Source organism: Aeromonas caviae, assembly GCF_000819785.1.
In the GTDB taxonomy this organism is placed as follows: Bacteria; Pseudomonadota; Gammaproteobacteria; order Enterobacterales; family Aeromonadaceae; genus Aeromonas; species Aeromonas caviae.
Map to the genome: position 1 here is coordinate 1 of NZ_CDBK01000005.1, position 42,009 is coordinate 42,009.

Sequence of the window (42,009 nt, forward strand, 5' to 3'; positions counted from 1 at the left end):
TGAATACCATCTCCATACACGCAGATCAGCAAAGATCAGGCCGTACAACATGTGGCCAAGGTGGCAAATGAAACATCTGTCACAACCAAATCCTCCGCCATCAAAGGAGAGGAGATGTTGACCACCGTCGTCTCCACTTCGGACAATATTGTCAGGCAGATGGAACATGCCAGCACCTTGATGAGCAAGCTCCACGCTCAATCCCAGAATATCACCGCCATCGTATCCACCATCAGCAGCATTGCAGACCAGACCAACCTGCTCGCGCTCAATGCCGCCATCGAAGCGGCGAGAGCCGGCGAACAAGGCAGAGGCTTTGCCGTCGTGGCCGATGAAGTTCGTCAACTGGCGGCAAGAACCTCCCTATCGACCAACGAAATAGCCAATGTCGTCAGCCAGAATCAGCAGCTCACCAGGCAGGTCAGCGAGCAGATCCAGTCCGCGGCAGACGGTGCCATCCACGGGCAAAAGCAGATCGATGACGTTGCAAAAGTGATGGAGGAGATAAGACACGGAGCAGAAGAGGTGTCGACCATCATCTCGGAACTCTAGATAAATCAGGGAAGCACTCAGGAGCCTGCCATCGAGCAGGCTCTTTGATGTTCACACCAGGGGTCGCAGCTTGGCACGTGCAGATTCAAGAGATGAACCGGCTCTTCAGGTCGCTGCCATTCTGGCAGTCAATTGACTAGAAACAAAAAGGCCACTATTGCTAGTGGCCTTAGTAACTCTTTGATTTTAATGGTGCCCGAGGCCGGAATCGAACCGGCACGACGCGAACGTCGAGGGATTTTAAATCAAAGAGATTCGTTTGCATCTTATTGCATGAAATAGCAAGCAGATGGAGCGAGTAACACCGCAAGTTCGCAACAAATCGCACCCCGTCATAGAACATCGCATACCGCTTATCACAGAATTCGCAAAGATACGCCGCCGTGTTGGTCTTGCCCCCGATCTGATAATCTCTGAGCCTTCGCATTTGCAATCGTTTCAGTCGGAGTCCCCCATGGCAGCCTATTCCCCTCCCTTCACCCTGACCCACGCCATGTTGAGCAGGGTGGCGGAGATCGCAGAATTGGTGGGGCAATGGCGCTCGACGCAGAGCTCGCAAGTGCCCATGCTGCGCCGGGAAAACCGGATCCGCACCATCCAGGCATCCCTGGCTATCGAGCACAACACCCTGAGCCTGGATCAAGTCACGGCAGTGATCGACGGCAAACCTGTACTGGGATTACCCCGTGAGATCCAAGAGGTGCGCAATGCCTTTGCCGCTTATGAAACAATGTCGGCTTGGGCCCCTACCTCTTCTGCAGATTTGCTCAGGGCCCATGGACGTTTGATGCACGGGTTATGCGATGACGCAGGGCAATGGCGTAGCAGTGGCGTCGGCATCTATCGAGGTGAGCAATTAGTGCATATGGCTCCCCCCGCGACTCAGGTTCCGCGTCTGATGGAACAACTGATGCAATGGTTGGCAGAAACAGAGGCCCATCCCTTGATCGCCTCTTGTGCCTTGCACTACGAGTTGGAGTTTATCCACCCCTTTTCCGATGGAAATGGCCGTATGGGACGCTTGTGGCAAACGGTGATCTTGAGCCGTTGGCAACCAGTGATGGCCTTCCTGCCGGTGGAAGCGATCATCAAAGAGCGCCAAGAGCACTACTACCACCAATTAAGTCAGGCCGACAGGCTGAGTGACTGCACCGATTTTATTCTGTTTCTGCTAGAGGCGCTGCGAGATGCGTTGGCAGAAGCGATTACCGCACAGCCGACATCTCAGCCCACCCCGCCAGAAAAAGTGAGGGTAGAAACGCCGGTAGAAATGAAGGTAGAAATGCGGGCAAAAACACCGGATGCAGTGTTGGCGCTCTTAGCGAGCGAGCCTGCCCTGACCCTGACACAAGTAGCCGAGCGGATAGGCAGATCGACCAGCACGGTGGAGCGAGCAGCTGCCGCATTGGTTAAAGCGGGGCGATTGCGCTTTGTTGGTCCGCGCAAGGGGGGGCATTGGGAAGTGTTGTCATAGGACGGCCACCGAGTGTGTTACTACCGCCGCCCAGCTTCCGGGTCGCATCAGTAAACATACAACCAGCCAAGTAAACCCAATCGCAACGAACCCCATTTGCGCACAAAGGGGGCGCAGTAACTCTCTGTTTTATCTCACTAACACCACAAGGTGTAAGATCTCCATTGGGGATAATCAGATACTGTGATACTTGCCCCACATCCCAATGGATAGACTCCTATAGGTCAGCTAACCTGACCTCACCACATCCCCAAAAGACGCATGAAATGGAATTCTCGTCGCTCGCGGTATCTGTTCTGGCAACTACTGGCTTGTTCTTGGGCCCAATATTCTTATCTGTCGGGATCATCTTGTTAATAAGAAAAAGGCTTCGCTCACATAGGGTCAGCCCGTTGACCGCCGACCTGCTCAGGCCCGCCGGTCACACCCTGCAACAGCAAATCCAGGACCTGCAGATAGACCTCTTTTCCCAAATGCTATTCACGCCATTGACCATGATGATGATCGGGTTCTACCTCTTGTTACAGAGCTACATCGATAAGAGGGCTATGAGCACGACTGTGATGCTGATTTCCGGGATCGTGATGCTGGGTATCTTTATCTATGGCACAACCAAAACTTACAAAATGGCCAACAAGGTTCAACACCTCAAGCTGGGTTACTCCTGTGAACTGGCAGTGGGTCAGGAGCTGGACCAAATCGTTAGGCCCCAACAGCACCCCTATAGGGTTTACCACGATATCCCGTTTGATGGATTCAACATCGACCATTTGATCATCTGCCCTAACGGGGTCTTTGTCATCGAGACTAAGGGTCGCTCCAAACCCATCAACAATGGAGAAAAACAGTTCAAGGTTCGGGTCGAAAATGATGCGCTTCACTTCCCAAACCATGTTGAAAAAGCGCCGCTCGAACAGGTCCGCCGTAACGTCACCACTGTGCGTAACTGGCTCAACAGTGCAACTGGGACCGAAGTCCCGGTAGGTGGCGTTCTGGTTCTACCTGGCTGGTTTGTGGATTTACGCCAGAAGATCACCTTCCCCTACATCGTCAGTGCCGCTGCACTCCCCAAGCAACTCCCCCAATTTAGGGCTGGCTCACTTGAACTGGCCCAGATCCAGGCCATCGCGCACCAGGTAGAGCAAAAAGTACGGGACGTTGCCAAGGCTGGCTAAGAGATCTTCATTGCCAACTGATATTCCATCAGTCAGCAAGTCTATCCCGCCATCCTTGAATGCCCCTCAGTTTGAGGCTCTTGGGGTATAGAGGAATACAGGGGGATTCGCAGCGATGAAATTGAAGTCACCCATTGCAGGCAAAAAGCCAGCGGCGCTATTGTACTAATTCTTTTTTGCACAAGGAGTGTGCTCGATGTCTATCTCGCCCATGGATCTCGCAACTTATTACGGTGTCGATGACATTCCTGCTGCCCTATCGATAGGCGATAACCTCCATAGTTTGCTCGTAGCCATATTCAGGAATGAGCCTCTGACTTCGCCCCGCTACGACATTCTAGCCAGCTACGATCTCAACGCCTTGAGGGGTTTTATCAACGGCGATATGACTCTCCCTGAGTTCAGACGCCAATCTGCGGTAGAACAAGAGCTGCGCCGTTCTAAATCTCTTTACTATAAGGGCCGAAAGATTGTGCATCGCTACCAACCTTCAATCACGAAGCCCTTGGCTGCTCAGCAAGACGACAAACCTAATATAGAGAAGACTAGTCAAAATCCCACTTGGGATTACCTGCAGAAATTCCGGATCAAAAATGGTCTGGCCGATGGCCAGAATTCTGTGTCCCTCCCCCCGCATGAACTGGCCAAACAATTCTGGGTGGATGATATCACCAGTGCGATCACGGGCGGTGCCAGGTTGCACAGCCTCCTTGTCGCTGCCGGACAAGGCGCGACGATATCAGCAGCAAACAGACAATTTCTCTTGAACAGGGGGTTGAATGCCTTGCTGCGCTTCTTGACCGGTGAGCTATCCCAAGAGCAGTTCGACAAAAACGGGAAAGCGGAACAGGAGCAACGAAACGAGCTTGCACAACAGAAACAACGCGAGATCGCCGTTCAGAAGGCTGTAGATGAAGAACGTTATAAAGCCGAGCAGAAAGCCCGAAGTGTGCGACTTGAGGCTGAGCGGATTCAGCGTGAGAGTGACCCCAAGTACATCGCACGGATGAAGAACCAAGCACTCAGGGAGAAGTATGGTGTAACTGGATATGTCGAATCACATCACCTCAAACAGCTCATGGCAATCCTTCTCAAGCTGGATGCAGGTACACGGCTACTGGAGACTGAAACCATCTGGCTCAAGAGCAATGGCCGTGAGTTCGAGACAAAAGAGATTCTGCATACCTACAACCGACTCGAAGCGGATCACTGGCTAGCGGAGTACCGCAACAGCAAGAACCCATGGAGTGCAGTCAATGCCAGCGGACACTTGCGTAAATGCGCAGCATCGAATGAGGCGATTGCGCTGCTGAGTGCCATCCCAGCCAAGAGGCAGGGTCAGCCAAAGCTGAAATCCGCCATTCTCACCACGCATGGTGGTGCGATGCGTGACCGTGGCGAACATACTGCAGCATTGAACATGGGCGCTGAAGCTCACCGCCTTCAACCCAACAACTTTCGCCCCTGCACACTACTTGGTGCAGTCTGTATCGAGCTTGGCAACATTAGTGAGGGACATGAGTGGTATTGCAAGGCGGAAGCCAGAGGCGCTGGCCGTGACAGCATTATGTCGGATGTCAGGTCGCTTCTTACCCGGATGACAGCCGATAAGCGTGAAGCAGTTATCGCAGAGCTGTTGCGCATTCATCCCGAACAGTATCGATGGCTAACTAAGTGGCGTCAGGCCAAGGCGTAACTGACATTATTGCTAGCAAACCGAGAGTGAATCGCAACCCGTTACAGCTGGGAAGTGTCTACATCACTGGTGGCGATTCACCCCACATCAACCAACTCTCTACATGAGGAGTCACCATGCCACATAAAACCCCGCTGCTCTCTGCTTTGACCTGTGCCGTCAGTCTCATTGCCTCACCCGCCATTGCCGCAAATACGGGCTTTAAAACCCTGACTGTCGGCCTACCCATCACCACGCTCCAAGCGGTCAACGATGGTCTGATACGCTACGACTGGCGCAGTGACATTGATGAAGAATTTCGCGGCAAACCCAAGGCAGGCGAGGGATTCTTAGGACGACCAACTACGGGTGAGTATTACTATGCAGTCTACCAACATAAAGTGTTCTCCTTCGGCGGTACCCAGGCATCGTACCAAGACGACTCCGTTGCTTCTGTCAGACAGGCTAAGGCAGACTTTGAGGAATTAGTCAGTCAGGCGACCAATACCTTGAAAGTCAAGCCAGTGATCATCCGCACAGTGAAGGATAAATCGGTACCGTTTTTTGAATGTGTAACCGACAGCATGTGTGGTAATTACAGCGCAACCTACACCATTGGTGCCAACGAGGTCTCGATCAAATTGATGCAAGACCGTGATGCAGAGAACGGTGGCCGCCAGCTCAACGCGGGAATGCGCGAGATCCTTAAGTAAAATGCTGCTTCTGAATCGCCCCGGCTTCGCTAGACACTTTTGAGCCGTTCGGAATATTGCTTCTCACACTCTTCTGGCGGATCCACACCAACACAATGATGGGATACCGCCAGCAGAAGCCGAAAAGCGGCTTAACTATGTGTCCGGATTTAGTTGACCACTACAAAATGACTTTGAAAGTTATCATTGCGATACCTAGGCTGCATTTCGTTTTCGTTGAGATTCATTGCTTAACGCCGCCTGTAATTGTTTCTGAAGCGCGGCCACGTTGACCTGAACCTCTCGCATTGTGCGCTTTGGCTCGGCGCAATGATACAGACATAACAGCGCCAGGGAGCCAACCAGGGGGATAATCACATAACAATGCTGGAGCAGAACGGCGTTAACCGGGTAGACGAACTCCTGTAACCGGATGATGAACTCCAACCCCAGCGAAAATGCTCTGCCGCTATTGAGGGTAGTTGCCGCGGAGAAGGTCTGATATGCCTTGGCTTCGACCAGGGGATTAGCTGCATAATACAGAGCCGACACCCCCGTTGAGACCAGGGCTATAGCTGCGGTCATGGCTTTCAAGGTGCGAGCCTTGCTCTGCTCATCGAGCAAACTGCGGAAGATCAAGGTGGTGAGCTTCATCATGTGGCCAAACCCCCCGAGCAGCGACAACAGCAGGGCCAGCGGAACAACTACCAGGGTCTTGACCGCGGAATCGGCCTTCTCAGCCAGCGGTCCCGGCCCCACGAATCGAGCGGTGGACGAATCCACCTGCGCTTGTAGCCTGGCGATGATGCTGTTTGCTATTGGGCGGTACACCTGGCGCTCGATGTCAGCAAACTCCGTCACAAGCGGGATCCGCCTAATTCCGTCTACTCCCAGCTGCTCGCGCACCGCGGCCTGTACCGGTTTGAGCAGCATGAACGATTCGATTGTCACGTAGCGACTGGGATTGCTGATCCCCATCGAGTCGCCCAGAGCCTTCCAGGTGTCACGATAGGCTTTCTGCCGCACCACAGCCTCGAAAGTCTTGCGATCGGTAGGGCGCCAGTTATTCGGCACTGGCACCCCAGCCTCGCGCACCTTTTGACGTACCTGGGCAAATTTAGAGGACGGGACCTGGTAAGGGCGGGCGTGTTTGGTGAACAGGTTAGTAAACCCCGCACGTTTTAGCTGGAACAGATAGTCATCCCAAGCGTCTGTGGCTGCTTGCTTCAATGCCTCCGGGCTAGTCCTTACAACGGCCTTGTTATAGGCGCGGGTATATTCCATATAGCGTTCTTCCACCCCCCGAACGATCTGGGGCCAAGTGTCATTGTTGAACTGGGCTGGAGACCCCAGGCATTTGGTCCGATCATCGAGGGCGTCGCAGGGCTTGGTCACGCTGATGGAGATCGCCTTTTTCAGCAGCAGGGTCATCTCGTCCTGGACATTGGGGTAGTTGAACGCCAATGCCGGGAAGATGGCAACGAATGCCATTACGGATGACTTGTGCTCCAGCACCTCCGGGGTATGGATGCTGCGTAAGTTCAGGGTGCCATTCGAGAGGCTACGGCCCGCCAGGGTCAGCAAAAAGGCGCCTTTTCTCGCTTCAGCGGTAGCAAACTCGGTCTGAATCCGATGGTCGATGAACGCGTCCTGCGCTTTATGGTTCAGACCCGTGAACAAGAGTACCAGCCCGAACGACCAAAGGATCCGACGGGAGGGTCGTATGTGCTGTTTGTCGATGAACATCCCGATGAACAGCAGCGAGATGGCCACCCCCGTCAGCAGCCGCCCGACGTTTTCGAGCTGGTTGATCTCATCCAGGGTTGCCTCCCGGCTGCATAGCTCCAGCAGGCTTGCACTGAACGCCAATTCGCACAACAGATAGAGCAGGGTGAGCCAAAACAGTTTTGTGCCAAGCAGCGCCTTAAAGCGCCATGTTATTGCTCCCATGTCACCACTTCCTGGGTGGTCTGGCTGGAGACCTTCTTAATCTCAATGGTGCCAGGCTGATAGGTTGCCTGGCGAATGACCGCAGGGGTGCTGGTGGCCGGTCTGGTCTTGGCTGCCGGGGTGCGTTTGCGTGATGCCGTTGCCGTCTGCTTGGGACGCGCTGGCGAGCTCTGGCGAGCTGTCTTTGTTTCGGTAGGGGTTGCCACTGGCCGCTGGTATCGGTATTCAGCAAATTTGGCCTGGCGCACGTCGAATGCGTAAAGCGAGTCGCTTTTCCCTGCAGGGTCTTCAAACATGATGTATTGCCCATTACGGGTTACGGTGTTCTTGGTGTACGGCTGGCATCCTGGGAACGGGTGGATTACGGTTTGGCGGTCGTCGTACCACACAGCCCATTGCGCTGTGGGGCAGTTGGCGCTGGTCCCGCGCACGACGACAAGCCCCGTCCGTGCAGATGTGTCGATAAAGTTTTCGAGCGAGCTGAATCCGGTCATCCCCCGGATGAGATCGCCGATGGTCATGTACGCCGTGGTGATGTCATAGGTGCCATCTAATCTGTTGCGACGAACCTTCCCGAGGTAGGGGCGATCCCCACTGAGAGCGAACGACCCTACGGACTCATAACTCGCGAAACTGGCCAGCGGCCCAACGATAGGTATTACGGCGTTGCCTTGTGTCGAGCACCCGGTCATTAAGAGACCGGTGACGACGATGGCGGGTAACGTTGCTTTCTTCACTACTCACTCCCTTCAGTGCTGCTCCAGGAGCAACAACAACCTATCCAAGCCCACCAAGAAAAAATGGCTGAATCACCCCAAGTTCACTAAACACTTTTCAGCCTTACCATGAAGCGATGACTGGAGGGTTATGGCCCTGATTCACTCCTGAGTGAACTTCAATTACCCAAGGCGAGAAATGCACTATCCGACGCAAACCATGAGCAATGTGCATTTCTTATGGTGCGTAACCATTTGATTTATATGCAAATCATCGATAGGTGTAACAACACTATTGGGGATATACACATAACCCTGTATATACCCCCACCAGAGAATTTCATTTAACCCGGTTGTACTTCAAGACGCGCCTGCTCTTCCAATACGTCTAGCCGTGCTAGAAGCGCTTTCAGGGGGATCTCTCGGTTAAACCACCAGTCAGTCGACCAAATACGGTGAATATTCCAGCCTAAACCTTCAAGCACCATTTGGCGCAAGCGATCTCGATCACGAGCACTCGGTGCGGAATGATAAGTAGCGCCATCGCACTCTACTCCCAGCAAAAATTTTCCTGGAGCATGAGGATTGACTACAGCCAGATCGATTCGATAACCGGATACACCAACTTGTGGCACAACACGCCACCCACGGTTACGCAAGGCGTCAATGACCTGATATTCAAAAGGACTGTCAGGTTCCCGCCCAGTTGGTATGGCTTGTTCAGTCAAAACACGGGCGCCATGCAAAGCGAAGTCCAGATAGGCTTTTAGATCTGCCACCCCCCTGGCATTAGTGCGCGATAGATCAATGTCCTCTGGCCGTAGGCTTGAGAATATCTTGACTTTGTGTCGAGCACGGGTAACAGCCACGTTAAGGCGGCGATGGCCCCCTTCCTTGTTCATTGGACCGAAATTCATACTCAACTTTCCACTTGCATCCTTAGCAAAGGTAATTGAGAACAAGATGATGTCACGCTCATCACCCTGAACATTCTCCAAATTCTTGATGAAGAGTTCTTCTGAGCCAGCCTGTGCAATAGCCTCATCCAGTTGCCGATTCGCAAGGCGCCGCTGATCCATTAGTTTCTCTATCAGAGCCTGTTGAGTAGAGTTAAAGGTAATGACTCCAATGGAGAACTTCTTACCAGCACCTGAGAGATAGTGCTGCTCGATCTCATCAACGATCTTGGCAGCTTCAATTTTGTTTGTGCGCGACTTGCCGGGCTCATATATCCCTTTCGAATCAACAAACTCCACAGAGTTATCCGTTTCCACGGGACTTGGGAAAGTAACTAAATCCGACCCGTAATACTGGTGGTTACTGAATGTAATCAACCCTTCGTTACGTGAACGATAGTGCCAAGCCAACCGAGACAACGGCATGCCACAGGACAAACATTCATCCAGAATAGATTCCATCTCGATGAGACTTTCATCATCAAAGTTTCCAGAGGCATCCGAAGCACTAAAGAAGTTGGTCGGAGGTAGCTGTTTAGGATCACCAACACAAATCAATTGCTTACCGCGTGATATTGCACCAACAGCGTCCCACGTCGGTATCTGCGAGGCTTCATCAAATATAACTACATCGAACATCTGAGTGCTCGTGTCTAGATACTGTGCAACGGACTGAGGTGACATCAGTAAACAGGGTTTTAAGCGTGGCAGCACTGCGGAGGATTTTTTAAGTACCTCTCTTATCGGACGATGCATCTTCTGCTTCTGCGCTTCATGGCGCAAAAACCCTATTTCCCCTTTCAAGTCACCCGTCAATTCTGACCCAGTTGGAATCTTGCCGCGCAACTTGGCCTGTACATACTGGACGGTGAGTTTCTGGAAACGCTCATCAGCCTTTTGGAACTCTGCAATTTTATGGGCTTGTGATGCACCAGAAAAGTTCGCGAGCAACGGCTCTCTATCCAAAATGCACTTTAGCCACCAGCTAGCATAAGACACCACAAAATGTTCTTTAAGATCAGCAAGATCTACTGCACCTTGCTCGACCTGCTCAATCAAGCCCTGCAATCCAAGTAACAAAGCCTTCGCACGGGAGTCATTCCAGACACACCATGGTTGGATTTCCTGTTTATGTGACTGCCACTGAGCATTCATTGAACGTATGCAACCCAGTAAGCCCACTTTGGCCGAGCCCCCCAAAAATTCGCTATTACCAGTGAGCTCCCTAAGGCTGGTAAACAGCGCTATGAACTCCGAATATGAATTCCTGTAAGCCTGGGCCACGTTATAGAGCCGCCCACCTGGTCTAAAGGACTCATTTTGATCAGAAAGCAGCACTCGAAGCGAACTTCGAGCGGCGTCTAACTGCTCTATCTGTGCGTCAAAGGCTTTTTGCACAGATAAAGCCAGATCATCCATCCAGCGAAGGTAGGCTGCCGCCTCACTCCAGTCGGTATTCTCGGCCTTAAAAACGGCTCCTAAGCAACTTAACCCGATTGCAGCATTTTCGTGAAGGTACTGATCCTCTACATTTAATTTGGCCAGATTATCAAGGAACGCGTCCATCTCCTCATCAGCAACGCGCGACTTATCAAGGCTAAAAAGTCTAATCTGATTAGAAACCTTCCGCTTAGTAAACCATTTCTTGGGCCACCAATCTTGGGATGCCGCTCTCCATTGAAGTTTTAACGGCGCGGCTTTTAGCGTTTTTAGTTCCGCGTCGTAATTCTTGAAAAATGACCATAGGGCGGTACGCTGCTCGCCATGCCGGATAAGTTCGCCCAATTTCTTACGTTCTTGCGTGCTGAACGCTTGACTAGCTGACTCCATTGGCACCTGTGAAACATTAAGTAAAGCAGCGGCAAGTTCATCAATGGACTGCAACTGATCCAAGCTCGCTTGATTAGCCTCGATTTTTACGAGCGCGGAGAAATCCTGCAAGCTGGCCTCGATATCGCTCACTTGCTCAACGGATTGCTTAGCCGTTTGCAATAGGCTGTCCTGCCAAGTAGGAGTCCAAGTTGTCTTCTTTACTTCATTGAGCGGGTGAGTCGATATTTTGGAAAGGCGTGTAGCCAACGCTGCCAAATCACCCACAAAATCTTCCAGACTGCATTTTTCCTTGTAGTCATGTGTCTCTGGGTCAGTCCAATCAAAGCGAGCTGGTTCTTTGCCGCTCACTAACGTCCAGCCCATAGCTTCGTACACTGTCAAACCGTTTCTATGTGTCTGATGTAACACCCTAACCAAGGCATTCAGTTCGTTTCTCAGCGCAGCCAACCGCTCTGCCTCGTACTCCCAATCAGCAACGAGTTTGTTGTCCGCGCATTCGAGCACCTGCACAAACTGCTTGGAAATCTCTGATTTCTTCGCTTTAGTCGAATGCAGCTCTAGGCAGAACTCAGCCAACCCAATGTCTGTTAATCGGTTGTGTACTACCTCCAACGCAGCCATTTTCTCAGCTACAAAGAGCACAGTCTTACCATTGGCCAGGAAATGAGATATAAGGTTGGTAATAGTCTGAGACTTGCCCGTTCCTGGCGGTCCCTCAACGACCATGTTTCGACCCTTTTCGGCTGTGCAGATGACAGCCAATTGAGACGAGTCAGCCAACAATGGTGTGTACAAAGATTGAGGTGAGAAGTCGCGATCCAAATCCTCAGGCCTGATCGCTTTTGTGTCATCCTGAAAATTTTCACCGTGATGGTTAACCAAATGGTCTACCACCTTATTTTTGAGTAAATCCTGAGAGTTTTTGGATAAATCTCTCCACATGAGGTACTTAGCAAAAGAATACAATCCAAGATAAGAGTCCTCGATGACTTCAAAACCTTTCAGGTCCTCAACTTTCTTCCTTAATGTCGCAAAAATCTTGTCTACGTCTACACCGGAATCATCATTGGGAAGTTGCCCGTCGAGATACGGTAAAGAGATGTCAAATGTTATTGCCAGCTTTTGTAAGAGTGTGGGGTTAAAAATTGTTTCCTCATCCAAACGTTCTAATCGGATGCCGGAGCCTACCGCACCGCGCTTCAATTTCACTGGAACTAGGAGAATTGGCGCCTTCAATACAGTCTCGGCTTCTGGGGTTTCTTTCCAGCATAAAGTACCCAACGCAATATATAGGCTGTTGGACCCGGTCTCATCTAAGGAATTTTTAGCCTCACGGAATATAACAGTGGCGTAGTCCTGCAGTTTTTCTTTTTCTACATCAAAACAGATTTCTTTTTTTGGTAGGGCCGATTTAGCATATTGCTCAGCCGAGGTCATGCCGTATTCGGCTTTAAATTCTTCCTCACTTCGGGGGTCGCCCATGTCAGCCATTGAACGTTTGGCTACGAGCTTGAATTCACCACCTGCTGCCAATGCGTCTTCAAGATCCCCCGCATCATGAGTCACTACTTTTAGGAATTTTTTGCTGGGTTTGAAATTCAGTAGACGATTTCGTAAAGTCAGATCTAGTAGTTTGGACTTCCAGTTTGCCATACGACCTTCCGGAGTGTTGTCAGTCACTACGTTTTCGGTGGTTATGACTCCTGGATCTAATGGCGGCAATTCTGGGACATCTTCAATAATTGGTCCCGCTGGTGAAAAATTCTCACCATAGTCGACAGTGCCTTTGCCTAGCGCAGCAATAGCACGCATCGGGCGAATGTGATTCTGGCGAGCCCGCTTGATGTCAATCGCGTATTCAAAAGTGTGCTCCTGGGCTTCTTCCAGATAATTTGCTGCATCGGCAATAGCCTTTTTCATAGAAGCAGCCTGAGGAATCACAGTGGTCTCAAGCGTGAGAAATTCTCCGGAAGCAATTCTCTTTCTCACATCTTGAGCACAGTCTTCTACCGGGTTGGAAAAATACGAATCAACTAACCAGACCCCAACCCAAGCATGGCCTTCCTTGACCAAAATTACCGGGTTCAAACCCGCTTGTTCCAGACAAGCCGCCAAAAGTACGCTGGAATCCAGACAGGTCATCATTTTACCATCGAGGATCTGGGCAGTAGTCCGAATTTTCTGTCCTGTTCGTTCGAAAGAGGCAGGTGGCGGTGCGTAATGGAACCCCATGTTTGCTAGAGTTTGGTAAATTGCATTTACCTGTTTCCAGACATGCTCACGGTTTTTACTCTGATATCCATTCATGCTCAAGCCTGTGGATGACTTAAGCAAAGAAGATGCGGCTGACAGTATGCGATCAACTTCTATAGGCGTGGGTTGAACATGTGCAGCCAATAGCTCTGGTAAACCCAGTGTTGCTCCCCACTCGTTACGAGCTAATACACGGATCGGTTCGTTGTGAACCAAAGCTTCTTCGCCTTCTTTAGACACGGTAATTATGATATTACCGGACTCAGCCTCATCCAAATCGAATAGATAGTCGTGGTTTAGCGAGAGTTTTAGTTGAACTGAGTTGAAGGTTCGAGACTCTTCAGCACCGAAGATATCAAAGGTGAAACGCTTGGGTTCAAAAAATGCCGGATTGACACTTATCTGAAAATCCACCTGTCTGAACGACTGTTCGCTTTTGTTGCGGATAATTAAACGCTGAATTAGTGGGATATTATTTTGAGCTGCGGCGTAATTTACTATCTTTGCCGCTTCAATTGAAATCTCAAATGAATTACTAAATAAAGTGTCTGAGGACTGCACCTCCGTATTAACCACAACACCTTCATTTGGTATATTCTCGGATGTATCACTCATTCACTATTTCCTTATATCGCAATCAGAGACAAACCATATCACTCGAAACCGTGTTACCAAACAAACACAAAAACCCTCCATAAAGAAAGGGAATGGTTGTGGGGTCTACCATAACGGACAACCCGTTGTATAGACAATCTAAATTAACACATCTTTCTTATTGTGCGCTGTGGCTCACCGGGTGGTTAAAAAACATACATGGTGGATTTAGTTCCTCCTGAACACAAACGACCATCGTTGCCCGCTCAACCGCTTCTCGCCGGTTGATAACAAAACCCCTCTACTGATGACAAAAGCCCATCGCCGATGATGGGTTTTGCGAAAAACTGCCTGCCATCCCATTCGTCACGCCGTGTCGCGGCCTGTTTGGATAATCCGCGACACGGTTATTTCCCTTCTGTGATGGTATGCACGAACACGACAAGATTGCTCAGCGCCTCGGTATGCTCCTCACCCGCCTGTACAGCGGTGAGAAGCTGCACCTGAGTGATCTGGCCACCGAGTACAACGTCACCGTGCGCACCCTGCAGCGGGATTTCAATCAACGCCTCAGCTATCTACCGATAGAGCACCGCAGCCAGCAATACTGGCTGGATCCTGGGTTCCTCAATCACAAGAACGACGGAAAGGTGCGAAAGCTGGCCGAGCAGTTGGGTATCACCGACTTGTTCCCCCGCGCCAGTGAACATCGTCTGGGTCAACTACTGGACAGAGGCAGCCCCAGTCTCTTTGCCATCAAGGGATTCGATGGTCAATCAGCCGACTCACTCATTCACCAGATACCGGTATTAGAGCAGGCCCTGACCCAGCATCTGCAATGCTGGCTCATCACCAAAGACCAGCGCAAGCAACTGTTTAGCCCCTATCAGCTCGTCAACTACAAGGGCACCTGGCACTTAGTCGGCGTCAGCGAGGGGCGGTTGCAAGCCTATCCGCTGAGCAACATCGCACTGGTTGAGCTATCGCAACAGACCTTTACCCGCGATGCGCTTATTCAGCGGCAAATCGATACCGATCCGACGCTCTGGCGCTCCGGCATGATCGAGGTGCTCCTCAAGGCCAGTGCCTCCATCGCCATCAACTTTCAGCATCGTCCGTTGTTGCCCGAGCAGGAGATTGTCAAAACCCTGGATGACGGTGCGCTGTTATTGAGCAGTCGTGTGCTCGATGCCAATCAAATTCTGCCCATCATCAAATCCTGGATGCCGGGACTGACCGTGATCTCGCCCGGTTTTATCCATGAGCAGATCGTCCGTGATTTACGCCATCTATTGACCCTGATGAGTCAGGCTCCGCCCTGACCCATTTGTGACAAAGATCCCAGTTTATACATCTGGCGACAGCGCCTGACATGCCGCGACACCACCTGTCGCCGCTGTTTCACATTGTCGTCAACCATCCCGCAGTCGATATCCAAGGAGTAATGCATGAACACCATCAGCCTGCAAAAAGTGTCCGACAACACTCTTTGCTCCACCAGTTCCTATGAACCACTCTTCGATCATGTCGCCGCCCATTTGCAAGCCCAGGGCGGCACGTTAAAAACCATCGAGCGCACCCAAGGCAGGATCGAAGCCGCATGGAAATATGGTTTTAACCCATTCGGTATGCGCATCACCGTGAATTTTGCCTCCCAAGGCGATGAGACCATCCAGCTCACGCTCAATGGCTCGTTTGTCGATGCCATCGATACCTTCGGCGCCGCCAAGAAGAAAGCCCGAGCCATAACGGATGAGCTGCTGAAGCCTATCGATATCGCAGCATGGCCGATTAAAGAGGGGGCAACCGTCTCCCCGCCCCCCTCTGCCACGACCACTCCCCCACAGGCACCGCTAAACGGTGCAAACACCGTTGCGCACCGTGGCAAACGCAAGGGGCTCACCGCTGTGTTCGCATTCTTGGGCGGCGGCATTGGTCTGCATAAGTTCTACACCGGAAACTGGGGCTGGGGGCTTATTTACCTCGCGCTCTGCACCACCGGCCTTCCCCTGGTCTTGTCCGTGATCGAGTTCATCCGTGTTCTGTGCCTGACACAGGAGGAGTTTGACCGTCGCTATAACTACCGCCCCATATCCGCGTTTTCATGGGTGTGGTGAGGAGTGCCTTGTATGAACATGAAAACTGCAGTCGGCTTTCTGATGCTCTGCTCGACGGGAGCTCAGGCCGGTTTGCTCAGCCTGCTGGATGTGGCAACCCTCAAGGAAAGCGAGCTGGAGATGTGCCCGAACATCTCCGTCGAGAAGATGGTCAACAGCTTCTTCGAAGATCCCGAGTGGACCGGCGGGAAAGCGGCTGATGGTCGGAAATTGGTGAATGTCAGCGGCACCATCACCTATACCAGTCAGCCCGCACGGGCCATGGTGCAGGTCTGGATACAAGATGATGGTTTTTCTGTGGAGGCGCTGGAGATTAACGGGCGACCCCAGCCAGAGGGGATGCTGGATCTGCTGCTGGAGAAAATGTGCCAGAGCGCCAGAGGCTCTGACCATACCGGGGATCCACAGCAACAAGCCGTGGCGCTGCCGTTCACGGGAACCCGGTACTTCAACTTCGGAGGTGAAAATGGGATTCAACAATCCATCACTATCGCCCCCAACGGACGCGTCACATTGAGATCCCATGGTGCGACCTCTGTCTCTGTCGATTATCAGGGCATGTATGAAAACCCACTGCTGACCCCGGCGGGTAACTACCGCGTTCATGCCGACAAGATATATATCACCGATGAAGGCGGAGACTTCCCCGATCCATCAGAGTGCGAAGTCATCGTGTGCGAGACAGAACTGTCTGCACCTTGATGCACTGAACCCAAAAACAACGACAAGCACGGTGAATAGAAACTCATAAATCAGAAGCTAATCAACATTTTATAGCCGTACACCGAGATAAAATTATCACGATGATAACGGACCATGCTCTGGGCGTTATCGCATACCAATAATAAACGGGAAACTAACAATGAAGAAAACCCCCTTGGCCATGATGTTGATGGCTACTTTGTCAGGCTGTGGCGGTGGTGGTAGCGACGGTGGAAACACGGATAGTCCAACCCCACCGAGTGCCTCCTTGGCGATGTCAGGCAAGGCGATTGATGGATACATTCAAGGCGCGACCGTCTATCTCGATCTCAATTTCAACCGTCAGTGGGATGATGGTGAACCCAAGACAACCACCAATGATGCCGGTGATTATAGGTTAGAGCTGCCGGTAGACCTGCAAACCTGCGCTCAATACGCGCCCTTGGTGGTCGATGTGCCGGTGGATGCCGTGGACCAGGATCTTGGCCCGGTGACAGAAGCCTATCAGATGGTCCTTCCTCCCACCTTTGCCCCCATTACCAAAGATGATGTCTACCATGTAACACCGCTGACCACGGTTCTCTGGAGCAGTGTAGAAAGTGAGCTGGCAGCCCAATCACAAACGACTTGCCAGACTGTCATGGCGAACCGGCAAAAGCAGGAACAGTTAATCGCCTCGATGAAACAGGCCGTCAGCCGTGTTGTCAGTCACTACAACATCTCCGAGCAGAAGCTGTATGCGGACTTCATCGCCAGCGGTGATAGCGAGACTGGCACGCTGGCCCAGGAGATCGTGCGCGGCTTGCAGCAATCCTTCACCGAGACAGAAGCCTTGAAACGGGAAAACCCGGACGCCACCTTTGTCTATGTCGATTACCACAAGGGGGATAGTCGCGATCACAACAATGCCTATCCAGATGCTTGGTATCGTGAAATCCTGTTGCACCGGGGGGCTCAAAGCAGCACCGAGCTGGTGAAGGTGAGCGATGATTTTGCGCAAATCATCAAGACCATCATCTATGGTGAAGAGCGCCAAGTGACAGGCAATAACTACACCTACTCAACCCGCTACGACTTTGAGTCGCGCCATGGGGACAACACCCCCTATAGCTGTGACATCAAGGAAACCCTCTCGGTCCGCTCAAACGCCAAGACGTACACACTGGTGAATCTGGCCGAAGCATCGGCAGAGAACTTCAACGACTGTGCTCCTGACGATATGGCGGCAGCGATCACCCACCGTTACGCCACCATCAGCTATGACGCCAACGATCTGAGTTACGTCACCCAGTTCATCTATAACCGACAGGTGGGCGCATTCAGCTTCCTGAACGACTGGGTCGGTCTGGAAGGGCAGCTATCCACCCTGAATATGGGTGAGCTCACTGCGGCTCTCGAAGCCCTCCCCTATCAGTATGACGAACTATCCCAAGATACTGATGCGGCTAGCTGGGTCAAGAGCATGACGGCCAGTGAAAATGGCAATACCATCAGAACCAGTTACGACAGCGACGGCCTCTACAAGAAGCAGACAACCTATGCGGACGGTACTCATAGCCTGGAATGTGGCACGGACGGCATAAACTGGGGAGCCTGTCAGTAATCCGGCACCATAGAGCAGAAAACACAGAGGTCAGGGCGGCACTGGCCTCTTTTTTTGCACAGCTTAGCTAAAACGGAACGATCCTGACTAATGGCCGAGCCGCATCTCCTGATCCAGCTTCAATCACCCATATGAAAATCCATCATCCTGCGCAACACGCGTGACATGCGCATTGCAGCCTGCACGTAACCATATGATTGATCGACGAAGAAGTAATAGGTGTAACAGCGCCATTGGGGATACATAGTGTACTGGTCCAGGGCAGGAGCTGGGGAGGCGATGACCTGAGGGATGATTTAGGAAACAACGTCATGGCAACCCACCGTAGTTGCTTGCTCTTCAATGCTATACCAGCTCTTGCAGCGAGTTGAGGATCATGGATAATCAGGAAAAATACTATTAGAAGCGGTTATTCTCACCTTAGGACTTTTTATGCAGCACAAATATCTAATTGATGATAACGACCCAGATATCGCATATGTTCTTGAAAATCACCCTGTTTATTCCCCTGATCTCGTATTTGACGTCACTGGCGATAAAGTTACGTTAAAGAAGCAGTCCATATATATTTACTCTGCGAGTAAAACTTCTCGTCTAGAACAATACTACAACTTAGAGCTACTTAGTAAATACCTGCACTACCTTCATGCCGAAAGTGTTAAAAAGACTAATGTGCAGGCAAAAACTCTCGAAAATTTAATTTCTTTTTTCTTAAGCCTTTTTGGAAAGACTGACGTAAGAGAAAGTTTAACTGGAGAAACTAAACGCTTGTATGTTGCACTATTAGATGAGTTTGAAAAGTGCGACCAAGTTTATAAATCAACAACGGATGCCTATTATTATCCTGAGCATAATGAACTCACCGAATACGCAACAAACCTTTCCACCCTGCTGATATCATTCTTAGATAGAGTAGACATTCCCTCATATATTAAAATTAAAAGTGATAAAACAAAGAGAATGAAAATAAAAGCGCACTTTGCTCGAGGACTGTTTATTGAGCATGCGATTCGTGTGCTAGCTAAGATAGATGTAAACACTTCCACTGCCTACGCAATTGATAAAGCCGGGTTTATAGGAACGGTTTTTAGCATCGCAGCTTTCCAGGTTCTGACAAAAATCGCCGACGTTGGGGAACTTGAAGACCACAGGTCGCGGATTAAATCCCCTGATGCATATGCAATTTCAAACATGAGGAACGAGCGATTCCAAGGAACAAAAAAACCCAACAGTGCCGTTCGAACTATCACAAGAAACCTATACATCAAATTAGTCATATATTATTTGGAAAGAAATTGGGAACACGTCTCCGCACTATACAGTACGCCAGGGAAGCCCTTTACATACACTATAAACAACCTATTGCTTGTTTTGATAAGCATTTGTGATGATGTTTTTGTTTATGAAGGTGCCACACCAATCGACCTCTCTTCTAGGCCGAAACTCGACAACCTTAAAACCCGGCATGAAAATAGAGTGATGCGGCGTAATCTTAATAAGATTATCGGAAAAAATGGACCACTCCTGTCTGAGCCGAAAAATAATGAGAATGCTACTTAACAAAAATGGCATTTCCTGAATGCATGTGATGTCAATGATGTAACCATCCCCGATAGCCTAGCATCCTCCTTTTTCTGAAGGAGGATCTATGTCCATTACTAATCTGAAACTGACAAAACGAGCACTTGAGACCTTACCACCGCCAGCGAATGGCAAGCAGCAGGTATATCGTGATGCTGACGTAAGGCAGCTATACGTGTACCGGTACGCTCTATCTACGTCTTTCGTCTTCGACACAACCCATCGTTACAAACGGGTCTTCGAGACCATTGGCACCTATCCGCAGCTCTCCATCCAAGAGGCCAGGGACGAGGTGCATGCGAGGCTCCATAAACTTGCCCGCAATACGTATCCCTTGGGACAAAACAAAACCCTCCAAGAGATCTTTGAAACCGCCTACCTCGACGATATGCAGCTGCATAAGCGCAATACGCAGTCAGAGCTGTCCAAGGTCAGAAAACACATCCTGCCAGAGTTTGGAAGCCGTCGTCTAAAAACACTGGATCGCCAAACCATTGTGGCCTTCCAAAGACGACTTGCTGAACACCTCAAGCCCGCCACCGTGAACAAGATCTTGTCTGCCCTGTCGAGGATGCTGACCTTGGCCGTGGAGCACGGATACCTCTCTGTCTCACCGATGAATGGGTTACGGCAACTCAAAGAAAATAATGAACGCAAGCGGATCCTGAGCCTTGATGAACGGTCTCGTTTTATCGAGGCATGTTATGTCCAAAACTCGGAAGCAAGTCGGTCGCTATTGCTGTCTCTCTACACAGGGATGCGAATTGGGGAGGTGTGCTCCATAGAACAAACCCACTTGCACCTCGATGAGGCTTACCTGATCCTGCCTACGACCAAGAATGGATTACCTCACCAAGTGGCCCTGACGTCTCATGCCATCAGGCTCATCGAAACACAGCAACGACTGGTCAACAAGCAGAGGTTCCTTTTCCCCTCCTCCCAATCGTCTTCAGGGTACATGAGTTACCCACGGCATGCCTTTCAGCGGATTTGTGCTATAGCAGGGATCAGTGACCTTTGCATTCATGACCTCCGCCGAACCTTTGCCACGGAACTAATGCTACAGACGGGTGACATTGCCATGGTTGCGCAGGCCCTGAACCACTCATCACTACAGATGGCGATGCGATATCAGCAACGCACCACGACCCACTTACTCCCTCATATCAATGCTACTCAACAGCAATGGCTCTCTGAAGACATACCCCTGCCCACAGCGTGTTGCAGTTGAGTTGCGCGGAACACCATTAAGACCCATTCGTAACCAAAACACGCAAAATTCCGCAATGCATGTGTTGTCAATGCTTCGGGGATTCAACTTCTGAATACTGCAATCCAGTCGAACGAACAGCACAAACGAGAGGTAACGATGGACGAAGTAAAGAAAATGCTTACCCGAAGTGAACTAGCTCAACGGTGGCGTGTAAGCAAAAGTTTTGTGGACAAGCAGATGGTCCTCGCCCCTGAGACGTTACCCCCGTTTGTAACCATCGGTCGGCAGACCCGCTTCCCCATCCAGGAAGTCATCCGCTGGGAAAATGAACGACTTTCTCGGCTTACTAACTGATAAGAAGGTAAACATTATGGCAATGCAAAGCACTACCCAAGCTCAAACCAACAAAACTTCTTCGTTCGTGCGTTGTGGCACCAACTTGTTGAAACTCAGCGCCCTTACACGGGGCCTGGTACTGCCGTCACAAGGTGACGATGGCACCTACTACCTCAGTCTCTGGCAACGAAATAACCCACAGCAGGCGGCTGCAGGGGTGAAGTTTGATACGGAAGAAGAAGCTCTGGCTGAGATGACCCAACTGTGTAAACAAGTTCAGCGCCAAACCAAAAGCAACCTGCTCGTGCTCGCCAACGGCTTCGTCGACATTGAATGGGTTGATCGTGTGGTTTCCATCGATAAGAACGAGACGTTGCTCATCGGCCTGTTCAATGAATCTCCGCAGGTACAACCCCATTGGCTTGTGTTCAAGACCGAAGAAGAACGCAGCGCTTGCTTAGACACCATCACAGCCCGGCTGCTCTAAGACATCTAGCCAATCAACTGTAACAAAAGGGCCTGAGGGCCCTTTTCCAATTTCTGAGGCCAGAAAAAATGAGCAATTTGGCTATCCCCCTCGGTCTGTACGACATGGATTATGACCATGTCATGCGTGAAGGCAAAGTCATCACCAAGCCTGCCGATACCAGCAATACGCCCCTATCTACTGATGCGACAATCGACTTGTTTGCTACGGCAGCATCACCGTTGGATGCTGTTCTCGCTTCTATCTGTGAGTCCCCCTTACTCAACAACGGCAAACTGGTTACCGCAGACGGGCCCTCGACTGCTGACGACACGCAAATCCCCGGCTACCTGTTGTCAGCACAGGAGAATTCAACCAACAAGGCACTGCGGTTACGCACCCAGCATTATCTCAAACCTGGGGAGACAGTGGTTCCCGCAAAAGGTGCGGGGATCCATATAGGCATAGACAGCGAATACGTATACAACCCCAAGACAATGCACAACGACATTCTCTCCTACCAGTTCTTTGCCAAAACTGAAAAGGGGGAGCACGCAGACATCATTTATCCCGTCTCTTCGAAGAAATCTGACCGACTGAGCTTTGAACGATTTATCAGCCACATCATTATTGAATGTAAAGCGAAGGGGCTAATCACAGAATGGCCCAAGCACGTCTTTGTGTATGCCCATTTCCTGCGGGCAGACCTTGCCTCGTTTGGCGACTTCTGGCGGTTCAAAACTCAGGTTAACGGCATTCGCCGAACAGTGGCGTCAATAAACAATGCCTATGGCATCGATCTTGAGAACGTCTTGCACCGTCAAGCAAAACCGGCCCCGCTGATTTTGCGAGACAAACAGCGTAAAGCACAAAGAACCTTGATCACCTTTGTCGATACTATGTTACACACCCCTGGTGGTGCGGGCCTTGCAGCCGTTGGTGAACTCATTGGCTTACCCAAATTGTCTCTCCCTGCGGGTCACTCTATTGATCGCATGGATGAACTACTTGCCAGCAACAAAGCAGCCTTTGAAGCTTATGCCCTGCGCGATGCCGAAATTGCAGTCAAATATGGCCTACAACTCCATGCATTCGCTAAGACACTGGGGCTTTCATCCCTGCCAAAGACGATTGGCAGCTGTGCCACATCGGTGTTCCTGAAACATCTGCGCGAAACAGGTCAAGACCGGGACCTGCTATTTGGAACCCATGAGGTGGTGCAAACTGGATGGAGCAAAAATGCATCCAGACCTGTGACCAAGAAGGCTCGGGAAATGGCACCTGAAGCAAAGCTATTCGAGGGTTTTGCCATCGATTGCTACCACGGTGGACGGAATGAATGCTTTTGGGGTGGCCCGACCCCACTATCGCTCTTCAACGATTTTGACCTCAGCGGAGCCTATACCACAGGGCTCGTTGACCTTTTTCCCCTTGATTATGAGCGAGGGCGAATGACCACCAACACAGCCGACTTCTGTGGCCATGTCTTTGGTCTTGCTCGCGTTAAATATAGATTTCCAGACGGGACACGTTACCCCAGCCTACCGGTGCGTACTGAAATTGGTCTGTTGTTTCCCCTCACTGGTGAATCTTTCTGTACCGCACCAGAGATCAAGGTCGCACTCCGTATGGGTTGCCAGATTGAGATATATCAGGGTGTCATCATCCCTTGGGCAGATACGCCACTGCGCCTGTTTGAGCCTTTTGTCTCGCAGGTTCGGGAAAAACGCCAATCGTATGTGAAGAAATCCTTCGAAGAGCTGCTTTGGAAAGAAATCGGTAACTCTCTCTATGGCAAGCTGGCTCAAGGTCTGAGGGGCAAGTCAGCCTTCGATACATCCAGTGGATTGAGCAAGCCCATTGAGCGCTCAGCCATCACCAACGCATTTTTTGCCGCGCATACAACCGGTCTGATCCGCGCTGTACTAGGAGAAATCCTCGCCTCTATCCCCACCCACAGGACAGTGGTGAGTGTCACCACGGATGGCTTCCTCACCGACGCGACATATGACGAACTTGTGCTGACTGGCCCGATATGCAGCAGGTTTCAAGCGTTGGGTGAACGACTGGATGGCCCTGGCTTTCGGATGCTGGAGCAAAAACACCAGGTTAAACAGGTCATCGCGATGAAGACTCGTGGTCAGCTCACAGCCGAAGGCGTTGAGGGTCAGCCTCAGATCCTGGCCAAGGCTGGGGTTAAGCCCCCCTGCTCTAAGGACCAGCATCAGGCGTACATGCTTGACCTTTATCTGAATCGTACCCCCGGTCAAAAAGTCGAGAGTGACCATTTAATATCTACGGCTGAAATGTGGATCAATGAACGCGATCTCGTCTCCGTGAGCAGGTCAAAGACCCTGAATCTTGAGTTCGACTTTAAGCGGCAACCCATACTGCCATCAATGCAGCACGTGCTGGGCACCGAGCATATTTGTTTTGATACACGCCCCTGGCCGACGGTAGCTGCCGCTATGGCGCAACGTGTGGTATTCGACAACTGGCGGCAGACGAACTGCCTGAAGACCCTCAATGACTGGGAGAGATGGGAGGATTACTTCGCCTGCAAGGCGTCGATAAAAGGATTGCCAATGCGTATGACGGATGAGGGTTCGCTCGGCATCCTCAAGCGGGTTTTCCTGCGTGCTTATACCCAGTCCGCCTTCGGTATGACGAAAACGATGGGGTACGATGAGCTGGCCGAATGGCTGACGATCAATGGCTGCCCAACCAGCGTGGATGACTGCAAATCCGCTAAACGCGCCAAGTTGGTCGGGCAGTGTGTACCGGTGACGACGCGCACCGTCCGCCTGGTGCGGGTGATCCTGCAAGAGTGCCCAGGGTTAGAGCTGGGGGTGCTGTTCAAGCCGGAGGACATGCCACTGCTCCAAGGCCGGTTGAACAACCCCAAGACCGAGATAGCGCAAATCACGCAGGATGCGCCGAGTCATGAAGTGATAACCGACTGATTGATATAGCGATATCTGGTTGGTGTAATAAGGCGATTGGGGAGGCAACCATTATGTTGCTTCCCCTTCTCTTTTTACTAGCAATGTGATGATGCCGAAGCGCACCAGAAGAAGCACCAGAGTCGATTTAGACGACCGATAGCCTGACAGTGTGACCCGTTAGCATGAATCGTCACTGGGCCGGGTGTGTCGACTATCTTGAATCTCATATGAACCAGCGAAGTAGGATTTCATGTATAGCAAATGGAGATGGCCAGCCTTGAAGGTTGCTAGATGGGGGCTGCAGCATGGTAAGTTCTTCGATCTTTACGATGTTGCCTATCAGCTTGGGATACCGCTTCACGAGGCGGGTAAAGTTATGATCTATCTGAGGTCGTTACGCCATGTGGAAAAGCAGGCCGAAACACGGTGTTGCAAGCCTGAAGCAGGGCGAATGGCCGCTCGACGGATCTTTATAAAGGTACTGGCCATTCATCCAGAACCGGTAAAAGTAGAGTCTCTGGTTCAGGAGCCCCTGACCTAACTCAGTGTCATGCCAGCGGGCGCGATAGTCGAGCAGTTCCCAGCCAGGAAAGGCTTGTCCACCTATCGGCTATCGGCTATCGGCTATCGGCTATCGGCTATCGGCTATCGGTGTGATAGCACGGGGCATGAATGGCTATAGTGCCGTTACTACATCAGTTCGGCAGAGCTAACCGAAGAACAATTTGCCAATGCGTTATGCAGTCATTGGGGCATCGAAATCCAGCTGCATTGAGTACTGGATATCACCATGAAGGAGGACGCCTGCCCGGTTTACCGGGAGATACAGCCAAGATACTAGGCTGAGCCGGCGGGTACTAAACATGCTCCGAGCGGGAGAAGGAAAGCTATCCAACATTCTCCGTAAACTGAAGATAGCGATCAAGATAAGCTGTGAGGCAAAGTCAGCATATTTTCCCTTGCAAAAAATGCTGACTTTGCGGAATATAATTGAGCTTCTCGTTATACAATTTTAGACTTAACCTAAAGCTATCCAATCTGACTTTTAATAAAATTAAATAACACAGTCCTGATATCATCCAATAGAATTTCAGGTAATGAGTTTGTATGCTTCAACAAACTGCCTGCTTGGGAAAAATCAATCCTAGGATTTGTAACCCCTTGATAGGTCTCATTTCTTTCTAGTAAAATTCCCACATGGACAATTTGAGAACGAATGGCATAAGCCTGCTTAATATTTTTTGAAATTACTTCATCACCGAATTTTTTAGAAAAATCCATGACTCGTTTCGATATTTTGTAGACTTGTTGTCCGCATGATGCGCAAGCTTTACTTTCGTGTTTATCTAACGTTGCAACAACTTCCACTGAACTGATTAAAGATACAATAGCAATTTCAGTATCTATTGATACTTGTTGATGAAGTTCGAGTATTTTATTATGATTTTCTGGAATATAAAGTTCAAAGTCACCCGGGCCAGACTCTACAATTTCAGCAACCTTCGTAGACTTGTTTATGTATATAATTTTGAGTGCATTATTATAAAGGGTAACTGCCTCTAATACCTTATTGTACACATGAGAGTGTGGCTCGCATTTACCCATGAATCCATCAATAATATTTAGCTCATCACTGGAGCAAAGTGTTCTACGTTTAATTTCATCTTGCTTAGATTTGCCATGATAAATTGGAACCATGAATGCTAAAGATAAAAACTTTATAAGATCGGATGACCTTATAGCAAATTCTTGTTTCAAATCGACACTGTCAAAGTATTCAACTGAAATAGCCAAATGTGAACCTGATTCGGATTTGACTATTTTAAAAAAGGAACCTGAAAAACTGTCAATTTCATAATATGAGGATACTGGTACGCTAAAGCACCCAGTTTTAATTAACTTAATTCCCATTCTAGCTTTGGATATACATTGCGATATTATCTTTTCTATCTCGCTTGAGTTTTTTAGGGAATCTAACTCTATGAATATATAGTCAATCGTACCTTTTTTCTTGTAATTGTAAGATATGTGAACTGGAGTCTCCAAGCCTAGACAAAGCAGTCCAAGATCGACAACATTGTTTTCTATTGTGCCCCAGTAATTCCATCCAAAGTTATCAAATTCCTCTCGCAGTTGACCCCAGAGACATCTCAAAAATATGTCTGACGTTGCCTTGTCATTAGTGTTTATTTTGTATTTCATATATATGACTTAGTTTGTATAATGTTCCGCTAAACGGCGAGCGTTAGCTAGACTGGAGGAGGTCACACTTTTTGTGGCAGAAGCGAATTTGAGCAGCTTGTTAAATTGCACCTGCACTATGCCTCTCTAATGTGTTTTGCAAGATCAGAAGCAAGCTGAACATAAGACCGCGCGTCGCTTTCGCTAAGATCAAGCTCTTGTGCATGAGCAGCTTTATTTCTTAGTTGTCTCAACTTATTAAAAACAGAGAGCTGCTTTTCATCAATTACTTTACACTGGAGCAGGTATTCTCCAAGTCTTGGCATGTTTTTGAATGCTTCATCTGGAGATCGCCCCCAGAATGAACTCGCTACAGCTACACTTGCAGACTCAACTTCTAGCCAAGCCTCCATAATTGCCGCACGAGTTGAAAAGGTAACTATATTTAGAAGGTTAGAGGGTGTAGAAGCGATAGATGGAGCCACTTCCCCTTTTTCCTTTGCTATTGCCTCTACTTCAGCTTTTAGTTCAGACACTTCTTGAGCAAACTCAAGCTCAAGTTCCTTGTATTTCAACTTCCGTAGCAAAGGTGTAAGTTCAACGATTGGTTTTCGGAGCAGAACAACGAGGACAATAACAGTAACTGGCCACGCCGCCGATTTGATTAGTTCCGATATAAAAGTAAGAGCGTCCATTTAACCTCGATATTTCTAGTATAATTTAACGCCCGCATTTGCGGCTGATTTGGATCGGAGCGAAAAACAAGTCCGGCAACATGCGTTTGTTAGATATTTTTTAAATACTCACTCTGAATTTTATTTGTAAGTTCAATTCTTTGTATCTCGCTTAGGTTAAATAAGAGCCGCACAAAAGCCTCTTGAGCTGCATGCAAGGACTCCGTGCCTTCTATTTTACCTTCAGACTTCAACTTACCTTCTAAATTATGAATGAGTTGAACTAACTCTTTCCCTCTTGAGGTCAGCGGCGCCATGAATGAAGGTTGTATTTTTCGGTCGTACCAATCAATCATGCAATCCGAGAAATCAACATCGGCTATACGCTGGTGCACAATGAACTTGATATAATCAAATAGAAAATCATGCTCAGAATCACCCACGCCGACTCCAAATGGTGAGTTTTGATTATGCAACTCAACTTCTGCTACAGTCATCGCTACATCCATACCAAAATATAAAGACTGGCATATATTAGTTAAGCCTGCGCAGAATAGGTTTAGATAAGAAACAGGAAATGATGCATTGCTGCTTTTAGTCTTAATCAAATAATCCAAAACTTCTTCGACTGCCATAAACTCTTGATCTAACACCGCAAAACCTTCAAAGAGAGTTTGAGCGCTGGTAGTTTGTAGGACATTTGACTTGGGTATACTAATTCCCTTTGCATCTGATGGCTTGGCAAGCCTTAATACCTGACGGGCATCTTGCCAGTAACTTAAATTGTCATCTGGATTGTGAATAATTATGAGTACCGGCAACGGGTATCTTTCCCAATAAAATCGGTGTTTCTCCTCTGGGTGGAATACCCAATCTCTTTTGCTTTCTTTAAAAAAAGATGGGCCTGACTTTATTTGAACAGCAATCATCCTTCCCGTTGCGAATCCTTCAGGACTAACATATTCGATCTGACCATCAATTCCAACATCAGCCATTGGGGTTTCACGCCAAATCTGGCCAATTTTTGCCATAGCTTCAGCTACAGCATTTACTCCTAACCTTTCTTGAGAGTTAGTCTGATTGTATTTTGGAAAGCTCATATTTTCCTTGATTGCCTAACGCCTAAGTTCATCAGCCTTGCGCGGCTTTATGCGCAAAGTCCGATGGAATTATGGGTTGGGCACCACGTTCAAATGCGGTTGCCCTTTGAGAGATTGCACCGCTCGCAAAGCAGTTGAAGATTGCGAACGGTATTACTGCCACCACGGGAAAACGGAACTATGTGGTCGAAGCAGAGCCTCTCTCGTGTGCCGCACTCTACGCAGCGCCCACCATCGCGCTGCCACACCTCGCGCTGAACAGCGCGAGGAATCGCCTCACGGCGGGCCAGCGGATTTTTCACTGTAGGCATACGCGAGACATCGACAGAGACGGGCGCTTGTGGCTCGGTAGGCTGCGATTTGACCTCGGGCAGAGGCATAGAGTCGCGGAACGCCTTGATGAAGGAAATAGTGTCTTCCAACTCGGACTCGGTTTTTACCGCCAATTTGAGTGCAGGGAAGCCGCGCCCCAAACCGGGAGAAGGATATGTATTGCTATGGCGCCCGGCTTCGCCTGGGTATTCAAGAGCAATTTCCGGGACAGGCTGACCATCAGGCGGATATGGCACCCAAATGAAGGCACCTTGCACACGGTTGGGCTGGTCAATCTGGAGCACGACCCCCATGTCGGGCCTTACGTTCCAGGCGATGACCTTTACTGTTTCACGAGACGGTGTACCGAATTCTCTGGTGATGGCATCAACGGCGCTAGCCATCAAAGGGTTGCCAAATTCCATTTGCGTCAATTACTCCTGGGGAAAATGAAGAGAGAGTGATTGTGGTGCCCAATAGTGATTAAATGGAAGACGGACACTAATCCGTTGACAGAGCCTTCCATATAACTCCGCCCCATTCTCATCATCGCAAAGTAAAAAATTAATTAAATCATAATATTACCAGTAACCTTTGGCAGCTAATGTAGTCATTTGACTGCATATTTTTTGCGCTATCATTACTACTGTATAAAAAATCAGTTGGTCAGCCATGGATACGCCGCCAAACCTACGTACACAAATCAGAAAAGTGATGCGTAAGAATCCTACCATACCAGCAGATTGACACATTTAACATTTGCCATCATCACAGAATGAGCGATTACTCGACGACACTTGATTCGCTTTGCGCAAAACGTGCTTGTTGCGCCAGACACTGTGTACATAACCTACTGATAATTCATTAAATTCAGGTGAGGTGTAATACGTCCATTGGGGATACACACCTATCTGCGTTTTCTCCCTCCTCGCTGATGACAAAAAAACAAGCCTCCCAGCCTCGGGCTGGGGATACTTGTTTTGTTGTTCTGGTGAGGTAGATGAACCCCCGTAACAGTCGAAGGATGGACTAACCTACTGAGCCGTTGACCGCTTTCAAGTTGGGTTAGTACATGGCTCCTTGCCCTGCATGGAAAGGTGAACACAGCAGCACCACTGCCAGAACCAAACCGCTGCTGGTTCCTGTTCCTCTCCTGTCCGGTGCAACGGTTACGCAGCCACTGAGACGGTAAACACGCCCATCTGATAGTAACTGACGAAGTTCGACTCCCACATCGTATAGAGCTCCCTGGCCGACGCTGGTCCCATCTGGCCGTAACGGAGCAGGTAGTATTCTTCGCTCAAAAAGTTGAAGTCGATCTCTTTGACCAACTCCGCCATATCCTCCGGCCCCTGATAGCTAAAGTCCGTCACGTAATCGAACTGCCACTGGTCTTTACGCTTTAGCAGCCGTATTTCTACCGGATGGAACCCACCACGAACCGGGCCGTAATCCGGGTCTCGGAAGTTGAAGACCAGACTGGATTTTCCCTTCAGCACCATTCCAGATCTAACCAGTTCCTGATCCAGAATACTCATCAATGCCTGACTGACAGGCAGGGCAAAATCGCCCGCAAATGGGATCGTCATAATCACCTCAGATTGGTTGTTTGGGGGGCTCACCCTTGGGCAGGTGAGCACTATGCAGGGGTTATTCGATGGTAGAAGTTACGGTACAGAGCTCATTGGTTAGCGAACCCAAGCGCTCAAGGTAATCAGGCACCAGTTCGTGCAGCATCGGATTGCCGTCTCCCTTCTGGATCAACTTCAGACCATCCGAACGCAGAATGGCTGATAAGAATCCGGCGTTATTGGCGCTGCCACCATTAAACAGTCGCTTCATGACGCTGGATTTAAACGGCTTGTCTGCGGGCAAGGAGCGCAACACATCGTCAATCGCCGACAGCGCAATCCACTCCTTGCTATGCAGACCCCCACCCTGATTGCCTGTAATTTTCAGGAACAGCTCGCCACTCTCTTCATGACGACCGATGGCATAGAAAATCAGCCCTTCTGATCGGGCACTGAGTTTCTCGGCGGTATGGTTGAGCAAGGTGTGTATGGGGGCAGGACCGCCGGGCACGGAGTCTGCGGTGTCGCCGGGTCCAGGCCTGGCCTTGTCGGCGTCAGCCGCAAGGGCTGGCGAGAGAGGCTCGGCGCAGCCGCTTGCTCCAGATGTGAGAGGGCTCTCGTCGGCTGGCGTGGTGCTGGCGGGTTTAGGGGTCTCTTCAACGCGGTGTTTACGGGGTCTTGCCATGATAGTTTCCTTACAACGTCGTTAGATAACCGGAGATTGCGATCTCCAGTTCATCGGTAGATGGGTCATAGATAAAGGGTCATAGAAAACGCGATAGCGCGATAGGACCGACTCCATCACTGTCACAGTGATCTCATCCGATCCTTGGCAGATTGACGGTGATGTGACTTAACCGGTAATGCGGCTAATGCCGAGGTGATGACTGATAAGTCATCCAGATAACCGGCAAATGGAATGGGGTCTGGTACCACGTCGAACGGGTTTACCAGATAAGCCAGCGCACCGATGATGAGCGCATAGCACCAGACCGGCAGATCGCCATCCGTGAGCAGGACATACAAGAGCACGGCCTTCTCCAGCAGCTCCTTAATCCCCTTGATCTCTTTTAACTTGCGCATGATGTCGCTATGGCTGGGATTACTCATGGTGCATCACCTCCAGGGTGGGAAGCAGCGGTGCATTTGAGTGGATCAGCAGGTAAATTCCCGCCCCCTCATCGTTGAGAATGGCCAGCAGCAGGCGCCAGTCTTCGGATATGGCGAATTCTTGCTCCGGGTAACGCAAACCGAACATCACCTGATTCTGGGTATGCTGTGGCATGGCCTGGAACTCATTCACCGAGTCCGTCATCTCGATAATGACCAGACTACAACCGGTCGTGTCCCAGAATGCCCTCGCCTCCTCTACTGATGAAAAAGGCTCGATAATTTGCTCCATGACCAGTGAGTAAATGTCCGGGTAGGCCGCGAGCAATGTCTCCTCCGGCCATTCCATACAAGTTTTCATCGTGTTTCTCTCCAACTAAAAGGCCCTTAAGCACAGATGAACTTAAGGGCCTGGGAACTGTGACATGTGGACCAACAGCCGATGTGACAGCGCTGTCTGGTTATTAATATCTGTTTATAAACAATACCTTTTCGGTCACTCCGCCTGGATCATAGACGAGAGACCTTCGCTGATATTGCGACTGCGCTCAGAGGTCAGCTTTGCATACCGCTGGGAGGATTGAATGCTGGCGTGGGCTAGTTGTGCCTTGACGTCATACAGGCTGTATTGCCCGGAAGAGACCAAGGCACTGGCGACCGAATGGCGAGCTGTATGGAAGCAGACCTCATCGCGGTCTTCGATACCGGCTTTCTGCAACACCCGTTCATAGGCACATCTGGGTTCACCGATGGGCTTGCCCTGACATCGAATATGCTGGCTCGCGAATACATAGGGATTACCGGCTATTCTGGGGAGCTTCTCCAGAATATCGATAGCCAATGTGCTCAGGTAAATGATCCGGCTCTTGCCATTCTTGGTCAGGGGTACGAACAGCGTCTTATCCTCCCAGTTCACATGTTCCCATTTAGCGAGTAACACCTCTGACTTTCTCGCCCCCGTCAGGTAGAGCATCGCGATGAAGCTGCCTGCGGCTTGATTGCGATCCTGCAATGCCACCTCAATGACCCGTTTCATCTCTTCAATCGATAGGAAACGCGTCCTGGCATTGTCCTCCTTCAACAGCTTGATCTTGGCCGCCTCGTTGGTGTCCAGAATGCCCCAGCGCACCGCATAGCTGCCCATGGTCTTTAACTGGGCCAATACCCTGTTGGCGGTACTCGGCGCGTAGGCCGTCTGCTGAGGGTTGTTAGGGTGAACCATCTCCGATTGCAACTGCAGGACATCCATCGCCTTGAGCTGTCGGTAACGCATGGCCCCAAAGCGTGGTTCGATGTTGTGTTTAAACCGCTGAATGTCGCTGTTGATCGATCGTTTACCGATGGTCTTGAGGTGCGGCAAAAAGGTCTGCCAGAAGAACTCCGAAAGGGTGGGCTCAGTTTTGTAGCTATCCCGCTCTGCTACCGGGTCGATGCCTTCTGCCAGCATCGCCTTGTACTTGCGGGCAATGGTCCTGGCTTGGCTCACATCGATATCGCCGAATCGTCCCAAAGCGATGCTGCGCTTCTTGCCCTGGAGGGTATAGCGCAGTAGGAAACGCTTACTGCCCTGGCTTTTTCCTGACAAGAGTTTTAAGCCAATGACCTCTGTATCGGAGAACTCCAGTTCAGTAGCGCCTGCGTCTCGTTGTTGTGCGGGCAAAGCCTTGATGGCTGCATTGGTAAAGCGAAATTTGGTCTGCATAGATACCTCCGATGATGGGTTAGATCATGGGATTAATATCTGTTTCAAAGAGGATTCAATGCGGGTTTAGGAGGTGGTGAAGAGGAAGGAGTAACGGTGAGCGGCACTTGCTTCAGCACCAGAAACAGACCCCGGAAAAGTCCGGAGCAGTAGCCTACCAAACGTCCTTGGCTATGTTGGAAGACTGAGCAGGTTGTTCGCAACGAATTGCAGGAAGTAGTAAGTCGCTTAGACAAGAAATGGACAAGAAAAGAAAAGTGAGAGAGGGGAAACGCTGGGGAGCAGAAACAAAAACGACGCAATGAAGCGTCGTATCTGTTTAATCTGTAAGGCTTTTTTCTTCAATTTTAATGGTGCCCGAGGCCGGAATCGAACCGGCACGACGCGAACGTCGAGGGATTTTAAATCCCTTGTGTCTACCGATTTCACCACTCGGGCACCGCAATCGGTATCAAGCTCGCGTGGCGGGCTTGTCAATATGGAGGCACGTTCCGGAGTCGAACCGGACTAAACGGATTTGCAATCCGCTGCATAACCGCTTTGCTAACGCGCCATGCAAAAGAGAGGAACTCTCTATTGTCTGAATTTGGAGCGGGAAACGAGACTCGAACTCGCGACCCCGACCTTGGCAAGGTCGTGCTCTACCAACTGAGCTATTCCCGCATCGGTCTGGCTGACTGCCTGACTGTGAGAACGCATTCTAGCGATGTTCCCCGCCCAGTCAACCAAAAACATTTAATACGCTGATCGTTCGGGTGTTTTTTACCCTTTTCCCACACTTTTGGCGCTCATGGCCGTTTCTCGGCGCCAGTGGCAGAGAAACGGCCATCTTCCCGTCGGGACTAGAACCGGGAGTGGTAGCTGAGATCGCTCCAGGCAGCCTTCATGTACTGGAACATGGACCAGAAGGTGAGCACGGTGGCCACGTAGAGCAGCACATAGGCGAGCCACACCATCCATATGTCGTATTGCCAGATGAGGCCGGTGAGCGACACCATCTGGATCATGGTCTTCCATTTGCCAATCCAGCTGACCGCCACCGAGGAGCGCTTGCCAAGCTCGGCCATCCATTCACGCAGGGCGGAGATGATGATCTCCCGGCCAATCATGGTCATGGCGGGGATGGTGACCCAGACGGTGTTGTAGTGCTCGACGATGACCACCAGGGCCGCCGCCACCATGATCTTGTCGGCCACCGGATCGAGGAAGGCGCCAAAGGCGGTGGACTGGTTCAGCTTGCGGGCAAGATAGCCGTCAAACCAGTCGGTTGCGGCCGCCAGGATGAAGACGATGGCCGCCGCCATGTAGGACCACTGATAGGGAAGGTAAAACAGGATGACGAAGACGGGGATGAGCAAAATCCGAAAGAACGTCAGCAGGTTAGGAATATTTGTCATTATTTTCAGCCACTTCTTGTATGCCGCTACATGGTAGCCCCAAGCCGATCGCGGATGCAACCGAACTGGCGCCCGCCTTGGTCCATTAATCCATCAATAACCTCAGGATGCCGGTCATTATGGCATTTGGGAGCCCCCTGCGTCACGGCTCTTGTGCGCAGGCGGCACGCCCTGATGCCCCCTGGCGTGACCTCCTTCACACCAAAGGCAGCGCTAGAGCGAGTGCAATGCGTCGTGGATGGACTGGGCCAGCTCCTGGCTGATGCCGGGCACCTTGGCGAGCTCGTCCACCCCGGCTTTTTTCACCTCCTGCAAACCCCCCAGGTATTTGAGCAGCGCCTGCCGCCGTTTCGGCCCCACCCCGGGAATCTCTTCCAGGGTACTGGTGGTGCGGGCCTTTGCCCGCCTGGCCCGGTGGCCCGTGATGGCAAAGCGGTGGGATTCATCGCGAATGTGCTGGATGAGGTGCAAAGCGGGCATGTCTGCCGGCAGGTGCAGCTCTTCGTGGCTGTCCCCCAGGATCAGGGTTTCCAACCCCGCCTTGCGGGTCACCCCCTTGGCGATGCCCACCAGCAGCGGGTATTTGCCGCCGAGAAACTCCAACTGGCGCGCCAGGATCTCCTCCGCGCGGCGCAACTGGCCGAGACCGCCGTCGATAAACAGCACATCCGGCACCTTGTCCGGCTCCTGCTGCTTGCCAAAGCGGCGCTCCAGCGCCTGCTCCATGGCGGCGTAGTCATCCCCGCCGGTGATACCGTCGATGTTGAAGCGGCGGTATTCCGAGGAGAGCGGCCCCTCCCGGTTGAACACCACGCAGGAGGCCACGGTGCGCTCCCCCATGGTGTGGGAGATATCGAAACACTCCATGCGGGCGATGGGGGTCTCGAGCTCCAGCAGCTCCTCCAGCTGATCGTAACGGGCGGTGATGGTGCTCTTGTGGGCGAGGCGCGAGCGCAGCGCAGTCTGGGCGTTGATGGAGGCAAGCTTGATGAAGCGGGCCCGTTCGCTGCGCGTCCGGCTCACCACCCGCACCTTGTAGCCGGCGGTCTGGCTCAGGGTGTCGGCGATGACGCTCTCATCCTCCAGCGCCACGTCCAGCAGCACCTCGCTCGGGATCTGCCGTCCCCCCTGCCCCGACAGATAGAACTGCAGCAGGAAGGATTGCACCACCTCGTCAAGCGGGGTATCGGCCGGCACTTTCGGGAAGTAGCTGCGCGATCCCAGCACCTTGCCCTGGCGGATGAAGAGCACGTGGATGCAGGCGGTCCCCTGCTCGAAGGCCACCCCCACCACGTCGAGCTCGTCCAGCACGTTGCCGCTCACCGACTGCTGCTCGGTGACCCGGCGCAGGGCCTGGATCTGATCCCGGTAGCGGGCCGCCTCCTCGAAGCGCAGATCGCCGCTGGCGGACTCCATCTTGCCCACCAGTTCGCCGATCACCTGCTGGTTCTTGCCCGCGAGGAACAGCTTGGCCAGCGCCACCTGCTGGGCATACTCGGCCTCGCTCACCAGCCCCGCCACGCAGGGCCCGGCGCAGCGCTTGAGCTGGTAGAGCAGGCAGGGGCGGGTACGGTTGGCATAGACCGCATCCTCGCACTGGCGCACCGGGAAGATCTTCTGCATCAGGTGCAGGCTCTCGCGTACCGCGCCACCGGAGGGGTAAGGGCCGAAATACTCCCCCTTCACCTTGCGGGCGCCGCGATGGACGCCGATGCGCGGGTGCCGATGGTCGGTGATGATGATCCAGGGGTAGGACTTGTCATCCCGCAGCAGCACGTTGTAGCGGGGCTGGTACTGCTTGATGAGGTTGTGCTCGAGGATCAGCGCCTCGGTCTCGGTGTGGGTGACCGTTACCTGCACATCGGCAATCTGGCGCACCAGGGTGCGGGTCTTGATGCTGTCGACATTGGCCCGAAAGTAGGAGGCGAGCCGTTTCTTGAGATCCTTGGCCTTGCCCACGTAGATGACGGTGCCGCCGCTGTCGTACATGCGGTAGACACCGCTCTGGTGGGTGACGGCGCTCAGAAATGCCTTGCTGTCAAAATGGGGCTCGGGGGAGAGGGTCATCGGCAACTCGACTCAACGGATGAATGCAAAAAGACGGGGAGAGCATACTGCCCACAGCCAGAAAAAAGCAAAAGGCGGCCGGTGCCGCCTTTGGTGTCCACACGCCCCCGTTACAGGGTATCGGCATCCAGCATGCCATAACGAATGGCCAGATGGGTCAGCTCCACGTCGCCGTTGATCCCCAGCTTGCTGAACAGGCGGTAGCGGTAGCTGTTGACCGTCTTCGGGCTCAGGTTGAGCTGCTCGGAGATGTCGGTCACCTTCTGCCCCTTGGTGATCATCATCATGATCTGCAGCTCCCGCTCGGAGAGGGACTTGAAGGGGTTCTCGTCGGCGGAGGCGAACTGGCTCAGGGCCATCTGCTGGGCGATCTCCGGGGAGATGTAGCGCTGACCGGAGTGAACCAGGCGAATGGCGTGGATCATCTCGTCCGGCGCGGCCCCCTTGGTGAGGTACCCGGCGGCGCCCGCCTGCATCACCTTGGTGGGGAACGGATTTTCTGAATGAATGGTCAGCACTATGATGCGTACATCGGGGCGGATCCGCAGGATCTTGCGGGTCGCTTCCAGACCGCCGATGCCCGGCATATTCATGTCCATCAGGATCACATCGGGGTGATGTTGCCGACAGAAGGCCACCGCGGTTTCCCCGCTCTGCGCCTCGCCCACCACCTTGATCCCGCGGACGTCTTCCAAAATGCGTCTTATCCCTGTACGCACCAACTCATGATCATCGACCAGGAATACATTAATCACCCAAACACCCCGTTTTTATCTCGTTATATGCCAGTTAGGGTTAACACGGCGTCTTGCATCATAACCAAACTCGATGATTTGGCAAACCATGGGCGGGAAAAGTTTGAAATTGCTCTTAAAATCCGTTTTAAATCAAATTATTATACAAAGAATCAATTAAAAAACGGCGCCCTGGGGCGCCATATTGCATCAAAGCCGTTCCGCCAGCCTCAACCGGCCAGCAGTGCTCGCACCTTGTCGAGATCGGCCTGGGTGTCCACCCCCACCGGCGGGGCTTGCAGCGCCTGGGCCACGTGGATCTTCTCCCCGTACCAGAGCACCCGCAGCTGCTCCAGGGCTTCGACCTGCTCGAGCACGCTCGGTGCCCAGTCCACGTAACGCTGGATGAAGCCGGCGCGATAGGCGTAGATGCCGATGTGGCGCTGGTAGTGATCGCCAATCTGCTCGCGGCTCTGGGCAAAGCGGTCCCGATCCCAGGGGATGCTGGCGCGACTGAAATAGAGGGCATACCCCTCCCGGTCGGTCACCACCTTGACGGCATTGGGATTGAACGCCTCTTCGGCATCCCTGATCGGCACCGACAGCGTCGCCATGGGCGCGCTGGCCGCGGCCAGGTTGTCCGCCACCTGGCGGATGATGACGGGGGGAATGAGGGGCTCGTCCCCCTGCACGTTGACGATGATGGTATCGGCGGCAAAGCCGTAGTGACGGCACACCTCGGCCAGACGCTCGGTGCCGGACTGGTGATCCGGTGAGGTCATGCACACCTCGAACCCGGCAGCGGCGGCAAAGGGGGCCAGGGCCTGCTGCACCCGCTCGTCATCGGTGGCGACGATCACCCGATCGGCGCCCGATTGCAGGGCCTTCTCCACCACGTGCTGCACCATGGGCTTGCCGTGAATGTCGGCCAGCGGCTTGCCCGGCAGCCGGGTGGAGGCGTAACGGGCAGGAATGACGACGACGAAACTCATGGCTTCAGCTCTTCCAGCGCCAGGTGACGGGCCCGGTTCTCCAGCAGCACCGGGATCCCCTCCTCCAGGGGATAGGCCAGTCTGTCGAAGCGGCAGATGAGCTCCTGAGGGCCCTCGGCGTGCGCTTGATAGTGCAGTTTCCCCTTGCAGACCGGGCAGGCGATGATGTCGAGCAGTTTAATATCCAGTGCCACAACGAAACTCCTTTAACGATTTCCCACAGGCGATCTTGCCTGGCATGTCAATGTGCAGGGCCAGCCCCCGAGTCCGGGCGCTGGCCATCTGTTCCAATCCGGTGGCGCCCGTCAGGGCGCCTGGTGCCCGTTCCCTCTTCCGGGCTGCGGGCCCAGGGTGCGCAGCAGCGCCTCCCCCAGGGCATCGGGCAGCTCGGCGCTGACCGGCAGATACCACCAGTTGTCCGGGGCAAAGGGGCGGCACTTGACCGCATCCTTCTCGGTCATCAGCAAGGGGCGCTGGCCGAAGCGGGCCAGCAGCTCGGCGGCGTCGAACGCCTGGTGATCCCCGTAGCCGACGCTCTGCACCAGCTCGTAACCAAGGGCGGTCAGGGTGGCGAAGAAACGGGGGGGATGGCCGATGCCTGCCAGGGCATCCACCGGCCCCGAGAGGGGGGCAGTGAGAGGCGCATCGTCGCACACCCGGCGCAGGGTATCCGGCACCAGGCGCATGGCGTACTCGCCACGGGCGGGTTCACCGCCGTTGCAGATGATGGCGTCCACCCGCTTGAGGCGGGTCGTGGGCTCGCGCAGCGGCCCCATGGGCAGCAGACAGCCATTGCCAAAGCGGCGCGCCCCGTCCACCACCACCAGTTCGATGTCACGGGCCAGGGCATAGTGCTGCAGGCCGTCGTCGGTGACGATGATGTCCACCTCACCGCTTTGCTCCAGCAACCGCACCGCATCGGCCCGTCTGGGGGCCACCGCCACGGGGCAGCCGCAGCGCCTTGCGATGAGCACGGGCTCATCCCCGGCCTCGGCCGGGGTGCTGCTCTCATCCAGTCGATAGGGGTAATGGGGCGCCTTGCCGCCATAGCCGCGGCTGACCACGCCTGGGCGCCAGCCCCGGGCCTGGAGTTGTTCTACCAGCCAGACCACCACCGGGGTCTTGCCGTTGCCCCCCACCGAGAGATTGCCCACCACCACCACCGGCAGGGCGGCCCGATAGGCGCTGAACCAGCCTCGGCGATACCCCAGACGGCGGACACCGCTGATCAGGGCAAACAGCAGGGCGAAGGGGGCCAGCCCCCAGCGCCAGAGGCTGTTCCCGTACCAGAGTCTGGCCAGCATCAGCCCTTGTTACCCGTGGCTGTATTACCAAACTGAATGGCCCGCAGCTGGGCATAAGTACCATGCATGTCCATCAGGGTTTGGTGGTTGCCGCGCTCGACGATGTGTCCCTCGTCGATCACCAGGATCTCGTCCGCCTTCTCGATGGTGGAGAGGCGGTGGGCGATCACGAGGGAAGTGCGCGCCTTGCACAGCTCGTCGATGGCCGCCTGGATGTGGCGCTCGGACTCGGTGTCCAGGGCCGAGGTGGCTTCGTCCAGCAACAGCACCGGGGAGTCCCGCAGCAGGGCGCGGGCGATGGCGATGCGCTGGCGCTGGCCGCCGGAGAGGGAGGCGCCGTTCTCGCCGATGACGGTGTCATAGCCTTCCGGCATCTTGCTGACGAAGTCGTCCGCATGGGCGATGCGGGCCGCCTGCTGGATCTCGTCGCGGCTGTACTTCTCTTCCGCCGCGTAGGCGATGTTGTTGGCCACGGAGTCGTTGAAGAGGTGCACGTGCTGGGAGACCAGGGCGTACTGCTTGCGCAGCTCGCTCAGGCGGTATTCGCGGATGTTGACGCCATCCAGCAGAATTTCCCCCTCTTCGATGTCATAGAAGCGGGTCAGGAGGCTCGCGATGGTGCTCTTGCCGGAACCGGAACGACCCACCAGGGCCACCGATTTGCCTGCCTCCACCTTGAAGCTGATGTTGCGCAGCGCCGGTGTCTCCTTGGTCGGGTAGGTGAAGGTGACGTTGCGAAACTCGATTTCACCTCGGGCACGTTCCAGGGTGCGGGTGCCGGTGTCCTGCTCCGGGGTGGAGTCCAGCAGACCGAACAGGCTCTGGCAGGCGGTGATGCCGCGCTGGAACTGGTTGTTCACGTCGGTCAGGCTTTTCAGCGGCTTGAGCAGCATCATCATGGAGGTGACCATGACGGTGAAGGTGCCCGCGGTCAGGGTCGCCTTGACGCTGTCGATGGTGGCGACATAGAGGAAGACCGCAAGGGCCACGGAGGCCACCATCTGGACGATGGGGCTGCCGATGGCGTCGGCGGCGACCATCTTCATGGTCTGCTGGCGCATCCGGTTGCTCACCTGGTAGAAGCGCTTGTCCTCCACCTCCTGGCCCCCGAACATCAGCACCTCTTTGTGCCCCTTGAGCATCTGCTCGGTGGAGGTGGTGATGTCACCCACCGCCTGCTGGATGTGGCGGCTTATCTTGCGAAAACGTCGGCTGATGATGCTGATGAGGATCCCGACCAGGGGCCCCACCACCAGGAAGATCACCGACAACTGCCAGGAGTGCCAGAACATTAGGCCCAGCAGGCCGATGACGGTGGCCCCTTCCCGCACCAGGGAGACCAGGGTCGAGCTCGCGGCGGACGACACCTGACCGGCGTCATAGGTCACCTTGGAGAGCAGGTTGCCGGTGTTCTGGCGGTCGAAGAAGCTCATGGGCATGGCCATCAGGTGGCTGAACACCTGCTGCTGCAGGCGCATCACCACGTGGTTGCCGACCCAGGCCATGCAGTAGTTGGAGAGGAAGGCGGCGCAGCCGCGCAGAGCCACGATGCCGAGGACGAAGAAGGGCATCCACTTGAGCACGCTGCTGTCGTTGCCGTTGAGCCCCTGATCGATGAGCGGTTTGATGGAGTAGACGAAGGTGGTATCCACGGCCGCGTAACCCAGCATGCCAATGATGCCGCCCACCAGACCCAGCTTGCGATCCCGGACATAACCGAGCAGGCGCTTGAAGACGGTCCAGCTCTCTTGTGAGGTTTCTTGTTGCATGAATAGCCGTTAATAAGGGAAATGACGGGCTATTCTAGCCAAACCTTGGAGCTACACCAAGCGCCGCTGGCGCGATGGCTACAACCCGGGTCACAAATGAAGGCCGCCCCTTGCCGGGCTGGCTCACCGGATCCTCACTCCCTTCCCCATACCTGCGGCTGCCACCAGGGGCCGCCACGCCGGTACCAGGGCCCCTGCTCCCGCTCGGCCCGGATCCTGAGCCCCGCGTCCCCCGGCTCGATCAGGATGGCGCCCGCCTCCCC

The 42,009-nt window shown here is 52.6% G+C and carries 31 protein-coding genes, 3 tRNA genes and 1 pseudogene; 13 read left to right on the forward strand and 22 right to left on the reverse strand.

Annotated elements, in window-relative coordinates; genetic code table 11:
- Positions 1-117: 117 nt before the first annotated feature.
- The 5 genes and pseudogenes from BN1120_RS00785 to BN1120_RS00805 form a co-directional block, all read left to right on the forward strand.
- Positions 118-552, forward strand: a pseudogene (locus BN1120_RS00785) (methyl-accepting chemotaxis protein); the annotation flags it as partial.
- Between the two features lie 454 nt (positions 553-1,006).
- Positions 1,007-2,026 carry a Fic family protein gene (locus BN1120_RS00790; protein WP_042014306.1) on the forward strand — a complete coding sequence of 340 codons (1,020 nt, stop codon included), beginning with the start codon at positions 1,007-1,009 and terminating at the stop codon, positions 2,024-2,026.
- 392 nt (positions 2,027-2,418) lie between these two features.
- Entirely contained in the window at positions 2,419-3,201 is a 783-nt protein-coding gene (locus BN1120_RS00795; protein ID WP_231959449.1) for a nuclease-related domain-containing protein, read from the forward strand.
- 196 nt (positions 3,202-3,397) lie between these two features.
- Positions 3,398-4,897 (forward strand): hypothetical protein, encoded by a 1,500-nt coding sequence (locus BN1120_RS00800; protein ID WP_231959447.1) that lies wholly within the window; start codon positions 3,398-3,400, stop codon positions 4,895-4,897.
- A gap of 116 nt (positions 4,898-5,013) precedes the next feature.
- A complete protein-coding gene (locus tag BN1120_RS00805) occupies positions 5,014-5,589 on the forward strand; it encodes a hypothetical protein (RefSeq protein ID WP_025201459.1) in 576 nt (191 codons plus the stop codon).
- A 195-nt stretch (positions 5,590-5,784) separates the two neighbouring features.
- Here the strand turns inward: BN1120_RS00805 and BN1120_RS00810 are convergent, their stop codons facing one another.
- The 3 genes from BN1120_RS00810 to BN1120_RS00820 form a co-directional block, all read right to left on the reverse strand.
- Complete coding sequence (locus BN1120_RS00810; RefSeq protein ID WP_042014309.1) at positions 5,785-7,518, reverse strand: hypothetical protein; 1,734 nt, start codon at positions 7,516-7,518, stop codon at positions 5,785-5,787.
- A complete protein-coding gene (locus BN1120_RS00815) occupies positions 7,506-8,255 on the reverse strand; it encodes a hypothetical protein (RefSeq protein ID WP_042014310.1) in 750 nt (249 codons plus the stop codon). The genes BN1120_RS00810 and BN1120_RS00815 overlap by 13 nt, the downstream gene beginning before the upstream one ends.
- A gap of 323 nt (positions 8,256-8,578) precedes the next feature.
- Positions 8,579-13,891: a DUF4011 domain-containing protein gene (locus tag BN1120_RS00820; protein WP_052455390.1), complete on the reverse strand. Its 5,313-nt coding sequence runs from the start codon at positions 13,889-13,891 to the stop codon at positions 8,579-8,581.
- Positions 13,892-14,298: 407 nt separating this feature from the next.
- Between BN1120_RS00820 and BN1120_RS00825 the strand changes: the two genes are divergently transcribed.
- The 8 genes from BN1120_RS00825 to BN1120_RS00860 all read left to right on the forward strand — a co-directional run bounded on the left by BN1120_RS00825 (position 14,299) and on the right by BN1120_RS00860 (position 24,851).
- A complete protein-coding gene (locus BN1120_RS00825; RefSeq protein ID WP_042014312.1) occupies positions 14,299-15,192 on the forward strand; it encodes a helix-turn-helix transcriptional regulator in 894 nt (297 codons plus the stop codon).
- Between the two features lie 126 nt (positions 15,193-15,318).
- Complete coding sequence (locus BN1120_RS20405; RefSeq protein WP_052455391.1) at positions 15,319-15,987, forward strand: TM2 domain-containing protein; 669 nt, start codon at positions 15,319-15,321, stop codon at positions 15,985-15,987.
- 12 nt (positions 15,988-15,999) lie between these two features.
- A complete protein-coding gene (locus BN1120_RS00835; RefSeq protein WP_042014313.1) occupies positions 16,000-16,689 on the forward strand; it encodes a hypothetical protein in 690 nt (229 codons plus the stop codon).
- A gap of 160 nt (positions 16,690-16,849) precedes the next feature.
- Entirely contained in the window at positions 16,850-18,292 is a 1,443-nt protein-coding gene (locus BN1120_RS00840; protein ID WP_042014314.1) for a hypothetical protein, read from the forward strand.
- Positions 18,293-18,724: 432 nt separating this feature from the next.
- Entirely contained in the window at positions 18,725-19,852 is a 1,128-nt protein-coding gene (locus BN1120_RS21150; protein ID WP_145983743.1) for a hypothetical protein, read from the forward strand.
- Positions 19,853-19,940: 88 nt separating this feature from the next.
- Positions 19,941-21,104 (forward strand): site-specific integrase, encoded by a 1,164-nt coding sequence (locus BN1120_RS00850; protein ID WP_042014317.1) that lies wholly within the window; start codon positions 19,941-19,943, stop codon positions 21,102-21,104.
- A gap of 352 nt (positions 21,105-21,456) precedes the next feature.
- Positions 21,457-21,909, forward strand: coding sequence for a hypothetical protein (locus BN1120_RS00855; RefSeq protein ID WP_145983742.1), 453 nt, complete (start codon positions 21,457-21,459; stop codon positions 21,907-21,909).
- Positions 21,910-21,977: 68 nt separating this feature from the next.
- Positions 21,978-24,851 (forward strand): DNA polymerase type-B family protein, encoded by a 2,874-nt coding sequence (locus BN1120_RS00860; RefSeq protein ID WP_145983741.1) that lies wholly within the window; start codon positions 21,978-21,980, stop codon positions 24,849-24,851.
- Positions 24,852-25,862: 1,011 nt separating this feature from the next.
- Here BN1120_RS00860 and BN1120_RS21155 read toward each other — a convergent pair.
- The 19 genes from BN1120_RS21155 to msbA all read right to left on the reverse strand — a co-directional run bounded on the left by BN1120_RS21155 (position 25,863) and on the right by msbA (position 41,746).
- A complete protein-coding gene (locus BN1120_RS21155; protein WP_145983740.1) occupies positions 25,863-27,035 on the reverse strand; it encodes a HEPN domain-containing protein in 1,173 nt (390 codons plus the stop codon).
- A 116-nt stretch (positions 27,036-27,151) separates the two neighbouring features.
- Positions 27,152-27,709 (reverse strand): hypothetical protein, encoded by a 558-nt coding sequence (locus BN1120_RS20505; RefSeq protein ID WP_080767832.1) that lies wholly within the window; start codon positions 27,707-27,709, stop codon positions 27,152-27,154.
- A gap of 89 nt (positions 27,710-27,798) precedes the next feature.
- Positions 27,799-28,788, reverse strand: a complete 990-nt coding sequence (locus BN1120_RS00870; RefSeq protein ID WP_042014320.1) for a DUF4365 domain-containing protein — start codon at positions 28,786-28,788, stop codon at positions 27,799-27,801.
- A gap of 89 nt (positions 28,789-28,877) precedes the next feature.
- Positions 28,878-29,525, reverse strand: coding sequence for an HNH endonuclease (locus tag BN1120_RS20510; protein ID WP_080767833.1), 648 nt, complete (start codon positions 29,523-29,525; stop codon positions 28,878-28,880).
- 744 nt (positions 29,526-30,269) lie between these two features.
- Positions 30,270-30,689 (reverse strand): DUF2787 family protein, encoded by a 420-nt coding sequence (locus BN1120_RS00880; RefSeq protein ID WP_042014322.1) that lies wholly within the window; start codon positions 30,687-30,689, stop codon positions 30,270-30,272.
- 61 nt (positions 30,690-30,750) lie between these two features.
- Positions 30,751-31,356: a hypothetical protein gene (locus BN1120_RS00885; RefSeq protein ID WP_052455394.1), complete on the reverse strand. Its 606-nt coding sequence runs from the start codon at positions 31,354-31,356 to the stop codon at positions 30,751-30,753.
- 122 nt (positions 31,357-31,478) lie between these two features.
- Positions 31,479-31,781 (reverse strand): YkvA family protein, encoded by a 303-nt coding sequence (locus tag BN1120_RS00890; RefSeq protein WP_025201450.1) that lies wholly within the window; start codon positions 31,779-31,781, stop codon positions 31,479-31,481.
- Positions 31,774-32,130, reverse strand: a complete 357-nt coding sequence (locus tag BN1120_RS00895; RefSeq protein WP_042014323.1) for a hypothetical protein — start codon at positions 32,128-32,130, stop codon at positions 31,774-31,776. The genes BN1120_RS00890 and BN1120_RS00895 overlap by 8 nt, the downstream gene beginning before the upstream one ends.
- 147 nt (positions 32,131-32,277) lie before the next feature.
- Positions 32,278-33,483, reverse strand: coding sequence for a tyrosine-type recombinase/integrase (locus BN1120_RS00900; RefSeq protein ID WP_042014325.1), 1,206 nt, complete (start codon positions 33,481-33,483; stop codon positions 32,278-32,280).
- A 351-nt stretch (positions 33,484-33,834) separates the two neighbouring features.
- Positions 33,835-33,921, reverse strand: a tRNA-Leu gene (locus BN1120_RS00905).
- Positions 33,922-33,962: 41 nt separating this feature from the next.
- A tRNA-Cys gene (locus tag BN1120_RS00910) sits at positions 33,963-34,036 on the reverse strand.
- A 34-nt stretch (positions 34,037-34,070) separates the two neighbouring features.
- A tRNA-Gly gene (locus BN1120_RS00915) sits at positions 34,071-34,146 on the reverse strand.
- A gap of 179 nt (positions 34,147-34,325) precedes the next feature.
- A complete protein-coding gene (gene pgsA, locus BN1120_RS00920) occupies positions 34,326-34,880 on the reverse strand; it encodes a CDP-diacylglycerol--glycerol-3-phosphate 3-phosphatidyltransferase (RefSeq protein WP_042014327.1) in 555 nt (184 codons plus the stop codon).
- Between the two features lie 213 nt (positions 34,881-35,093).
- A complete protein-coding gene (gene uvrC / locus BN1120_RS00925; protein WP_029314745.1) occupies positions 35,094-36,947 on the reverse strand; it encodes an excinuclease ABC subunit UvrC in 1,854 nt (617 codons plus the stop codon).
- A gap of 110 nt (positions 36,948-37,057) precedes the next feature.
- Complete coding sequence (gene uvrY / locus BN1120_RS00930) at positions 37,058-37,702, reverse strand: UvrY/SirA/GacA family response regulator transcription factor (RefSeq protein WP_010675231.1); 645 nt, start codon at positions 37,700-37,702, stop codon at positions 37,058-37,060.
- Positions 37,703-37,911: 209 nt separating this feature from the next.
- Complete coding sequence (kdsB, locus tag BN1120_RS00935; RefSeq protein ID WP_039040278.1) at positions 37,912-38,673, reverse strand: 3-deoxy-manno-octulosonate cytidylyltransferase; 762 nt, start codon at positions 38,671-38,673, stop codon at positions 37,912-37,914.
- Positions 38,670-38,867: a Trm112 family protein gene (locus BN1120_RS00940; protein ID WP_010675233.1), complete on the reverse strand. Its 198-nt coding sequence runs from the start codon at positions 38,865-38,867 to the stop codon at positions 38,670-38,672. Before BN1120_RS00940 ends, kdsB begins: the two co-directional genes overlap by 4 nt.
- A 111-nt stretch (positions 38,868-38,978) precedes the next feature.
- The gene (gene lpxK, locus BN1120_RS00945) at positions 38,979-39,977 is read right to left on the reverse strand and encodes a tetraacyldisaccharide 4'-kinase (protein WP_042014328.1); all 999 of its coding nucleotides are present in this window, start codon (positions 39,975-39,977) and stop codon (positions 38,979-38,981) included.
- Complete coding sequence (gene msbA / locus BN1120_RS00950) at positions 39,977-41,746, reverse strand: lipid A ABC transporter ATP-binding protein/permease MsbA (RefSeq protein WP_042014329.1); 1,770 nt, start codon at positions 41,744-41,746, stop codon at positions 39,977-39,979. Before msbA ends, lpxK begins: the two co-directional genes overlap by 1 nt.
- Between the last annotated feature and the right edge of the window lie 263 nt (positions 41,747-42,009).

Excerpts from the sequence above, each read along its gene's own strand:
- BN1120_RS00890 (WP_025201450.1), bottom strand. The coding sequence starts at position 31,781 with ATGAGTAATCCCAGCCATAGCGACATCATGCGCAAGTTAAAAGAGATC.
- BN1120_RS00840 (WP_042014314.1), top strand. The coding sequence starts at position 16,850 with ATGAAGAAAACCCCCTTGGCCATGATGTTGATGGCTACTTTGTCAGGC.
- BN1120_RS00810 (WP_042014309.1), bottom strand. The coding sequence starts at position 7,518 with ATGGGAGCAATAACATGGCGCTTTAAGGCGCTGCTTGGCACAAAACTG.
- BN1120_RS00850 (WP_042014317.1), top strand. The coding sequence starts at position 19,941 with ATGTCCATTACTAATCTGAAACTGACAAAACGAGCACTTGAGACCTTA.
- BN1120_RS00805 (WP_025201459.1), top strand. The coding sequence starts at position 5,014 with ATGCCACATAAAACCCCGCTGCTCTCTGCTTTGACCTGTGCCGTCAGT.
- BN1120_RS20405 (WP_052455391.1), top strand. The coding sequence starts at position 15,319 with ATGAACACCATCAGCCTGCAAAAAGTGTCCGACAACACTCTTTGCTCC.
- BN1120_RS20510 (WP_080767833.1), bottom strand. The coding sequence starts at position 29,525 with ATGGAATTTGGCAACCCTTTGATGGCTAGCGCCGTTGATGCCATCACC.
- BN1120_RS00790 (WP_042014306.1), top strand. The coding sequence starts at position 1,007 with ATGGCAGCCTATTCCCCTCCCTTCACCCTGACCCACGCCATGTTGAGC.
- BN1120_RS00820 (WP_052455390.1), bottom strand. The coding sequence starts at position 13,891 with ATGAGTGATACATCCGAGAATATACCAAATGAAGGTGTTGTGGTTAAT.
- pgsA (WP_042014327.1), bottom strand. The coding sequence starts at position 34,880 with ATGACAAATATTCCTAACCTGCTGACGTTCTTTCGGATTTTGCTCATC.
- BN1120_RS00860 (WP_145983741.1), top strand. The coding sequence starts at position 21,978 with ATGAGCAATTTGGCTATCCCCCTCGGTCTGTACGACATGGATTATGAC.
- BN1120_RS20505 (WP_080767832.1), bottom strand. The coding sequence starts at position 27,709 with ATGGACGCTCTTACTTTTATATCGGAACTAATCAAATCGGCGGCGTGG.
- BN1120_RS00855 (WP_145983742.1), top strand. The coding sequence starts at position 21,457 with ATGGCAATGCAAAGCACTACCCAAGCTCAAACCAACAAAACTTCTTCG.
- BN1120_RS00800 (WP_231959447.1), top strand. The coding sequence starts at position 3,398 with ATGTCTATCTCGCCCATGGATCTCGCAACTTATTACGGTGTCGATGAC.
- BN1120_RS00835 (WP_042014313.1), top strand. The coding sequence starts at position 16,000 with ATGAACATGAAAACTGCAGTCGGCTTTCTGATGCTCTGCTCGACGGGA.
- uvrC (WP_029314745.1), bottom strand. The coding sequence starts at position 36,947 with ATGACCCTCTCCCCCGAGCCCCATTTTGACAGCAAGGCATTTCTGAGC.
- kdsB (WP_039040278.1), bottom strand. The coding sequence starts at position 38,673 with ATGAGTTTCGTCGTCGTCATTCCTGCCCGTTACGCCTCCACCCGGCTG.
- BN1120_RS00885 (WP_052455394.1), bottom strand. The coding sequence starts at position 31,356 with ATGGCAAGACCCCGTAAACACCGCGTTGAAGAGACCCCTAAACCCGCC.
- BN1120_RS00895 (WP_042014323.1), bottom strand. The coding sequence starts at position 32,130 with ATGGAATGGCCGGAGGAGACATTGCTCGCGGCCTACCCGGACATTTAC.
- BN1120_RS00870 (WP_042014320.1), bottom strand. The coding sequence starts at position 28,788 with ATGAGCTTTCCAAAATACAATCAGACTAACTCTCAAGAAAGGTTAGGA.
- BN1120_RS21155 (WP_145983740.1), bottom strand. The coding sequence starts at position 27,035 with ATGAAATACAAAATAAACACTAATGACAAGGCAACGTCAGACATATTT.
- msbA (WP_042014329.1), bottom strand. The coding sequence starts at position 41,746 with ATGCAACAAGAAACCTCACAAGAGAGCTGGACCGTCTTCAAGCGCCTG.
- BN1120_RS21150 (WP_145983743.1), top strand. The coding sequence starts at position 18,725 with ATGCAGCACAAATATCTAATTGATGATAACGACCCAGATATCGCATAT.
- BN1120_RS00880 (WP_042014322.1), bottom strand. The coding sequence starts at position 30,689 with ATGACGATCCCATTTGCGGGCGATTTTGCCCTGCCTGTCAGTCAGGCA.
- lpxK (WP_042014328.1), bottom strand. The coding sequence starts at position 39,977 with ATGCTGGCCAGACTCTGGTACGGGAACAGCCTCTGGCGCTGGGGGCTG.
- BN1120_RS00900 (WP_042014325.1), bottom strand. The coding sequence starts at position 33,483 with ATGCAGACCAAATTTCGCTTTACCAATGCAGCCATCAAGGCTTTGCCC.
- BN1120_RS00825 (WP_042014312.1), top strand. The coding sequence starts at position 14,299 with ATGCACGAACACGACAAGATTGCTCAGCGCCTCGGTATGCTCCTCACC.